The 57671-nt window shown below is 41.3% G+C and carries 41 protein-coding genes, 1 tRNA gene and 1 pseudogene (1 of these 43 only partly in view); 22 read left to right on the top strand and 21 right to left on the bottom strand.

Annotation, left to right across the window (positions count from 1 at the left end):
• Positions 1–107 carry the 5' end (the start) of a hypothetical protein gene (locus tag DW103_RS11570; RefSeq protein WP_122276274.1) on the bottom strand. 121 nt of this gene lie to the left of the window's left edge, so 107 of the gene's 228 nt are visible here — the first part of the coding sequence; the start codon lies at positions 105–107; its stop codon lies beyond the left edge, outside the window.
• A gap of 243 nt (positions 108–350) precedes the next feature.
• On the opposite strand from DW103_RS11570, the gene DW103_RS11565 reads away from it, so the two are divergent.
• Entirely contained in the window at positions 351–608 is a 258-nt protein-coding gene (locus DW103_RS11565) for a hypothetical protein (protein ID WP_122276272.1), read from the top strand.
• Between the two features lie 52 nt (positions 609–660).
• Here the strand turns inward: DW103_RS11565 and DW103_RS11560 are convergent, their stop codons facing one another.
• The 3 genes from DW103_RS11560 to DW103_RS11550 all read right to left on the bottom strand — a co-directional run bounded on the left by DW103_RS11560 (position 661) and on the right by DW103_RS11550 (position 5723).
• Positions 661–3663 carry an FAD-dependent oxidoreductase gene (locus DW103_RS11560; protein WP_122276270.1) on the bottom strand — a complete coding sequence of 1001 codons (3003 nt, stop codon included), beginning with the start codon at positions 3661–3663 and terminating at the stop codon, positions 661–663.
• Between the two features lie 202 nt (positions 3664–3865).
• Positions 3866–4807, bottom strand: coding sequence for a ketopantoate reductase family protein (locus DW103_RS11555; protein ID WP_122276268.1), 942 nt, complete (start codon positions 4805–4807; stop codon positions 3866–3868).
• Positions 4808–4862: 55 nt separating this feature from the next.
• A complete protein-coding gene (locus tag DW103_RS11550; RefSeq protein ID WP_122276266.1) occupies positions 4863–5723 on the bottom strand; it encodes a pyridoxamine kinase in 861 nt (286 codons plus the stop codon).
• Between the two features lie 153 nt (positions 5724–5876).
• On the opposite strand from DW103_RS11550, the gene DW103_RS11545 reads away from it, so the two are divergent.
• On the top strand, positions 5877–8447 hold the full coding sequence (locus DW103_RS11545) for a hypothetical protein (RefSeq protein WP_122276264.1): 2571 nt from the start codon (positions 5877–5879) through the stop codon (positions 8445–8447).
• Positions 8448–8593: 146 nt separating this feature from the next.
• Here the strand turns inward: DW103_RS11545 and DW103_RS18060 are convergent, their stop codons facing one another.
• Both DW103_RS18060 and DW103_RS11540 read right to left on the bottom strand, forming a co-directional pair.
• Entirely contained in the window at positions 8594–8773 is a 180-nt protein-coding gene (locus DW103_RS18060; protein WP_147381205.1) for a hypothetical protein, read from the bottom strand.
• 186 nt (positions 8774–8959) lie between these two features.
• Positions 8960–9046 (bottom strand) — tRNA-Ser (locus tag DW103_RS11540).
• Between the two features lie 252 nt (positions 9047–9298).
• On the opposite strand from DW103_RS11540, the gene mltG reads away from it, so the two are divergent.
• The 5 genes from mltG to DW103_RS11515 all read left to right on the top strand — a co-directional run bounded on the left by mltG (position 9299) and on the right by DW103_RS11515 (position 13961).
• On the top strand, positions 9299–10342 hold the full coding sequence (mltG, locus tag DW103_RS11535) for an endolytic transglycosylase MltG (protein ID WP_122276262.1): 1044 nt from the start codon (positions 9299–9301) through the stop codon (positions 10340–10342).
• Between the two features lie 120 nt (positions 10343–10462).
• Complete coding sequence (locus DW103_RS11530; RefSeq protein WP_122276260.1) at positions 10463–12061, top strand: thiamine pyrophosphate-dependent enzyme; 1599 nt, start codon at positions 10463–10465, stop codon at positions 12059–12061.
• On the top strand, positions 12058–12639 hold the full coding sequence (locus DW103_RS11525) for an indolepyruvate oxidoreductase subunit beta (protein ID WP_122276312.1): 582 nt from the start codon (positions 12058–12060) through the stop codon (positions 12637–12639). The genes DW103_RS11530 and DW103_RS11525 overlap by 4 nt, the downstream gene beginning before the upstream one ends.
• A 17-nt stretch (positions 12640–12656) precedes the next feature.
• Positions 12657–13166: a TlpA disulfide reductase family protein gene (locus DW103_RS11520; protein WP_122276258.1), complete on the top strand. Its 510-nt coding sequence runs from the start codon at positions 12657–12659 to the stop codon at positions 13164–13166.
• Between the two features lie 6 nt (positions 13167–13172).
• The gene (locus tag DW103_RS11515) at positions 13173–13961 is read left to right on the top strand and encodes a 4Fe-4S binding protein (RefSeq protein ID WP_122276256.1); all 789 of its coding nucleotides are present in this window, start codon (positions 13173–13175) and stop codon (positions 13959–13961) included.
• Positions 13962–13983: 22 nt separating this feature from the next.
• Here DW103_RS11515 and DW103_RS11510 read toward each other — a convergent pair.
• Positions 13984–14235, bottom strand: a pseudogene (locus DW103_RS11510) (winged helix-turn-helix domain-containing protein); the annotation flags it as partial.
• A complete protein-coding gene (locus tag DW103_RS18470) occupies positions 14189–14566 on the bottom strand; it encodes a histidine kinase dimerization/phospho-acceptor domain-containing protein (protein ID WP_255418459.1) in 378 nt (125 codons plus the stop codon). The pseudogene DW103_RS11510 and the gene DW103_RS18470, both read right to left, overlap by 47 nt.
• A gap of 785 nt (positions 14567–15351) precedes the next feature.
• On the opposite strand from DW103_RS18470, the gene DW103_RS11500 reads away from it, so the two are divergent.
• The 5 genes from DW103_RS11500 (at position 15352) to DW103_RS11480 (ending at position 23313) form a co-directional block, all read left to right on the top strand.
• Positions 15352–16656, top strand: coding sequence for an aspartyl protease family protein (locus tag DW103_RS11500; protein WP_122276252.1), 1305 nt, complete (start codon positions 15352–15354; stop codon positions 16654–16656).
• 601 nt (positions 16657–17257) lie between these two features.
• Positions 17258–19675, top strand: a complete 2418-nt coding sequence (locus tag DW103_RS11495; RefSeq protein ID WP_122276250.1) for an alpha-L-rhamnosidase C-terminal domain-containing protein — start codon at positions 17258–17260, stop codon at positions 19673–19675.
• 8 nt (positions 19676–19683) lie between these two features.
• On the top strand, positions 19684–20835 hold the full coding sequence (locus tag DW103_RS11490; RefSeq protein WP_122276248.1) for a glycerate kinase: 1152 nt from the start codon (positions 19684–19686) through the stop codon (positions 20833–20835).
• Positions 20832–22073, top strand: a complete 1242-nt coding sequence (locus DW103_RS11485) for a GntP family permease (RefSeq protein WP_122276246.1) — start codon at positions 20832–20834, stop codon at positions 22071–22073. Before DW103_RS11490 ends, DW103_RS11485 begins: the two co-directional genes overlap by 4 nt.
• 52 nt (positions 22074–22125) lie before the next feature.
• Complete coding sequence (locus DW103_RS11480; RefSeq protein ID WP_122276244.1) at positions 22126–23313, top strand: SAM-dependent methyltransferase; 1188 nt, start codon at positions 22126–22128, stop codon at positions 23311–23313.
• 12 nt (positions 23314–23325) lie between these two features.
• On the opposite strand, the gene DW103_RS11475 is transcribed toward DW103_RS11480, so the two are convergent.
• Entirely contained in the window at positions 23326–24996 is a 1671-nt protein-coding gene (locus DW103_RS11475; RefSeq protein WP_122276242.1) for a putative transporter, read from the bottom strand.
• 624 nt (positions 24997–25620) lie between these two features.
• Here DW103_RS11475 and DW103_RS11470 point away from each other — a divergent pair.
• From DW103_RS11470 to DW103_RS11460, 3 genes are read left to right on the top strand one after another with little or no spacing between them, the layout of a single operon-like run.
• Positions 25621–26865 (top strand): exonuclease SbcCD subunit D C-terminal domain-containing protein, encoded by a 1245-nt coding sequence (locus DW103_RS11470; protein WP_122276240.1) that lies wholly within the window; start codon positions 25621–25623, stop codon positions 26863–26865.
• Positions 26862–29828 (top strand): AAA family ATPase, encoded by a 2967-nt coding sequence (locus DW103_RS11465; protein WP_122276238.1) that lies wholly within the window; start codon positions 26862–26864, stop codon positions 29826–29828. Before DW103_RS11470 ends, DW103_RS11465 begins: the two co-directional genes overlap by 4 nt.
• 46 nt (positions 29829–29874) lie before the next feature.
• Positions 29875–30828 carry a HEPN domain-containing protein gene (locus DW103_RS11460; protein WP_122276236.1) on the top strand — a complete coding sequence of 318 codons (954 nt, stop codon included), beginning with the start codon at positions 29875–29877 and terminating at the stop codon, positions 30826–30828.
• A gap of 18 nt (positions 30829–30846) precedes the next feature.
• Here DW103_RS11460 and DW103_RS11455 read toward each other — a convergent pair whose 3' ends face one another.
• Together DW103_RS11455 and DW103_RS11450 are read right to left on the bottom strand one after the other, a co-directional pair.
• Positions 30847–32220: a glycoside hydrolase family 140 protein gene (locus DW103_RS11455; protein WP_122276234.1), complete on the bottom strand. Its 1374-nt coding sequence runs from the start codon at positions 32218–32220 to the stop codon at positions 30847–30849.
• Positions 32217–34532, bottom strand: coding sequence for a cation:proton antiporter (locus DW103_RS11450; protein ID WP_122276232.1), 2316 nt, complete (start codon positions 34530–34532; stop codon positions 32217–32219). The genes DW103_RS11455 and DW103_RS11450 overlap by 4 nt, the downstream gene beginning before the upstream one ends.
• Positions 34533–34696: 164 nt before the next feature.
• Between DW103_RS11450 and DW103_RS11445 the strand changes: the two genes are divergently transcribed.
• Positions 34697–36718 carry an alpha amylase C-terminal domain-containing protein gene (locus DW103_RS11445; RefSeq protein WP_122276230.1) on the top strand — a complete coding sequence of 674 codons (2022 nt, stop codon included), beginning with the start codon at positions 34697–34699 and terminating at the stop codon, positions 36716–36718.
• A gap of 11 nt (positions 36719–36729) precedes the next feature.
• A complete protein-coding gene (locus DW103_RS11440) occupies positions 36730–37707 on the top strand; it encodes a type I phosphomannose isomerase catalytic subunit (RefSeq protein WP_122276228.1) in 978 nt (325 codons plus the stop codon).
• Between the two features lie 96 nt (positions 37708–37803).
• Here DW103_RS11440 and DW103_RS11435 read toward each other — a convergent pair whose 3' ends face one another.
• Positions 37804–40014 (bottom strand): glycoside hydrolase family 3 C-terminal domain-containing protein, encoded by a 2211-nt coding sequence (locus DW103_RS11435; RefSeq protein ID WP_122276226.1) that lies wholly within the window; start codon positions 40012–40014, stop codon positions 37804–37806.
• Positions 40015–40220: 206 nt separating this feature from the next.
• Between DW103_RS11435 and DW103_RS11430 the strand changes: the two genes are divergently transcribed.
• Entirely contained in the window at positions 40221–41096 is an 876-nt protein-coding gene (locus tag DW103_RS11430; RefSeq protein ID WP_122276310.1) for a DUF5032 domain-containing protein, read from the top strand.
• 3 nt (positions 41097–41099) lie between these two features.
• Here the strand turns inward: DW103_RS11430 and trmD are convergent, their stop codons facing one another.
• Both trmD and lepA read right to left on the bottom strand, forming a co-directional pair.
• Entirely contained in the window at positions 41100–41774 is a 675-nt protein-coding gene (gene trmD, locus DW103_RS11425) for a tRNA (guanosine(37)-N1)-methyltransferase TrmD (protein WP_122276224.1), read from the bottom strand.
• 54 nt (positions 41775–41828) lie between these two features.
• On the bottom strand, positions 41829–43616 hold the full coding sequence (gene lepA, locus DW103_RS11420; RefSeq protein WP_122276222.1) for a translation elongation factor 4: 1788 nt from the start codon (positions 43614–43616) through the stop codon (positions 41829–41831).
• An 85-nt stretch (positions 43617–43701) separates the two neighbouring features.
• On the opposite strand from lepA, the gene DW103_RS11415 reads away from it, so the two are divergent.
• From DW103_RS11415 to DW103_RS11405, 3 genes are all read left to right on the top strand, one after another.
• Positions 43702–45873 carry a tetratricopeptide repeat protein gene (locus DW103_RS11415; protein WP_122276220.1) on the top strand — a complete coding sequence of 724 codons (2172 nt, stop codon included), beginning with the start codon at positions 43702–43704 and terminating at the stop codon, positions 45871–45873.
• Positions 45874–46079: 206 nt separating this feature from the next.
• Positions 46080–48542, top strand: coding sequence for a phenylalanine--tRNA ligase subunit beta (gene pheT, locus DW103_RS11410; RefSeq protein WP_122276308.1), 2463 nt, complete (start codon positions 46080–46082; stop codon positions 48540–48542).
• A gap of 25 nt (positions 48543–48567) precedes the next feature.
• Positions 48568–49305 carry a YebC/PmpR family DNA-binding transcriptional regulator gene (locus tag DW103_RS11405; RefSeq protein WP_122276218.1) on the top strand — a complete coding sequence of 246 codons (738 nt, stop codon included), beginning with the start codon at positions 48568–48570 and terminating at the stop codon, positions 49303–49305.
• A 70-nt stretch (positions 49306–49375) separates the two neighbouring features.
• Here the strand turns inward: DW103_RS11405 and DW103_RS11400 are convergent, their stop codons facing one another.
• The 5 genes from DW103_RS11400 to DW103_RS11380 form a co-directional block, all read right to left on the bottom strand.
• The gene (locus DW103_RS11400) at positions 49376–49795 is read right to left on the bottom strand and encodes a putative quinol monooxygenase (RefSeq protein ID WP_233545678.1); all 420 of its coding nucleotides are present in this window, start codon (positions 49793–49795) and stop codon (positions 49376–49378) included.
• Between the two features lie 153 nt (positions 49796–49948).
• A complete protein-coding gene (locus DW103_RS11395) occupies positions 49949–51010 on the bottom strand; it encodes a 6-bladed beta-propeller (RefSeq protein ID WP_122276216.1) in 1062 nt (353 codons plus the stop codon).
• Between the two features lie 67 nt (positions 51011–51077).
• Positions 51078–51869 carry an HNH endonuclease gene (locus tag DW103_RS11390; protein WP_158576691.1) on the bottom strand — a complete coding sequence of 264 codons (792 nt, stop codon included), beginning with the start codon at positions 51867–51869 and terminating at the stop codon, positions 51078–51080.
• 11 nt (positions 51870–51880) lie between these two features.
• On the bottom strand, positions 51881–52645 hold the full coding sequence (gene yaaA / locus DW103_RS11385; protein WP_122276212.1) for a peroxide stress protein YaaA: 765 nt from the start codon (positions 52643–52645) through the stop codon (positions 51881–51883).
• A gap of 5 nt (positions 52646–52650) precedes the next feature.
• Positions 52651–53028, bottom strand: a complete 378-nt coding sequence (locus DW103_RS11380; protein ID WP_122276210.1) for a helix-turn-helix domain-containing protein — start codon at positions 53026–53028, stop codon at positions 52651–52653.
• A 166-nt stretch (positions 53029–53194) separates the two neighbouring features.
• Here DW103_RS11380 and DW103_RS11375 point away from each other — a divergent pair, with 166 nt between their 5' ends.
• On the top strand, positions 53195–53722 hold the full coding sequence (locus DW103_RS11375; protein WP_122276208.1) for a DJ-1/PfpI family protein: 528 nt from the start codon (positions 53195–53197) through the stop codon (positions 53720–53722).
• A gap of 112 nt (positions 53723–53834) precedes the next feature.
• Here the strand turns inward: DW103_RS11375 and DW103_RS11370 are convergent, their stop codons facing one another.
• Both DW103_RS11370 and DW103_RS11365 read right to left on the bottom strand, forming a co-directional pair.
• Complete coding sequence (locus tag DW103_RS11370; protein WP_122276304.1) at positions 53835–55259, bottom strand: L-fucose/L-arabinose isomerase family protein; 1425 nt, start codon at positions 55257–55259, stop codon at positions 53835–53837.
• Positions 55260–55279: 20 nt separating this feature from the next.
• Positions 55280–57457, bottom strand: a complete 2178-nt coding sequence (locus tag DW103_RS11365) for a glycosyl hydrolase (protein ID WP_122276206.1) — start codon at positions 57455–57457, stop codon at positions 55280–55282.
• Positions 57458–57671 lie beyond the last annotated feature (214 nt).

Here is a 57671-nt window from a genome sequence, read left to right as displayed (position 1 = left end):
ATGACTTCGGCCAAGACTTCCTCACAGGTATCCATAACCTTTGCTACAATATCAATGTCAATTTTTGCTTTGTCTGCAATTGTTTGAACCATTTCCGTTTTATTCATGTTGTAAAATTTAATATGAGGTCTTTGTTCTTGCAAAGAAAATGATGTTAAAAATGAAAAACAAATAATGGGAAGATATGGTTGTCTCATTCTGTCACAAAGTTGTGCTAATTTGTCACAGGGCTATCTTGTTTATTGTTATTCAATGCTTTTGTGGACAAGTTGTCACATGCTTGTATTAATTGACATAGTTATGTAAATAATATTTATTTCTTTTGTTATGCATATAAAAAATTGAGAGACATGAGAACTATAAAATTATCATCGGGACAAGTTTCTGTGTTACCGGAGGTGAATTTTACAATTCATACGGAAGCCGGTGCGAATGTGGAGATTTGGATTTATAACAAAGCCGGTCAATTGATTTGCCATAATTTGGGAAAGAGCTCGTCTGACCGTTACATTTATAAATGGAAGTGTATAGGAAAAAAGGGTATAGCCTCTATGGCTGTTGTCTCTGTTAATGGATTAGACATAGTCTATAAAGTACAAAGAGAATAATCATATCTTTTCTCGGATTATTTATCACCCGAGAAAAGATATATGAATCCAATTATTTGCTATTTAGTATTTCAATTGCATAACGGGCATAATGGCCCTGTAAGCCGTTTGCATATCGACATAGAACTTCTTCTCCTATGCCGTCCTGATCTCCGCAGAGGTAAAGAGCTCTTGCAAGATGCAGTTCTTTTAGTGCTAAGTTACGAGTTGATGTGTCATCTAAATCGGGGACGGCCTTACTGCGTGCTTCGGCATACGAACTGATGGAATGGAAACGAACTCCGGGAGTTGTTAACATGGCGGTGAGTGTAGGAATTGCTTCCTTATTTCCGATTGCTTCTGTAGCCATCGCAATGGCACGGAAATGAGAAAAATAATCTTCCGGTTCCAGCATTTTGGCTTTGTCGAGTATGACGGGTAAAGTTGAAATGTCACGAGCATTACCTAAAGCTGTGATTAATGCGTCCAAGCGGCTGAGAGACATGCCGAACTGCCCCATTCCGGTATAATGCCAACCTTTATCCCATTTTGTCTGCCTGCGGATTGCGTCTGCCAATATGGATGTTTGTTTTTTATCACCTAAAATGCAAAGAATGCTGGCAAGAATTATTTTTTCTTCCGGAATAGAAGTTTGGCTTATCTGCTTGCTTAGCAATTGAAGGCAATGTTCCCTATCAGTTAATAAGATTTCTAATCCTTTGTAATTATCTGTAACACTGGCAAGAGCCTTTTTCATTTCAGAATTACTAAAACCCTTAAATTCCTTGTCTGTCAAAACCCGTTCAGGCAGATTGCCGATTTTTACCAGATGACGTTGTACTTTTTTTATATCGATTTTACGAAGTGATTTATTTTCTTTTATACACAAAGCTGAAAGATAACCAACTGCGTATCCTTGATTTTGTAAACAAGGTTGCATACGAATAACAGGCATTGCGTCACGATGGGCACTTGCTCCCAGACCGGTTGTTAAAATTCCTTCCAAACCTTTGGGGAGAAGGCAACGTAAAGGAACATCTGCATCATAAATCGTGTGCCGTTGTTCAGGGGGATTTAAAATGAAGAACGGATCTATTATCATACCATGTGTATCAAATGAACTTTTATGGTATGAAATCGTGTCGGAATATCGACGGTGATTAATTACATCATAAACAGTGATGATGTAGTCGCCTATAATTCTGCGGCGTTCACGGGTTTGCGGTATTTTTACCAAATCATATTGTCCTTGTAATTTTGTTTTAGCTTGAATGAATGCACGTGATACATCCAGTATATCCGTGTCGTCAACAAATAGCCAATCATTATTATTGTAATAATCTCCAGGGGCCCACTTACCGGTTCCGGCACCTTGTACGGCTAATGTTTTCTTTCCTGTATAGTCGAATGATGCACCTGCCGCAATGGCAATATCAGCACTGCCGGTACTGTCTATCAATACTTTGGATAAAATAACACCTCTACCATAAGGAGTCGCTACTATCACTCCCTTTACTTGATTCCCATCCGTTAGCGCTCCACAACCTAAGACGCCGAACCATAGCTTGCCTCCGGACGACAGCAATTCTTTGCGAAGCCATTCCATTTTCCAGTCTGCAGGAAAATGTCCTTCCCCCTTAGGTTGCCGCGGATGATCTTTAGGTGCCATTTCAAGAACGCTTTTATCTATATGGGAGGTATATCCTCCCCGGAAACCATCCCAATAGACACCAATCATACCGAGTGTACTTAAACCTCCCAAACCGTGTAAATATTCAAGAACCAATGTATTAGCCCCTTGTTTGGCAGCGGATATTCCGGCGGAAGCACCGGCTGTACCACCTCCCATCACAACTACATCATAGCTACCCAATACCGGAAGTGCACCCGAAGGCGAGTCTACGAATCCTTTTTGCAAATTGGGACGTAAAGAAGAGAGCAATTCCTTTATTTCTCCATAGTTTGAAGCATTTACTTGAGGTTGTCGGACGGATACTTCTGAAGGTATGGATAAATCATTTGTTTGTTTAGCAATATATTCACCCAGTATTTCACCGATAAATAAGGAAGGAACCGGACGCATCAATTTTGCTGCAACTTTTCTCGGTATTTCTGCGCAAGGTCCTAGAACCCAGATGTTTGAAATATTCTTCGATTTGAAGGCTTGCATCGGCAATTGGCGAATAGATGTCGGTTCTCCATGATATGCATGTTCACTAATAATTGTTTGTCTGGGAATATACCAAAGTAAATCCGAACTGTCTACTTGTTCAATATCCCATGTAAGATTGCGGATTATTTGTTCTGCTTCCGCCAACGAAGCGTAAGAATTGTCTTTTATCGGCAATTGGAAAGTATAACGCGTGACCGGATAACTTTTTTCTCCAACTTTTATGGGTTGGAGAAATTCTTTTATATGGACAATTTCTTTTGCTTCTTTCGGGGAATTTCCCACTACAGTATAATTAAATTCCTGCATGCCGGGGGTGAAGGGGGTATGTTCTGTACCGAATAACATCGCGACAGATGCGTTTGTGGTTGCATCAATGATTGCTTTACAGCGAATAGCTTGTCTTCCTGAACGATTCGCGATTACCACTCCTGCAGGTTTTCCTGTCGAATCTATTAGGGCATTCGTTACATAACTACTATAGAGAAATTGGATATTATTGTCAATTAATTCATCTTCCAACGTTTTTTTTACATGAAGAGGGGTGGGATAATTTTCCCCTGGAAATAATTTATACGCAAGAGCTGTTTGCGGTTTTTCATCAGCTTCTCGTTCGTAGAGATGAGAACCGCATATATCTTCTCCCGGATAAGGCATATAACCAATCAAATAAACACGGCTACCAGCTCTTGCTGCGGCGACTGCCGCAGCGATGGCTCGGGCACTTCCTCCTGCAACAACAATGTCTACTTCTGCAATTACAGGGATTTTACGTGGGTTTTCATGACAAAAGTTTTCGTTAGGAACAACCGTTTGCATAACGGTTTTTGCTTCACTGACGCTACCTAATGAGGCTAAAGCTCCACTTGCAGCCGTTATTTTGAAAAAATCTCTTCGTGTAACCATGGTAAGAAAACTTTAATTTATATTAATTGCTCAACATCGGTCAAGCGTTTTCATAATTGTTTTGTATCAAATAAAATGAATATCCGGGGATGTACATTTTAGTTTTTGTACAAAAATAAGAAAATAAAAAGAATTAAAGTATCACTTACCTATGGTAACTGTTGTTGCGAATGTCATTAATATTAAAACTTCCTTGCTATATTCAATCTATCCTTTTAGGGTAAGGAAATTCCGTTAAGCCCCGGTACATGAATTGGTATGTCGGGACTTTTATGCCGGCCTCTTGAGCCGTACGGACAACGTATCCGGTCAATGTTTCTACTTCCGTACGGTTACCACGTTGAAAATCACTGTGCATGGAAGTGGTCGAATGATTGGGCATCATCTTTTGTGAATCAATAGATGTAAATACATAATTGTCCGGAAAGTGAATACCTTTTGACTCTGCCACACTTTTTAGTTCGTATCCTAAAGTGATAAGCAAGTCAATGTGATTTTCAATAATATTGTCGATTGTCTCATTGAAATAGGAAGTTATAGTGGCTACCGTTGAAATCATGAAAAACTTTTTCCATATTTCGAAGTCGATGTTTTCCGGATTGATAGACTGGATACGAGCATTGGATAATATTTCCCGCAAAGTTTGTTGGCGGGCTTTATTGCCATCTTTGCTACCGAAGTAAAGACGCTCCTTCATTGTGAATTTTTCGACTCTGCCGGGTTTTACCAAACGGGAGCCAATATATACACAACCTTTCCAAACCTCATTGTTGGGTAATATTTTCTGTATTCTTTCAGATATGTCAACACCGTTTAGCAAAGGGATAATGATAGTATCCGGACCGATGACGGGAGCTAATTGTGCTATGTTTTCTTCCAAATCATAACTTTTGGTACAACAGAACAGATAATCGACCGGACCTATTTCTACAGGGTTGTCCGTTGCCAATTTTGGATTTGCTCTAATTGTCAGGAATGTATTTTTTATTTCTAATCCGTTTTCTTTTATTTTTTGTAGATTCTCACCCCGGGAAATAAAGTAAACTTCCGTTTTTTCGGAATTTTTGTAACGGGCAGCCAATAATCCGCCATAGAAACCTCCTACGGCTCCGATACCGGAAATTGCTATTTTAGTTTTACTCATATTCTTATTATTGTTGTATATTCTATAAAGTACAAAGATGAAAAATAAAAATCAGCTATACAAGTTTAAGTTCTTTCAGGAAATCCGGTATGCATTGCTCGAAGTTTACACCGAAGCGGTAGTCCGTTTTAGCCTTGTAGGTCCTTCGTATACTGTCAGCTGTAAAATTTACAGCAATTTGTGCCGCCTCATTCAGACTGAAATTATTTAGAAGGGCGGAAAGAAGGGCACTTGCGAAAATATCGCCTGTTCCGTGATAATAGCCGGGTATCTTTTGGGTAAGGACAAATTCGATTATACCGGTCTTATAATCGTAGGTGGCAGCACCCAATTCTTCTTCTTTCAAATAAACTCCGGTTAATACAACTTTTTCCGGTCCTAAACGACTTAACTTTTTTAAAATGTTTTCAATATATGCTTGTGTATAAGGCCCCGGATGATAAGGCTCGTTTAATAATAGGGCGGCTTCGGTCAGATTGGGAACAATGATATCTGCTTTTTTACATAGGCTTCTCATTCCTTGAGCAAATTCAGGTTTGAATATTCGGTATAACTCTCCATTGTCAGCCATTACCGGGTCAACTAAAATCAGGTTGTCTTTGGTTTTGAACGTATCGAAAAATTCTTTTACAATCTCAAGTTGTTCAAAAGAACCTAAGAAACCGCTGTATATCGCATCAAATTTGATGTTTAAGGATTTCCAGTGTTGTATGAAAGGACGCATGTCTGCAGTCAAGTCCCGGTAAGTATATCCGCTGATTCCGCCAGTATGTGTGGAAAGAACGGCCGTTGGTAAGGCGCAGGTTTCAATTCCAGCTGCAGACAATATGGGGAGTGCAACCGTTAAAGAGCATTTTCCAAATCCGGAAAGGTCGTGTATGGCAGCGATTCTTTTTTGATGTTCTTTATTTTTCATCGATTCAGTCTATTACATTTATAATCGTTTTCTATCTATAACAATAGACATTGCTTAAACGTTTTCAGTGAAACGAAAAAATCCGGCTGTCTTTTATTCGGAATATGTCATGGAATACATATCTTTGTGTATTTGAAATCAGGGGCTATACGCATGAGAGTTTGTAAAATAATATATTTTCTCTTTTATATGTTCTTCTGTTTTGAAATGTCAGGACAAAACTCTGATAGCTTGATAAACCGACTGACGGATTATGCTTATACAGTAGATAACTTTCTTAAATATATTCCCCGGGAAAAAGTTTATTTGCATCTTGATAACACAAGCTATTATCAGGGAGATGATATATGGTTCAAATGTTATATTACAAATTCCGGACTGGAGCAACCGGTCGAATTGAGTAAAACGTTGTATGTGGAACTGTTGAATCCCGGAGGCGAACTTCTTGATAAGCGGATATTAAAAATAGAAGACGGACAGTGCCATGGGGATTTTACATTAAATCAATTACCTTTTTATTCCGGCTTTTATGAAATTCGGGCTTATACGAAATATATGTTGAATTTTGGTGAAGATGCAATCTTTTCGAGGTTGTTGCCAGTTTTTGACAGACCTCGGAGGAAGGGAGACTTTGATGAAAAAAGAATGCAAAAATATGGAACCGGCAATTATCCGATGGGACGGGAAAAACCTCTAAAAGAGAAAAAGCTCAATTTGAAGTTTTTTCCGGAAGGAGGAAATTTAGTTCAAGGGGTGGCTTCACAGGTCGCTTTTGAAGCTACGGACGCATCAGGCAACCCGATGGAAATCAACGGTATGATTGTCAATAAGGAGAAAGAGGAGGTTTCTGGTTTTTCGACAGTGCATAATGGGCGTGGAGTCTTTACTTATGTTCCATCTGAGCGTGGGGAAAAAGCTGTCGTAGAATATAATGGTAAGAAGTATCAGTTTGATTTGCCTCCCGCTTTATCGGAAGGATTTGTTTTGACGGTAGATAATATATCGTCAACCGATAGTATTGGAATAGTTTTACAGAGGAATAAAAATACTCCTGCCGGAATATTGGGACTGGCGGTCTTTTGCAGAAATGGATTACAGGGTTTTTATCTTTTGGATATTTCCGGTGATGAAGCGGTTTGTTTTAATGTTGATAAAACGAAGTTTCCGGCTGGTGTTTCTCAGATTGTATTGTTTGATGACAGTGGAAAAAAACTGAGTGAACGTTTAGTCTTCGTGAACAAAGATGAGTATTTGAATATAAGGCTTGAAAACGAGAAAGATGATTATCAACCTTATGAATTAGTCGATATGAAATTTTCCATAACGAATCAATTTGAAAATCCGTTTCAGGTTCCGTTCTCTTTGTCCGTAAGAGATGGGGCGGATGAGGTGGAATATAATCATAATATCCTGACAGAACTTTTGCTGACATCTGATATCAAAGGATATGTCCACAATCCTTCTTATTATTTTGAATCTGATGATTCTCTGCATCGCAAGGCACTCGACTTGCTTTTGATGGTGCAAGGTTGGCGGCGTTATTCATGGGAACAGGCAATCGGAACCGAACCTTTCAAGTTGAAGTATAGTCCGGAACAAGGCATAGAAGTGCAAGGGAAAGTAGTATCCTTTGTCTTAGGACTCCCCAAGCCTGGTGTTGAAGTTTCTTCATTTTTACTAAAGAGGGGTGAAGAGGAAAAGGATGCTGTAGACTTAATAAAATTTTTTGTGACAGATAGTTTAGGACGATTTTCTTTTGTTTCAGACGTATATGGAAAATGGAATATGATATTGTCAGTGTCTAAGAAAAATAAGAAAAAGGATTACCGGATTATTTTAGACCGTCTTTTTGCCCCTAAACCCCGAAGGTATCCGTTAGCCGAGATGCAGGTTCGTATTGCGGATACAGAGAAAGCTGAATCAGAACAAATGGTAAAAATAGATTCTCTGGAAAAAAACGTAGAGGAAATACATTCTGTATATGAGGATTCTTTGAATAGTCTTAGTATTGATAAGAAAGTCCATCAATTGGATGAAGTGATTGTTACAGCTGAAAAAAATTCGAAAGAAAACGAGATATATGAAAATCGCTCGAAATCAATAGCCTATTATGATGTTCATTCGGAATTGGATGATATTAAAGATAGGGGTAAATACGTGGGTGATGATATTCATGAGTTATTATTGAATATAAATAAAAATTTTTCGTTTGTTGAGGGGAGATATATATTATATAAGGGAAAAACTCCACTTTTTGTTATCAATTATAGAACGACAGCGGATACGGAAATAGGTAATAATAATTATAAGACGATAGGTCTCGATGCCATTAAGTCCATATATATAAATGAGGATTTGTCGGCAATTTGTAAATATGCAGATCCTAAATATTCACCTCTTGAGCTGAGTAGTATGTATCGTTGTGTTGTGTTTATAGAAACGTACCCGGAAGGGAAGATACCGGCAAAAGCAGGTAAGGGGATAAGAAAGACTTGGTTGGATGGCTATAGTGAGGTGAAAGAATTTTATAGTCCGGACTATTCACAACTTCCTTCCGAAAAGGATTATCGTCGTACTTTATATTGGAATCCTTCGGTATTCCCAGATGCAGAAGGTAAAGTCAATGTTCATTTTTATAATAATAGCCGGTGCCGGAAATTTAAAATCAGTGCGGAAACAGTTTCGTCGCAAGGTCTGATTGGCGTATACCGGAATCCTGAATGATTTCCTGACTTATTTAATTATTAGGTGGAAAACTTCATACGATTTGTCATGTGTCTAACATGACAAAAGTTTGCGGGTAGATACGGTCGATAAAAATGAAAACATTGTTTGTTATGGATGTTTTCTACTATCATGTCTGTCAAAGCTTATTGCCTCTCTTTCGTTTTACGTTCGTTGAGCGCAAAAGCATCGAACGTATTTTTTGCGTTCCATGTTCGTATTTTTTTCGTTTCACGTTCGTTGAACGAAAGGAGTATGCTATGAATGATACGATACCGTCCTCGAACCGTGTGAAAAGCGGATGTAGACAGGGTAAAAACCATCATTCCTTTTTCCTCTAATTACGATTCCAAATGCTGCCATAGCTGTAAATTATTTGTAATTTTTATAGCAAACATAGCAGAAAAAGCCCTGTTTTTACTGTGTACGTTATATGTTATAAAGCATTGTTTATAACACAAAAAAGGCTTTACCTTTGAAGTAAAGCCTTTTGATTTACAGTATTTTAGCTGCGGAAGCGGGGGGATTCGAACCCCCGGTACAGTTACCCGTACGTCAGTTTAGCAAACTGGTGGTTTCAGCCACTCACCCACACTTCCTTGGGTTTCGCGCTTCATTCCTGAATTGCGCTGCAAAGATATGTCTATATTTCTGAATATACAAAGCTTTTGGTGTATAATTTTTTAGAAAAATGATACTTTGTGTGCAGCTGATTGGGTATCAGAGGATTTGTGTTTTCCTTCCTTCTAAAGGAATATTGATGTAAATAAGTTCTGCTGAGTCGCCTTATCTCTGGAAAAAAGGTGGTATTTTTGTGACCGTTTCTGATATTCAGTATATTATTGACAATTATGAACAAAAAGATGTTGTCTAAGCGCATAATAGTTATAGGGGCACTCTCTATTTTGGTTATACTGCTGGCGGGAGCCGGTTGTTGGGGATATCGTTTGGTGTTTGCTCCGAACTTTCTGCCGAAAGAGACCGTATATGTATATGTGGACCGTGATAAAGATTTTTCAGACTTATGCAGGCAACTGAAAGATTCTGCCGGATGTAGGCATATCGAAGGGTTTAAACAGTTAGCCGGTTTGCTGAAATATCCGGCAAATATGCGGACTGGGCGCTATGCTGTAAGGTCCGGGATAAGCAACTTGGATTTATTGAACGATTTGCGACGCGGGCATCAAACGGCTACGCGTATTACATTTAATAATATTCGCTTCAAAAAAGATTTGGCTGAGCGTCTAAGTGAACAATTGATGATTAGCGAAGACGAGCTATTGTCATTGCTTACAGATTCCGTTTATTGTAGTTCATTGGGCTTTACCGTCGAAACGGTGAATGCTCTCTTCATACCCAATACATACGAAGTATACTGGAATATTTCTGCCGAGAAGCTTATGCAGCGTATGAAAAAAGAGTATGATGCCTATTGGACACCCGCTCGCCTGGAAAAAGCGAAAGCCATTGGTTTGACTCCGGTTGAGGTTTCCATCCTCGCCTCTATAGTAGAGGAAGAGACAGCTGCCGTCGACGAGTTCCCGATTGTTGCCGGTTTGTATTTGAACCGTTTGCATAAAGATATTCCTTTGCAGGCCGATCCGACCGTGAAGTACGCCGTCGGTGATTTTTCCCTGCAACGTATTCTGTTTGAGCATCTGGAACTAGATTCTCCGTATAATACATATAAGCATACCGGATTACCTCCCGGCCCGTTGCGTATTCCGACAATCAAAGGCCTGAACGCCGTATTAAATTATATGCAACATAATTATCTATATATGTGTGCGAAAGAAGATTTTTCCGGACGCCATAATTTTGCGGTGACTCTGGCCGAGCATAACCGGAACGCCACCTGGTACCGGGCTGAATTGAATCGCCGGGGAATACGTTGATAGTGTATAAGGATACATTCTCTGCTATAAGAATGAGAGAAGCCTTTTCGTTTTGCCGTAAAAGTTTTATCTTTGTAAGTTTCAAACACGTAAAGTCATTAAAAAACAAATAAATATTACATGGAAAAACATCTATTTTTGGGAGATGAAGCAATCGCACAAGCTGCTATTGATGCCGGTTTGTCCGGTGTTTATGCTTATCCGGGAACCCCTTCGACCGAGATAACCGAGTATATTCAAGGCTCGGCGGTTGCAAAAGAGAGGGGTATCCACTGTCGTTGGAGTGCAAATGAAAAAACAGCAATGGAAGCAGCTTTAGGTATGAGTTATGCCGGAAAGCGTGCCCTTTGTTGTATGAAGCATGTGGGATTGAATGTGGCTGCCGACTGTTTTATGAATGCTGCCATGAGCGGTATCAATGGCGGTATGATTATTATTTCGGCCGACGACCCTTCGATGCATTCTTCTCAAAATGAACAAGATAATCGTCTGTTTGGTAACTTTGCCATGATTCCAATGTTGGAACCATCCAGCCAGCAGGAAGCTTATGATATGGTATATGAAGGCTTCGAACTTTCAGAAAAGCTGGGTTATCCTATCCTTGTCCGTATTACCACCCGTATGGCTCATTCGCGTGCAGGAGTAGTAACTCGTGAAATGAAAGCTGAAAATGAAATGCATACTCCGGGAGACGGACGGCAGCGTTTTATCCTGCTTCCGGCTTTGGCCCGTAAACGTTTTAAGAGCCTGATTGCTGCGCAGGAAGCGTTTACCGCATCTTCCGAGAAATCTGCTTATAACCGCTATTTTGATGCCACGAATAAAGATTTGGGTATCATCGCGACCGGCATTGCTTTCAATTACCTATCGGAAAATTATCCGGAAGGTTTCGAACATCCGGTATTAAAAATCAGTCAGTATCCGTTGCCACGGAAAATGGTTGAAAAGATAACCGGTGAATGTAAGGAAATCCTTGTCTTGGAAGAGGGCTATCCCGTGGTGGAAGAGCAATTGAAAGGTTTCCTCGGACAGTGTCTGAAAGTACATGGTCGTTTGGATGGAACTTTGCAGCGTGACGGTGAATTGACTCCGGATGCTGTGGGCAAGGCATTGGGTAAGGAAATAACCGGTTATTATGCTACACCGGAAGTTGTGGAACAGCGTCCGCCTGCATTATGCCAGGGTTGTGGACACCGTGATGTATACGAAGCGCTAAATGAAGTGTTGGCCGAATATAAGGGAGCGAAAGTGTTTGGTGATATCGGTTGTTATACATTAGGTGCATTGCCTCCTTTCCGTGCCATTGATACCTGTATCGATATGGGGGCCTCTGTCACGATGGCAAAAGGTGCGGCCGACGGCGGCGTTTTCCCGGCTATCTCCGTGATTGGCGATTCAACTTTTACGCACTCCGGTATGACCGGCTTGTTGGATTGTGTGAATGAAAATACCCATATAACAATTGTCATTTCCGATAATGAAACAACAGCCATGACCGGTGGCCAGGACTCGGCCGGAACCGGACGTCTGGAGTCGATTTGTGCCGGTATCGGTGTGGACCCGGCTCACATTCGGGTGATGGTCCCTCTGAAGAAGAATTATGAAGAAATGAAAAATATTATCCGTGAAGAGATAGAATATAAAGGAGTCTCCGTTCTGATACCTCGTCGCGAATGTATCCAGACATTAACAAGAAAGAAAAAAGCAAGCAAGAAATGAGAGCAGATATTATATTATCCGGAGTAGGAGGACAAGGCATCCTTTCTATTGCCGCTGTTATCGGTGAAGCAGCATTAAAAGAAGGTCTGTATATGAAACAGGCTGAAGTACACGGAATGAGCCAGCGTGGAGGAGATGTACAATCGAACCTTCGCCTTTCCGACCGGCCGATTGCATCCGATTTGATTCCGAAAGGACATGCGGATTTGATTATATCGCTCGAACCGATGGAAGCACTTCGCTATCTGCCTTATTTGAAAAAGGAAGGATGGTTGGTTACGAATTCGCAACCGTTTATTAACATTCCGAACTATCCGTCAATAGAAAAGGTGAATGAGGAATTGGATAAATTGCCGCATAAAGTGGTGCTTGATGTGGAAGCCATCGCGAAAGAAATCGGTTCCGTTCGGGCTGCCAATATTGTTATGTTGGGTGCAGCCGCTCCTTTTATCGGAATTGAATATGATAAAATAGCGGAAGGTATCCGTCGTATTTTCGGCCGTAAAGGAGAAGATGTTGTCGAAATGAATCTAAAAGCCTTGAAAGCCGGTTACGATGTGGCAAATAGCACAAAGTAATTAAAAATGTCAGCGATATGAAAAAGTATGTGTTAGCTAGTTTATTGGCTCTGTTGGCTTTTCTGGTAAAGGCTCAGGATGATAGTGGTGATATCGTGAAAGTAGGGCAGAAGATGCCGGCCTTTACGATTGTATCGGACAATGGACAGCAGCTTTCTTCTTCCTCATTGAAAGGGAAAGTGGTATTAGTAAGTTTTTTTGCTACTTGGTGTCCTCCCTGCCAAAAGGAACTTGCTGAAGTGCAGAAAACGTTATGGCCGAAATATAAGGATAATAAGAATTTTGCCTTGTTGGTTATCGGTCGTGAACATACGGATGCGGAATTAGCCGATTATAACAAAAAGAAAGGTTTCACTTTTCCTTTGTATCCGGATAAAAACCGGGCTATATTCGGTGCTTTTGCAAAGAGTCTGATACCACGTAGCTACTTGGTGGATAAAAACGGAAAAGTTATTTATGCAACCAAGGGTTATGATGATAAAGAGTTCGCCGAATTGATGGAGAAGATACAGAGCGCATTAAAATAAAAAGTTATGGAATACAGGAAAGTACATTTGATTTATTTTTCTCCGACGCATACTTCAGCCAAGACAGCTTATGCTATTGCCGAAGGCATGCAGCCTGAGATATTGTCGGAGTCTGATATTACGTACGGAGTTCCGGGTAGTACTGTCGAAATCCGTGGAGATGAACTTACTGTTGTTGCGGTTCCTGTTTATGGGGGACGAGTGTCGGAAACAGCGATGGAACGCCTTCGTGTTTTTTCCGGTCTTCAAGCACCGGTAGTCCCTGTTGTGGTTTATGGGAACCGTGATTATGAGGATGCCTTGAAAGAATTGTCTGACAAGTTAGTCGCGCAAGGTTTTGTCCTTGTTTCGGCTGGAGCTTTTATAGGTGAACATTCCTATAGCCGGAAGGATATGCCGATTGCGGCCGGACGTCCGGATGACACTGACCATTTAAAAGCTGCTCATTTCGGACATGAGGTACTGGCTAAATTGTCCGGTCTTTCTTCACTTTCCGAGTTGGAACCGTTAGAGATAAAAGGTAATTTCCCTTATAAGGTGAAAGGGCAGTCTACACCGCAAGCTCCGGTTACAAGCGAAGAATTGTGTACGCAGTGCGAATATTGCATAGATGTATGTCCTGTGGCCGCTATTTCTATCGTGGATGACCGGATGTTCAGTGACCCGGCAACATGTATAAAGTGTTGTGCCTGTGTAAAGGAATGTCCCGAAGGCGCCCGTACTTTCGATACGCCTTTCACTGCTATGTTGCATAAAAATTTCAGTGCGCGTCGCGAGCCGGAATTATTTATTTGAGACATTCGTTTTATTAGAAGTATCATACCATTAGCTTATAGCCGACTCCCCGGATATTCACAATCTGAACCGAGGGGTCGGCTTTCAATTTCTTTCGCAGTTTGGTGATAAATACATCCATGCTACGGGCATTGAAGAAACTATCGTCTCCCCATAATTCCAGTAAAACCGGCTTGCGGAGTAATACATCGTTGACGTGTTCACAGAGCATGCGTAGGATTTCGGCTTCACGGTGGGATAATGTTTCTGTTTGTTCTCCGATTTGCAAACTTTGATGTGGGTAATGAGCGGAAGTTTTTACGTTCGTCTATTGCCATGCTGAGTATTTTTTCTACCAAGCCGGACAAATGTTTGAGTTGCTGGCGGCAGAGGGTGAAATATTCATCGCGTGTCTTTTCCTGTTTCACGAAATGGAGTGTCTGCAAGGCATCGATGGCTGAATAAGTGATAGTTATCGGAGTTTTTAGCTCATGTGTCATATTATTGACGAAATCGTTTTTGATTTGTGCGATTGTTTTTTGACGGAGAATGGTTCGTATCAGGTAGATGTAACTAGTTGTTGTAATGATAATCAGCAGGAGGGAAGCCAAAAGCAACGTTCCCATCTCCCGGAACAGGGCTTGCGTTGGTGCGATAATAAAACCTTGCATGCCGATACTGTCGTCTGCATTGACTCCTATTTTATAAGTAGGCATCAGGTCAGTCGGATTACTACCTTCCGCAAGGGAAGAGGCGAGTAACGTATCTGTTCCGAGTGTGAAGTCGATAAAATGTGTATTATAGATGCCTTTTTGGCGAAGATGCACAGACCATAGGCTGTCCAGTTTTTCGATGTTGACCGGCGATAAAGAGTTTATCGCTTGCCAGATACCTTTGAAAGCTGTTCGCATCATTGGGGTATTTTCCGGTTTATAGTCCAGAAAAGTAGTTATGCTGTCAGACTGTGTTTGGGTCTGTAGACGGGTACGGGTATAATATTTCCGGGGTGTCAGATTAGAAGTCTTGTGAGAAGTGCTATCCATAAAAAACTGGTATTCGATGCTGCCATGCGGAGCGCCCGGAGTCGTGTCCTTTTCTAACGCACCCAACCGGATGGACAGGTCCTCGTTAATCGCCAGTTGAAGAGTCTCGTTTATGACATTCCTGAATTGTTGTTTTTCAAGCCGGAAGCTGTTCCAAAGCCAATAACCTTGAAAAAAGAATATCCCCAGAACCGATAGAGAAACAATGATTAGTATGAGCCACATCCGTAATTTCATATTACAAATATAAGGGCTATTTCAGCCTTTGCCTCTGATGGTAACACTAAATAACAGTAATCTGACAGGCGTAATAATTTTGTTTGCTTTTTCTTTCTACTTTTGTTGCACAACAAACAATAAATAGTATTATGAATATAAAACATGTAATTGTAATTTTCGGTTTGACATTGCCTGTATTATTCCCTTGCTTTATCCATGCTCAGGATGCCGACCAGCTGATAGGCGATTTGATTAATCAAAGAGATTGGTTCCGCCTGGAAGAAGAATATCCGAAAGTGGCCGACAGCCTTCAGTCGGTTGCAGTAAAAGGTCTGTCGGAAGTAATGATAGGAATTTATTTTAATAAGCCGGAAGAGACTATACATTTGATAGATAGTTTGGTGGCTCACCATCAAGATGATTTAGGTTTTCCCAACGTAAGCAGCTTGGTTATCTTGCGGTCGAAGTTATTGGGGGAAACCGGTCGTTATGCACGGAGTGCCGATGACCTGTATCGTTTTCTGAATCAAATAGAGTCGTTTGCCAATCGCAAAGATTTCCCTTTTCACCAGCAACTTGCGGATTATTATAATGTGCTCAGGAATGAAGCAGCTCCCTCGATAACCCGTCCGGGTAAGGATACGGAAGTACCGATGACAATCGAGAAAGCTGGGAGAGGAGTTTTGATGTTTATTCCTGTTCAGATACATGGTAAGGAATATAAGTTCATATTCGATACCGGTGCCGGCAGTACTTTTTTATCCAAACGTTTTGCCGAAGATATGGGAGTACGTATTGTTCGTGATTCACTATTCATACAAGGTGCTATTGGCACGGATATGGGAAAAGGCGGAATACTGGATAGCTTGACTATCGGGGATATTACATTTAAAAATACATTTGTCACTATCGCAAACCCCAATCCGGCTGTCGATACTGTATATCAGGTGGATGCCGTGTTGGGAACCGATTTTATGCGATTGGTTGGTGAAGTGAATATTTATCCGAAGGAGGGACGGATTGTTTTTCCGGTGAATAAATCTCCACTTCCTGCTTACGGACGTAATTTGTGGTTCTATGACGGAGGTATTCGCTTGAAAGCCTTTTCCGGTGACGAATGTTTGCGTTTTATTCTGGATACGGGAGATGTCCGGGCCAGTTTGTTCAGTACCTATTACGATAAACACAAACAATTTGTCGAGCAAACAGGCATTAAGGATACAATTTCGAGTGGAGGTTTTGGTGGAGTCCGTCGTTACGAAGTGTTCCGTTTGAAGTCATTTCCCTTGCGAGTGGGCGATATCTCTTTTGAAATACCGAACATGCCTGTTGAAGTAAGTGCAGTGTCTTTGCAGACAAGAGAGGGAGAGTCCGGTTCTTTGGGTATGGATTTTATTCAGCAATTTGACCGGATAATTATTAATCTTGATAATACATATCTATCTGTTGAGTAGTTGTTTATCCGTTTTGCCTTGCTGTAGCATGCGGATATGCTTTGAAACTGTTATTATATTTATAGTTCAAAGTTCAGCTCTACATGTGTTTTTGTCAAATTTCATCCTTCAACCTTTATTGCCAAGGTAAGTATCTGTTAATATGGTAGTTACGCTGAATGATTAGGCTGAATGTATCCTTCATATCATTCAGCCTGTTTTTTTCGATAAGAAATCCCTTTTATTTTATCCTGAATATAATGGGAAACTATTGTCTTTCACCGTATAAACTATTTCTTAAGATGCTACTTATTCTTGTTTGCTACTGGCTCGACAAGGTTTCCGACCAAGGTCATTAAGCTTATTGTCCCAGGTAGTTAAGGTTACTGACCTGGGTGAAAAAGAGAATAGATGGTATGGAATGCCCTAAATTGTAGTATCTTTTCTCTTACCTTGCTATAAGGAGGGAAGGGAAATCTTTATTTGTCAGACCTTCTTTTCCTATTTATTTTTGTTTCCCGGAGAATAAACAATGATAACGGAATGAAGAATTTATCTTGAAAAGTTTTTATCTTTGTCAATATTCTGTTGTTCATTGATTCTCTAATACCTTTGTTGTAACATGAAGACACATTTGTTTATCCTTTTTCTTTTATGTGGCAGTTTATCGCTTTCTGCCCAGATTCGTCTGGATGGATATAAGCAAGCTGATATTAATCCGGAACTTCTGACCGGAGAACGCTGGAAGGCCCAGTGGATATCCATGCCGGGAGAGCCGGCGAATACGTATGGCATTTATCACATGCGAAAAACGTTCGAACTGTCGGAAGTCCCTTCCCGCTTTATTGTGCATGTATCGGCCGACAATCGTTATAAACTATATCTGAATGGGGAATTGGTCTCCATCGGACCTTCCCGTGGTGATATTTATAATTGGAACTTTGCAACGGTCGATTTATCTCCTCATTTACGAAAAGGGAAGAACGTATTGGCGGCCGTTGTCTGGAACTATGCGGAATTGAAACCTGTCGCGCAAATCAGTTTCAACCAGACCGGTTTTATTTTGCAGGGAAATACGGCAACTGAAGAGCTGGTAAATACAAATGCCTCTTGGCTGTGCTTGAAAAATAAGGCTTATAGTCCGTGGCAGAAACCGGTGCCGGGCTATTATGTAGCCGGTCCCGGGGAGCAGCTTGTTGCAGCCGATTATCCTTGGGGATGGGAACAGCCGGATTATGACGACAGCGATTGGCAGAAGGCACAACCCGGAATAGCGGGAGCTGTCAAGGGCGCGCGCGATTATCCCGGTAGATTACTTGTGCCCTGCCCGATTCCTCCGATGGACCAAATTGCTGAACGTTTGGAGGCTGTTCGTCTATCCGAAGGTGTAAAATGTCCTTCAGGTTTTCTGAAGAAAAAAACAAGTTTGGTCATTCCTGCAAATAGTAAAGTCCGTTTGTTACTGGACAACGGCAAACTGACAACCGGCTATCTTTCCTTGTTGTTTGCAAAAGGACGGGACGCCGAAATAACGGTTGGCTATGCCGAAGCTCTTTATGAAAAGAAGAAAAACGGTACAACTAATTCTTATTCTCTTTCGGGAAAAGGACATCGGGATGAGGTGAAGGATAAAACATTTGTCGGATATGAGGACAAAATCATAGCGGATGGGGGTGAAAACCGTATTTTCACTCCACTTTGGTGGCGTACCTGGCGCTATATAGACCTGAATATTACGACGGCCGGAGAGCCATTGGTCCTGGAAGATGTGTATGGTACGTTCTCTGCTTATCCTTTCCGGAGTGAATTTGCTTTTTCAGCTCCCGGTCATGAAGAACTGAATAAGATACTGGAAATCGGTTGGCGTACGGCCCGGCTTTGTGCGAATGAAACGTATATGGATTGTCCTTACTACGAACAATTGCAGTATTTTGGCGATACCCGTATCCAGGCAATGATTTCTTTGTATAATACACGCGACCCTTATATGGTGAAGAATGCTATCGAGCAAGGACGGCAGTCTGTTGTTGCGGATGGTATCACAATGAGCCGTTATCCCTCTTCCCTTCACCAGTTTATATCTTCCTTCTCGCTTTGGTGGATATGTATGGGCCATGATTACTGGATGTATCGTGGCGACGAGAATTATCTGAAAACACTGCTTCCTGCTTACCGGGGGGTATTGTCCTGGTATGAACAATGGATGAAGCCGGATAATAGCTTGGGATACGTTCCCCACTGGTTTTTTGCGGATTGGGCTGCCGGTTTCGGTAGTGGCGAGCCTGTTCGCGAAAAAGAAGGGAATTCGGCTTTCCAGGACTTAATGTTTATCTTGACACTTGACGCAGCCGCAGAGATGGAACAGGCCTTTGGAATACCGGCTATGGCGATTCATTATAAAGACTTGGCTTCTTCCATACGGGGGACTGTCAAATCTAAATATTGGGATGCGGAACGTGGTTTGTTTGCGGATACTTATAATCATCATAGCTTTTCGCAGCATGTCAATTCGTTGGCTGTGTTGGCTGGTATCGTCACGGGAACAGATGCTGCCGAATTGATGGAACGGACTTTGAGCGACAAAGGTTTGATACAGGCAACAATTTATTTCCGTTACTATGTTCATCAGGCCTTGGCTAAAGCCGGGTTGGGCGACCTGTTATTGGATAACCTGCAAATTTGGCATGACCAGATGGCGTTGGGGCTTACCACTTGGGCCGAGGAACCTGAACCTACCCGTTCGGATTGCCATGCTTGGGGAGCGAGTCCGAATATTGAGTTTTATCGTATTTTATTAGGTATAGACAGCCAGGCTCCCGGTTTTAAGAAGGTTCGTATTGCTCCGGCATTGGGTTCTTTGAAAAAGGTATCCGGAACTATGCCCCATCCGGCCGGAAGTATTACTGCCGATTACAAATTGGATAAGAAAGGCAAACTGACCGTACAAATTACTTTGCCGGATGATATCGATGGGGTATTTGTTTGGAAAGGTAACGAGTACGAACTTCGTGGTGGAAAGCAAATGCTATTAATCGAATAAATCAAAATATGAAAAAGGTAGTAATAGCCATAGATTCTTTTAAAGGTTGCCTTTCCTCGGAAGAGGTAGGGCAAGCTGCGGCTGAAGGGATAAGGAAGGTGTTTCCGGAAACCGAAATATTGTGTTTTCCTATTGCCGACGGTGGGGAAGGTATATTGGATGTGTTGATTTCCGCAACCGGAGGCAAACATGTTCCTTTTCGGGCACATGGTCCGTTGATGGAGGAACGGGATGCTTGCTATGGCATTTCCGGTGATGGGAAAACAGCTTTGATTGAAATGGCTTCTATCAGCGGGTTGCCACTTGTACCGCCGGAAAAACGGAATCCGATGCTGACAACTTCTTATGGAACCGGCGAACTGATAAAAGATGCTTTGGAACGGGGATGCCGGGAGTTTATTATCGGTATCGGCGGAAGTGCGACCAATGATGCCGGACTGGGTATGCTACAGGCTTTAGGTTTCCGTTTTTTGGATGGAAACGGACATGCTTTGGGAGTAGGCGGACGGATGATGGCGGAAGTGAAATCCATTGATACATCGAATGCCTGTCCGGCTTTAAAAGATGCTCGCTTTACGGTTGCTTGTGATGTACATAATCCTTTTTGCGGTCCTGATGGAGCGGCTTATGTCTTTGCCCCTCAGAAAGGAGCCGACCGGAAGATGGTGGACGATTTGGATACGGGGATGCGTTCGTTGGCTGAGGTCATTCACCGTACTACCGGTATCGATATAGCCGGTTATCCGGGAGCTGGGGCCGCAGGTGGTATGGGAGGCGGATTGTTGGCTTTCTTGCATGCTGATTTGAAACCGGGCATTCGTTTGTTGCTGGAAACGTTGGATTTTTCTGAAAAAATAAAAGAAGCCGACCTGATTATAACCGGTGAAGGTCGTGCCGACAGACAAACGGCTATGGGAAAAGTGCCTCAGGGTATTCTGGAAGAAGCCCGGAAACAGGGAATTCCTGTTGTCCTGATAGCCGGAAGTATTGAAGAGGTGGAGGAAATGAACCGTGTAGGTTTTCAGGGTGTTTTCTCTATTGCTCCCGGGCCGGTCTCTTTGGAAAAGGCTATGGAGCCTGAGTTTGCGCGTGCGAATGTCAGCCGGTTGACCCATCAATTGTGTTATATGGTACAATCGGTTAATCGGGACAGTGTATGACGGCGATAGGTGCTATGCTCGGTCTGCTGGTTGCTATTGTCCTGATATTGAAGAAATATAATGCTGCTTACAGCTTGATTTTAGGAGCTGTGATTGGGGGGCTTGCCGGGGGAGTTTCACTTCCTCAGACCGTTACTTTTATGATAGAGGGTTTGAAGGATGTGAGTCCGGCTATTATCCGGATACTGACAGCCGGCATTTTATCCGGCGTGCTGATTAAAACTGGGGCAGCCTCCCGTATTGCCTTGACTATTATTCGTGTATTGGGAGAGAACAAAGCACTTGCAGCTTTGGTTTTATCTACATTTTTGTTGACAGCGATAGGAGTCTTTATCGATGTGGCGGTGATTACTGTTGCACCGATTGCGCTAGCTATCGGAAAAGGGATGGATTTCTCGAAGATGAAGTTGTTGCTGGCTATGGTCGGAGGTGGAAAATGTGGAAATATCATATCGCCCAATCCGAATACGATTATTGCCGCGGAAAACTTTAATGCCGGTTTATCTTCCGTTATGTATGTGAATCTGATACCGGCGATAGTAGGAATTGTCTTTTCCATCTTTTTGGTTCATCATTTCTCTAATAAAGGGGAAAAAGTGACGGAATTGCTGGAAGTGGAAGATACAAGCCATTTACCCTCTTTCGCAAGTAGTATCATCGGGCCGTTGGTGACCATCGTCCTTTTGGCATTACGCCCCCTTTTGGGGATTGTAATCGATCCGCTGATTGCTTTGCCGGTGGGTGGAATAGTCGGACTATTGGCTATGCGCCGGGGGAAACAGTTGAAAGAATGCCTTTCTTACGGGTTGGAAAAGATGTCGGTTATAGCTGTTCTGTTGGTCGGAACGGGAACGATTGCGGGTATAATAAAGAATTCTACATTGAAAGATGTGATTTTGTCGGGTCTCGACAGTCTCTCTTTGGGTAAATCATTGATAGCTCCTGTTTCCGGGGCATTGATGTCTGGCGTAACTGCTTCGAGTACCGCGGGGGCGACACTGGCATCTGCTTCTTTCGCGGATGTGATATTGGCATCCGGTGTCTCTGCAGTCTGGGGGGCGGCTATGATAAATTCCGGTGCGACGGTTATCGACCATTTGCCGCATGGTTCCTTTTTCCATGCTACGGCGGGTGCGGTAGAAATGAATTTGAAAGAGCGTTTGCGCCTTATCGGATATGAATCGTTGATTGGCGGATTGCTGGCTTTGATGACCTTCGTCTGCTATACGTTGCTATAGGTCGGTTATGAGCTTTTTCGTATCTTTGCCGTCTAATTAAGCGAGCATGCACATGGAACTGACTCCTGTCGAGATACAATTTATACGTGAACATCTTACGGACGATTTGACCCGTTTACTGCTTTCTGCCTCCAAGTATCCGGATTTGGATGTCCCTTTTCTGGCAGACCAGATAGCAAGTAGGTGTCAGATAAAGGATAAGTTGCCTTCCTGGTATGCAAATCCGCAACTGATATTTCCGGCTCGTATTGCGGCCGAACAATGTTCGTCGGAACAAACCGCTTCTTATAAACAACGGCTTGTCGAACCTTCTTGGACGATGTGCGATTTGACGGGGGGATTGGGTATCGATAGTTATTATTTCTCCTGCCGGGTGAAACAGCTTACTTATATCGAGCGTTTTCCTGATTATTGCGAGGCTGCCCGGCATAATTTTTCTGTTTTGGGAGCTGCCAATATCATAGTTGTGAATGCGGATGCAACTGAATATCTTTCTCAATTGCCCGAAGTCGATGCCTTTTATATCGACCCGGCTCGCCGGGGAGAGCGCAACAAGCGGGTTTTTGCCCTTCAAGACTGCGAACCGGACTTGCCGGCTTTGCTTCCTTCGTTGTTATCCCGTGCTCCTCGGGTGATTGCTAAATTGTCTCCGATGGCGGATATACGTCTGACATTGGATTTATTACCCGGTACGACAGCGGTTCATGTCCTTTCCGTAAAGAATGAATGTAAGGAATTGCTTTTTGTGACGGAAAGAAATGCAGGGAGTAATACCGGAGTATTTATCCATTGTATCAATCGGGCGGCTGACGGGAGCGAATCTTCTTTTTGTTTTACTTTAGGGGAGGAGCAGGCGGCTCCGCTTCTGACTGCTGAGAAGGTTGACGGATGGCTTTATGAACCGAATGCTTCTATTTTGAAAGCAGGTGCTTTCAAACAGGTTGCTGTTCGCATGCAAGTAAAGAAATTGCATGTCAGTAGCCATTTATACACTTCGGATGTTTATATGGCTGATTTTCCCGGCCGTATTTTCCGGGTGGAAGAGGTTCTGCCCTTTTCCGGTAAGCTTTGTAAAGGGTTGTCCAAAACTATTCCGCAGGCGAATATTACTGTCCGTAATTTCCCGCTTACAGTCGACGAACTCCGTAAGCGGACCAAAATTGCGGAGGGAGGAGAGCTTTACCTTTTCGCCACTACCTTATCAGACGGAGAGAGGGTTCTGATAAAATGCAGAAAATAAAGAAAAAGGTTGCTACATAAATAACATCAGTATTAACTGTGTCGAAATCACCCGGATGAACATCGATAGCGGATACACGGTCGCATAGGAAACAGAAGGCTCGTCCCCTTCAACCGTTGTGTTCGCAAAACTTAAAGCCATCGGGTTTGCCATGCTTCCACAAAGCATCCCTATATTGTGGGCATAATCCAGTTTGAAGAATTGCGCGGCGATAAAGCCGACTACGAGTACGGGAACGATAGTCAGGATAAAACCTAATCCGACCCACAACAATCCTTCGGCACAGAAAACGGTTTCGAAGAAATGAGCACCGGAGTCAATACCCAGACCTGCCAGGTAGATGACAATTCCCAACTGACGCAGCATCAGATTTGCACTTTGGGTTGTATAAGTCGTCAGATGGAAACGTGGTCCGAAAGCTCCCATCAAAATTCCGATAATAATCGGTCCTCCGGCAATGCCCAGCTTTACCGGTGTACTGATGCCCGGCAATGAAATGGGCAATGCTCCCAGCAACATACCCAGTGAAATACCTACAAAGACAGCTAATAAATTCGGATTATCCAACCGCTTGATTTCATTTCCTAATATTTTACCGACAGTATTGACCGAATTGGCTTCTCCCACGATTGTCAACCGGTCGCCAATCTGTAAACGCAGGCCGGGAGAGGCGAGTAAGTCGATACCGGCACGATTGACACGGGTGATATTGATTCCATACAAGTTACGGAGACGCAGTGCTCCTAATTTCACCCCATTCACCCGGTTGCGGGTCACGGCGATACGACGGGAAATCAGTTGGCTGTCGATTGCGTTCCAATCGATATCCTCTTTGTTCCAATCTACATTTTCCTGTTCTCCGAATAAAACTTTAATGGATTCGACATCCGACTTTACGGAGATAATCAGTAAATGGTCGTGTTCTCGCAGGCGCGTATCCGAGGTGGGAATGCTCACTTTACCGTTTCGCCAGACACGGGAAATGACAAAATGTTTCTCGGTAAGTTGCATAATCTCCTTGATGCTTTTATTGTATATAGCCGGATTGCTGACATGAAATTCGGCTACATAGGTAGTTGTATCCCGTTTTTCTGTTTCCTCTTTCTGCTTGTTTTTAACGAAAACAGCTTTGAGAATGATGATAGCCAGGATAACACCGACAACCCCCAACGGATAAGCTACCGCGCAAGCCAATGCCATGTCGGTAACACCTTTTGTATGTTCCGGATTTATCTGCAATAAAGCTTGCTGGGCAGCTCCGAGAGCCGGGGTATTGGTAACAGCCCCACAGAGCAATCCCACCATGTTCGACAAAGAAACGCCGGTTGCATAATGTAATCCGACTGTCAGAATAAGCCCGAGGAAAATGACGCCCAAGCCCATCATGTTCATGGCTACTCCTCCTTTTTTCAGGGAAGCAAAGAAGCCGGGTCCCACTTGCAGACCTAAGGAATAAACGAATAGAATTAATCCGAAACTTTGGGCAAAATAGAGCATATCCTTATTTACTACAATGCCCAGATGTCCTGCCAGAATTCCGGCAAAGAAAACGAATGTGATACCCAGCGAGATGCCGAATATCTTTATTCTTCCCAAATACAAGCCGAGTGCAGCTACCAGCGATATTATAATAACTGCTTGTATCATAGATGGCGTTAAAAAGGCTTCTTGTAACCAATTCATAAAAATCCCCTGTTTATTGATGTTGCAAAGATAGGAGAATAAATTATATCTGATTTGTTTCTTAAAATAATTGTGTTTTTGTCCCACCGGGTGAAATTTTCGGGAATAATGATAATTTGGAATAAAGTAGAGACAGGGGGGAATATCTTATTCTTTGTTTTTCCTCATTTCTCTGAACTGTATCGAAATTAATTTAAAATCAACTTTCTTCTGTTTGACAGAATGTTCATCATTTAAGTGTTCTGTAATCTGTTTGATACGTTAAAAAGGGTTACATGTGCGGGTAATTCATTTTACCTGCTATACTAATCCCATTTAATTGCTATCGTAATGACATTTTGATAATCGGGATATTTTACCGATGCAGCTTTTTTTCTTGCGTTTTTACAGATGTTTGTTTAAAAGATATTTTAAGGCGATATTTGATAACGAGTTGCTGAGTTTTTACTATTTTTGCTTTCGAACATATAGAAGAGAGGACAATAAAATAAACGATGAATACGCAACTTCAAAATCAGGTAACTTATAAGCTTTATTGTGTCAACGCCTTGGCTGAATGTTATTGGCTGAATACCAGACAAGCTTTAATGATGGCGAACCGGTGTTCGTCAAAATAATAATACGATGTCATTACATATCATTCATACAGCCGACTGGCATCTTGGTCAAACTTTTTTTGGTTATGACCGCGAGGCGGAACATGATGCTTTTCTTTCCTGGCTGGCTGATACGTTAGAAGAATTGCGAACTGATGTATTACTTATTTCCGGGGACGTATTTGATGTTGCTAATCCGGCGGCTTCGGCGCAACATCGTTTTTTCCGTTTTTTGCGGGATATCAGTCGTCGTTTGCCACAGTTGCAAATTGTGATAACAGCAGGTAATCATGATTCTGCGATTCGTCTTGAGGCTCCGGTCCCCTTGCTGGAAGAATTGCGAACTTCAGTTTCCGGGATTATTCGGCGAACGGAAGAAGGAACGATTGATTTTGATTCGCTTCTTGTTCCTTTATATAATGGGGAAGGGATACGAGAGGCCTTTTGTTTGGCTGTGCCCTATCTCAGACAAGGTGATTATCCTCCTTCGGATGAAGACGAGGATACATATATGGCAGGTATTAACCGGATGTACAGGCAACTTTTTGATTATGCAGATGGGGTGCGCGAGCCGGGTGAAGCACTGATTGCAATGGGACATTTGCATGCTACAGGTGCTGAATTGTCTGATGATGACCGGAGCGAACGAGTGATAATGGGAGGGTTGGAGTCTGTTTCTTCGGATATTTTTGATAAAGGATTGGCTTATACCGCACTTGGCCATATTCATAAAGCACAGCGGGTAGGAGGAAGAGAAAATGTACGTTACGCGGGAAGTCCTTTGCCTATGTCTTTTTCCGAAAAGAATTATCGCCACCAAGTGGTAAATGTGGTGCTTGAAAAGGGTAAACTCTCTACTATTGAAACAATACCGGTTCCTTTATTGACCGGTTTACTTCGAATCCCCGAACAACCTGCATCTCCGGAGGTGGTATTGAGGCAACTGGCTGAATTGCCTGTTGCCCCTGTGGATTCGGACAAAAGTAGTTGGCCTTATCTTGAAGTGCAGGTGTTATTGACTGAACCGGAGCCGGGATTTCGTCATCGGGTAGAGGAGGTTTTGGCTGATAAAGCTGTACGTCTTACTTCGATTAGGCCTTCGTATCCGGAACGTGTCGATGAGGAGATGGTTGATTCGTTTTCTTATACGGATTTGCAAAAGATTGATCCGCTGGATATGTTGCGGCATGCTTTTGCTAATCGTTATGGCGGCGAATTGCCGGAAGAACTGGAGTCGATGTTTAAGCTTGTAATGCGGGAGGTGTCTATATGAAAATATTAGTAATCAGAGGACGCAATCTGGCATCGCTGGAAGGTGATTTTGTAATCGATTTTACTCTGGAACCTCTTCTTTCTGCCGGTATATTTGCTATATCTGGACCTACGGGAGCCGGAAAGTCGACGATACTGGATGCCATGTGCCTGGCTCTTTTTGCCCGTACACCTCGTACTGAACAGGCTAAGGAAAACAATGTCCGCTTACGTGATGTGAATGATGAAGTATTACTACAAAGCGACCCCCGTTTTTTACTTCGTCGGGGAACTGTTTCCGGATATGCGGAAGTGGAGTTTGTAGCTTTGAACGGATATCGTTATCGTGCCCGCTGGTCGGTGGGGCGTGCCCGCGATAAAGAAAACGGGCGTCTTCAGAATCCTAAAATTACATTATTCAATCTGGATAAAGAAAAAGAGGAACAAGGTACACGTTCGGAATTACAGTCTCGTATTATTGAACTGATAGGTTTGACATTCGAACAGTTTACCCGTTCTGTTTTGCTGGCCCAAAATGATTTTTCTACTTTCTTGAAAGCTGAACAGGGAGAAAAGGCATCTTTGTTGGAAAAGTTGACGGGTACGGAACTTTATTCTGCCATATCTCGTTTGATTTTTGAGAAGAATGCGAGAGCAAAAGAAGCGTTCGATACGATAAATGTCCGTATTCAGGGAGTGGAATTACTGACTGAGGAGGAGGAAAAAGCTTTGCGTTCCAATCTTTCCAAAACAGAAACCACATTGTCTCGTTTGGAAAAGTGCCGGGAGGAACGGCAAATACTGCAAGAGTCTGTCCGCACAATCGAAGAACTTATAACGACCCGGCAATCACAACAAAAAGAAGCATCGGTGCGTTTAACGCAAGCTGCCGGTTTATTGGCTGCCGCTCGTCGTGATTATGAAAAAGGAGCTGAGGAACAACAATATTCCGAAATGACATTCAAAGCGTTAAGTCTGGATATTCAACAGGCTCGTCGTCTGGATATACAACTGGATAATGCCGCTCGTGCCTTGGCTGATTCGAAAATGCAAATGAAAAATGCTTCTGTTCGCTTGAAGGAGGCGGAGGCGAACTATCAGGCAGCTGTGAAGCGCCGGCAACAAAGTGATGCAGAGATAGCTCGATTGACTGAATGGCGGGAACGTTATAAAAAGAAGGAAAGTATAGCGGAACAACTGTCTACCCTTTTATTGCATATCGATACGGCTTTTGTGGCCAGGCAAACGATAGAGAAGGCTAATTTGTCTGTCGTTTCCATTCGTAAAGCGGAGGCTCTATTGGTCAAACAACTTGGAATTTTGCAACAAAAAGCGGAAGAAAAACGCGTGGCAGTTCAACAAACTGAAGCTTCTTTCCGGACGTTGGAAGAGGAACAGAAAAAGACGGATTCGGCGGCATTAGATAGAGAAATTGAGAAACTTAGACAGGAACGCGAACAACTATTGGTGGAGCAAGCCCGGCTGGCCGCTTCCGGTAATATCCGGGATTTACGTGAGAAATTGCAAGATGGACAGCCCTGCCCGGTATGTGGCAGTTTGCATCATCCTGCGGTGGATATACCGGTTGTGTCTCATAAACCGGTTGACGCTCTGACGTTGCAAATACAGCAATTACTTTCCCGTAAGGAGGCTGTTTCTGTCCAAGCCAAGCAACTGTCTGCTCTTCAGCAACAACAATTGTCTCTGCATAGGGAATTGACGGAAGTGAAAGATGCCTGTAAGGATTTGCTTTCCAAGCAAAAATTGTCGGTGGCCCGGTTGGAGCGTGAAGAACAGGTGATAGAAGAACAATCTGTAATTCTGTCGCGTTCTCTTTCGGCTGCCGACCAATTGTTTGGAAATAATGACTGGCAAAAAGGATGGCAACAAAATCCGGTGACTTTCCGGCAAACATTGATAGATTTTACCAGTCAGTGGCATGAGAATAATGAGAAATTGTGCGAATTGGAACGCCGGCAAAGTGCGCGGAAGGCTGAATGTGATTCGTTGGCATCTTTCCTTCCCTCTCTCGGCAAAATTTCGGAAGAAGCGATGCAGCTTTATGAGAAAAACCGTACGGCTTTTTCTGTATTGCAATCGGAACGTTCCAAATTGCTGGATGGGCGTCCGGCGGATGTGGTAGAACAGGAGCACGTGAAGCGTATGGATACATTGAAAGAACGTTTGAAGAAACTGCTTGCCGTGCAAACCGAACAAGCCGGAATCGTTGAGCAGTCTCGTGGCGTTGCCGAGCAGATTGCGAAAGATTTGTCTGAAACATCCGCCGAATTATCCCGTCGGCAGGCTGCTCTCGATAAATGGATAGCCGGATATCAGGCGATTTCTGACGGGGAAACACTTGATGCTTCTTTAGTTCGTGTCGCACGGGAAAAGACGGAGTTGTCTTTCCGTTTACGGGCTCATACGGAAAATAAGGTAAAAGTAGCTGGCATGCAGGAGGAGCTAAATATCTGTAAGTCTGAAAGCGAACGTTGGGCCAGGCTGAACGAGTTGGCAGGTTCTGCAGATGGAGCTAAATTCCGACGTATTGCTCAAGGATATACGTTGGACATACTCTTAGGTTATGCAAATATCCAGTTACGCAATTTGACCCGCCGCTATCGGTTGGAACGAGTTCCCGATACGTTGGCTCTGCAGGTGATAGACCGTGATATGTGTGATGAAGTGAGGACGGTGCATAGTCTTTCCGGTGGGGAATCGTTTCTCGTATCTTTGGCACTGGCTTTGGGACTTTCGTCTCTATCTTCGAACCGGATGAAAGTGGAAAGCCTTTTTATAGACGAAGGTTTTGGGTCGCTGGATGCCGAAACATTACGGATAGCTATGGATGCACTTGAAAGTCTGCGTACGCAGGGACGCAAAATAGGGGTTATTTCTCATGTTCAGGAAATGACCGAACGCATCCTTGTGCAAATAAAAGTGAACCGGGCAGGAAACGGGCGTAGCTATATAGAGGTAATATAGGGATAATTCCTATCTTTGTAAAAGATACAACAACAAAAGAGTGCAAATGAAAAGGTCGATTAAGCATTTTCCGAAACAGACACAGGAAGAATTGGAATGTCTTTTAGGACTGATACGGCATTATGTGAAGGAACCGGATATTGTTATTCTTTATGGTAGCTATGCCCGTGGCACTTACGTACTTTGGGATGAACGGATTGAGTTTGGAATTCATACTTCATACCAGAGCGATTATGATATTCTGGTAGTAGTTTCTGCCCTTAATACACGGATAACGGAACATATTCTCCGGCACAAGGTATTGGATGCTTATAACAATCAGTTTCAATCCAGGCGTCATGCCATACCTCGATTTGTAGTGGAAAACATCAAATCGTTGAATGATAATTTGGAACGAAGTCACTATTTCTTCACTGATATAGTGAAAGAAGGTATTATGCTTTATAATAGTAAGAAGTTAAAGCTGGCAAAGCCTCGTTGCCTGGATTATCGGGAGATAAAGGAGATTGCAGAACAGGAGTTTCATTCCTATTATCCTTCGGCAGTCAATATGCTGAAAGGTATTCAACAGTTTTTCTTGGAAAGTGATGATTATATGAATACAGCTTTCCTGCTTCATCAGGTAGCTGAGAAGTTTTATTGTGCTATTTTGCTCGTATCTACAAATTATCGCCCCAAAAATCATAAGTTAGAGGAACTTCAGGCAATGGTGAAATGTTTCTCCCGCGACTTGTCATTTGTTTTTCCTATGGATACAGAGCTGGCTCGGAGTAGTTACGAACTACTTTGCCGAGCCTATATTGAAGCTCGTTATAATAGTAATTATACGGCAGACAGGGAACAATTGGTTTATCTTGTTTCCCGTCTGGACTTCCTTCGTGAAGTGACCTATCACGTGTGTCAGGAAAAACTGTCGTTCTATGAAAGTCTGATTACAGACAATAGCCACAAAATCTATCCTGAAGCGGATGAAAAAGGTTTGCGGGCAGCGGAAGACTAACCGGCAAAACTTCTTTTATCATTCAATGATTAAAACCCAATCATTACCTCTTCCGGAAGAAGGGGGGATGATTTCTTGCGTTTGGCTACGGTCGATACTTCCGGTTTTTTTTATTTCCCCGGTACGTGGATTCATCCAGGATAGGGTAAGTTCATTATTTTTACTGATTGATTGAAGATTGAAAGTAGCTTTTTCTCCGTTAGGGAAATAAACAAGGGCAAAACCATTACCCTGTAATGCGACAATCTTGTGCTCGAACGAACTATTGTCCGAGATAATCATATCGGGGGCCGGTTTACGACTTGCCCAGTCGTAGCGTTCCAGTAATCGACGGGCATGTATCAAATCGAAAGCACCGGGTAAGTCCAGCGAGGTTTGCCAGTTTCCACGGGCAAAGCCTATCGCTTCCCGTTCGGGAGTCTTCATTTGCCAGATATCATGACAACCATAAGTATGCCCGCAAGAGCCGGAGAACAAATCCCAGTAGAGTGCCTGTCGCACGTCTGTATCATCGAACCAGCCGAGTGAGTCCGGCTTCCAACAAACAGGATGGTTCTCATATCGAGGTTCTCCATCCATGCATGGCTTCACTGGGGTACGGTTGTAGTCTTTCAGGAGCAGACGATTGTATATTTCGTAATTACGCTGGCAATGTCCTGTCTGTGCCATATTGAAATCTAACCAGGTACTATTATGGAACCATTGTCCGGAGGAACATTCACCTTGAGGATGGAAAGTAATAAGATGATTTTTGTCTGCTTTTTTAAGTGCTTTGCCAAGCGCTTCCCAAATTGGATAATTATTATCTCCTCCCCAACGGTCCCCTCCATTAATCCAGATAATGTTTTTAAAATTTTTATAGCGTCGTCCCAGCCATGTTCCATATAATCCGGCATACATGGGGTTGAATATTTCCGGACCTACGCCCCATTGTTTGTCTACTTTATCTCCCCACGTAGGAAGCAACCCGATATATAACCCTTTGGCTTCGGCCATTCGAATGACTTTATCTACCCATTTGTAATATTTTTCGTTTGGTTGTAGGACATTATTGTCAATAAGTGGGGTTTCGCCATAAACGTTAGGTGTATTTAGTCCGTTTAGTTCGGCAAGTATAACGGCTTGTATGACAGTGAAACCTTTAGCCCGGCGATTTTCCAGATATTTTTCTACTTCCTGTTCATTCAGACGGTGGAACAGTTCCCAAGCAGTGTCGCCAATATAAAGGAAAGGAGTTCCATCTTTATGAACCAGATAACGGCCATTTTCGGATATTTGCAATTTACCGTGGGAGAAATTAACGGATGGTCCTTGCCAAACATCCTCCTGCGCGTAAATGGAAAAGATACAGCCGAGGAAGAAGAGTTGGATTAATAAGAAATTTCGTATCATACTTCTGTGTTTTTATATTGGTTTTTACTAAGAATAAGAGTGGATGGCATCTTTTGTAACGCCTCCTTTCGGTGTTCGGATACATCGTTCCATGTATTGTATCCAATCAGCATAAAGTTATAGTTGTTGAAAAGTTCTGTTGTCAAATCTTTATCGGGCAGGAAAGTTGCTTGTGGGGTTGTTTCCGTAAATTGACCGATTGTTTCTACGATATGCTCGTGACCGGGAGTGGTAGTGCTGGTTTTGTTTACGATACCAATTGTCCCGTGTGTCGCTTTCAGGAGGGTAGAAGCATAATCCAGCAAGAAGAGCTCCTGTTCCGAACCGATAATGACAATAACATTTGATGCTTTCACGAAATTCCGGTTGATAAATACTCCTACATCGCAATTGCTTCGTGCGATAAACATCTTTGTTTTATCTTTTAATAAAGCACCCGGGTAGAACCATGACTCCGGCGCTTTGAAACGCTTGAAATAGCGGTTGTAGAATGATGTCCGATAGCGGTTGGCAGCTATATCGTCCGGTGAGTCGCTCATGGAAATACCGGAACCGACGAGAAGAAAATCGAATCCTTCATTATTGACAATATCGCAGATGTCTTGCCCTGCATTATTGGAAACTTCGTAACGGGTATGAATATGCATTCCTAATTTCTTGGCTCCGTATAATATGGGACCGAAGCTGACTTCTTCGAAATTGTCTGTATGGAGGGGATTTACATCTGAGCCTACCGTCAGGTGCAGAGCTGTCAGGTCTAATTTGTTTTTTCCGCGAGCAAACATTTGGTGGGCCACGTCAAGCATGATTTGTCCGTTTCCGGCACGACCGAACGATAATAAAACTTTGAATATACCATTTGCTTGTTCGGTATAAAGATGATGCTCTTTTCGTTTTTCATGCGCACGGAAACAGAATTTGATGAAAGAGACAAGCGGAGTAGTCATAAAAGTTGTAACAAGCGTCATCAATACTAGCATGACAAAAATGGAAGGAGGTAATATTTTCATTTCATAGCCGATAGTCAGTACAACCAATTCCATCAATCCGCGAGTATTCATCAGAGCACCGATATAAAGGCTGTCTTTCCAGCTTTCTCCTACAAAACGAGCAGAGAACATAGCTCCCCCGAACTTACCTAAGATGGCTACTACAATAAAAATACCACACATACACCACAATTCCGGAGTATTCAATAGTCCTATTTCTGTGCGTAATCCCGTAGAAACGAAAAATAGCGGTAGGAATAAGGCTAGCGAAACATCTTCTACTTTTTCAGTCATAATCTTACGAAACTTTACATTACCGGGCATCACGACACCGGCTATGAAGGCTCCGAACAGTGCATGCAAACCTAATATTTCCGTAAAATAGGACGAAATAATCAGCAACAAAAACATGAAAGCGACAAGTGCTTTGTCTATAACTTCTTTATTATGATAAATATGGCCTATCATCCGAAGAAACGGGCGTACGGCCAGAAACATAAATGTTATGTACAAAATGGAAAATAAAATATTAAAAATAGCGCTTAGCATACTGCCGGCTTGAGCGATTGCAATGACGACGGCTAACAGGCACCAAGCTGTAATATCGCCATTGGCGGCACTAGCCAGAGAAATCGTTCCTAAGTGTGTTTTGGTAAGTCCTTTTTCCTGGATGATACGAGCCAGTACGGGAAAAGCTGTAATACTCATCGCTATCCCGATAAACAATGCGAAAGAGAGGAAAGGTGTACCTTTATGCGCATACGATTCATATACATAGTAGGCTGTCAGCATTCCGAAAAAGAATGGCACAATTGTACTTGTATGACTTATCAGTATTGTCTCTTTTAATTTTTTACGGACTTCACTGATGTCGAGTTCCATACCGATGGCAAACATGAATAGTATTAATCCGAACTGACTTAATATTGTGATATTACCTAATGATTCAGGCGGAAATAGAAATGCAGATACGTCAGGTAACAGATGCCCTAAAACAGATGGACCTAAGACGATACCTGCTACAATTTCACCGACAACCGTTGGTTGTCCTATTTTTTGGAACAGCCATCCGAATAACCGGCAGATTAGTAATATGGTAATGATTTGTAAAAGTAAGATACCAATGGAGGATTGGATATGATGTACCATAGAATCCCAAAAAACCAGAAAACCTTCTTCCAGATTTTTGGGAGCATCTTGGGTAGATTGGACTGCAATATCTATTTGGCGGCTTTCTCCTTCTTTGGCGATGATGTACATTAATGAACCAAAAACAACAATCATCAACAAATAAAAGGTTATGCTTTTTGTTCCTTTACTCATACGTCTGTGTTTTATGGTTTCCTGCAAAAATAACCAAAGAAATTAAATAATTAATGTTTGTGGTGTAAAAACTTTATCGTGCTTAAGCTTTAATTATTTTTATCTGTTCGTAGGTCAGTATCTGTTTTTCTTCTATCTTTGTGCGAAACCAATCTCAAAAAATCATGGAGTCGCTAAATCTAATAAAAAATGACCCTTGGCTGGTCCCCTATAAGGAGGCTATAGAAGGACGATACCAATATGTAGTAAATAAGGAAAAGAGTCTGACCAATAATGGGAAACAAACATTATCGGAGATGGCTTCCGGGTATCTTTACTTTGGATTGCATAAGATGAAGACTGGGTGGGTTTTCCGTGAATGGGCGCCCAATGCCACGGCTATTTATATTATCGGTACTTTCAATGACTGGAAGAAAGATGAAAAATACAAATTAAAACGTTTAGGCAATGGTGTCTGGGAAATTGAACTTGCGGAAGATTTACTGCATCATGAAGACCTGTTCAAGTTGCTTGTCGAATGGGAAGGGGGTAGCGGAGAACGTATTCCTGCTTGGATACGTCGTATCGTTCAGGATGAAAATACCAAAATTTTCAGTGCTCAGGTCTGGAATCCTATTCAACCTTATGTTTTCAAGAACAAACGATTTAAACCGGACACTGCTCCGTTGTTGATATACGAATGCCATATTGGTATGGCTTCGAATGAAGAAAAGGTAGGGTCGTATGATGAATTCCGGCTTAATGTATTGCCGCGTATCGCGAAGGAAGGTTATAATGCTATTCAGATTATGGCTATTCAGGAACATCCTTATTATGGTTCGTTTGGTTACCATGTCAGTAGTTTCTTTGCTGCTTCTTCCCGTTTTGGTACGCCTGACGAATTGAAACGGTTAATAGATGAGGCACACGGTATGGGGATAGCGGTTATTATGGATATAGTTCATAGTCATGCCGTGAAAAATGAAGTGGAAGGTTTGGGGCGTTTTGACGGTTCTTATACTCAGTATTTCTTGGGTGGGGCTCGGCGAGAACATCCGGCGTGGGATTCTCTTTGTTTTGATTATGGTAAAAATGAAGTACTCCATTTCCTGCTTTCCAATTGTAAATTCTGGTTGGATGAATACAAGTTCGACGGTTTCCGTTTTGACGGTGTGACCTCTATGTTGTATTATAGTCATGGTCTGGGTGAAGCTTTTTGTAATTACGGTGACTATTTTAACGGACATCAGGATGGTGACGCGATTGCCTATCTGACGCTGGCGAATAAATTGATACACGAAGTAAATAAAAATGCTATAACAATAGCTGAAGAGGTAAGCGGTATGCCCGGATTGGCTGCTAAATACGAAGATGGCGGTTATGGGTTTGATTACCGCATGGCTATGAATATTCCTGATTACTGGATTAAGACAATCAAGGAAAAAAAGGACGAAGATTGGCATCCTTCTTCTATTTGGTGGGAGACTACCAATCGCCGGGTGGATGAAAAGACTATCAGCTATGCCGAAAGTCATGACCAAGCTTTAGTAGGAGATAAGACTATCATCTTCCGTCTGATTGATGCTGATATGTATTGGCATATGCAAGCGGGCGATCATAATTTTGCAGTAGAACGTGGAGTTGCCTTGCATAAGATGATACGTCTGGTGACTGCTTCAACGATTAACGGTGGTTATTTGAACTTTATGGGAAATGAGTTTGGACATCCGGAATGGATTGATTTTCCGCGTGAAGGAAATGGATGGTCTTATAAGTATGCTCGCCGCCAATGGAACTTGGTGGATGATATGAATTTAAAATATCATTTCTTGGGTGATTTTGACCGCGAAATGTTGGAAATAATCAAGAGTGTGAAAAACTTTCAGTCTACTCCGGTACAAAAGGTGTGGGATAATGATGGAGACCAGATTTTAGCCTATATGCGCAAAGATTTGGTATTTGTCTTTAATTTCAGTCCGACAAAGTCGTTTACGGATTACGGTTTTTTAGTCCCAAAAGGAGAATATGAGGTGGTTTTGAATACCGACGCAACACGTTTTGGCGGGTTTGGACTGGCTGATGATTCTATCAGGCATTTTACACAATTTGATCCTTTGTATAAAAAAGAGAAAAAAGAATGGCTCAAATTATACATTCCGGCACGTAGTGCTGTTGTATTGAGTAAAGTAAAAGTAACAAAACAATAAACAAAAGTATCATGCTATATCCAATGACATTTAAGCCAATCCTCAAGAGTATAATTTGGGGTGGCTCAGACATCTGCCCTTTTAAGGGCATTACTCCGGTACAGGAAGGTATTGGTGAAAGTTGGGAACTCTCACATGTTGACGGTAACTACTCAATAGTCGATAATGGAGTTCTTGCAGGTAAAAACTTGGATGAATTAATCCGTACGTATGGTAAACAACTAATAGGTGAAGAGGTAATGGAGCGTTTTGGCCCAACATTCCCTTTGTTAATTAAATTTATCGATGCTCGTGATGACCTTTCCATTCAGGTACATCCAAATGATGAATTGGCAAAAAAACGTCATAACTCGTTTGGTAAGACAGAGATGTGGTATGTGATTAATGCAGCGAAAGGAGCCGGTCTGTATTCCGGATTTTCTAAGCAGATTGATGCGGATGAGTATGTGAAGCGTGTACAGGATAATACTATCATGGACGTTTTGCAACGTTATGAAGTATCTCCGGGTGATGTATTCTTCCTGCCAGCCGGCCGTGTTCATGCGATTGGTGCCGGTTGTTTTATTGCGGAAATACAGCAAACTAGTAATATAACTTACCGTATTTATGATTATGACCGGAAAGGTCCGGATGGAAAGGGACGCGAATTACATACCGAGTTGGCAAAGGATGCTATCGATTATGCCTTGTATCCCGATTATCGTACACATTACAAGGCGCATAGTAATGCTACGGTGGAATTGGCAAGTTGTAAATATTTTACTACTAATTTGTTGGATATTGATACAATAATGGTTCGTGATTTTTCCAGGTTGGATTCGTTTGTCGTTTATATCTGTATGGAAGGCAAGGCCTCCATTCGTGACAATAAGGGAAATGAAATTTATGTTCATCAGGGACAGACCGTCCTGATTCCGGCAGATACGAATGTTATAACGATTTCACCGATTTCGGGTGCTAAATTTATGGAAACGTATATAGGTGAATAAGCCGAATAAATATCTATAGGATAACGAAGGGGGTATTTTTATTGAGTACCCCCTTCGTTATTTTTGTACATGTTTCTTGTAATGTCTCCCTTTATTTCATTCGATTGTCAATTCTATTTCTTTTAAAGCTTTATCTGCGGAAGAACCACCGTACAAAATTTTGTATTTACCAGAACGAACTTCCATTGTTTGCGTGTTATCATTAAATGACCAAAAAGCTTTCGGTGCTAATTCCAAACTGACTTTTTTTGTGCTACCAGCTTTCACCGGAACACGTGTAAAGGCTTTTAAGGCTTTTATCGGACCTTCCGGATCATTCGGATTTTTGATGTAGACTTGAGCAACTTCTTCACCATCCATTTTCCCGGTGTTTGCAATATCGAATGTGAGTGTTACGGACTGGTCCTTCGTTATTTTGTTGGAAGAGAGTTTTGCATTCCGATAGCTGAATGTCGTATAACTTAATCCGTATCCGAATGGATAAAGAGGGGTCTGTGTCATATAACGATAGGTACGTCCTTTCATACTGTAATCTTCGAAGTCCGGCAATTGGTCGACCGATTTGTAGAATGTCACAGGTAGGCGACCAGCCGGATTGTAATCACCGAACAAAATGTCGGCAACGGCTGTTCCGGCTTCTTGTCCTCCATACCAAGCATTTAGAATAGCATCCAGATTAGCGTCTTCCCAGTTCAAAGCCAAGGCGCTACCGGTGCAAAGTACATAAACAACAGGCCTCCCTGTCGCTTTTAATGCCTTTACCATTTCTTTCTGAACTTTAGGAATTTCAATGTTAGTACGATCTCCTTTCTTGAATCCATTCACATTAACGGGCATTTCTTCACCTTCGAGACGTGGGGAAATGCCACCGACAAAGATGATAACATCAGCATCTTTTACTTTAGCCGCAGTTGCTGTATAATTAACAGCTATGCGCTTGTTGTCTGCCGTATTGATTGAGTCGCCTGTGTGTTCGCATCCTTGTTCGAATATCACTTCAGTGTTCGGTACTTTTGTACGAATACCTTCCAAGATAGTGACAGTATGTGTGGGGAAACCATTGTAATTGGCCCATAGCATAGTCGAGTCGGCAGCATTCGGACCTACAACGGCAATTTTTTTAATATTTTTCCGTAAGGGTAATGTTTTGTTTTTATTCTTGAGCAGCACCATACTTTTGTGTGCCATGTTTAGAGCTTGGGCTATGTGCTCAGGGCTTTCTACTACGCTGTATGGTATTTTGGAATAGGGAACGCGTTCATCCGGGTCGAACATTCCGAGTTCGAAACGTCCTTTCAATAGGCGGCGAAGAGCTGTGTCGATGTCTTTTTCCGTGATTTTTCCATCTTTCAGGGCTTGGACCAAAGCTTTATAGCTGTCTCCGCATTCCAAGTCCGTTCCTGTCAGTACCGCATCGGAAGAGGCGCTTTCCGCATCCGGATGTGTTTCGTGACGGGGGGTGTTTTTATCTTTTTGCCAAAAATCATTGATAGCTCCGCAGTCTGAAAGAATAATCCGGTCATATCCCCAACTGTTACGAAGAATATCTATCAAAAGTTTATCGCTGTTGCAACAGGGTTTTCCTTCAAAGCGATTGTAAGCACACATGACTTCTTGTACATTTCCTTCTTTTACCAATGCTTCGAAAGCTGGTAAGTAGGTTTGCCATAAATCGCGTGGAGTGACGTTTGCGTCATACTCATGTCGGTTCCATTCTGGTCCGCTGTGTACGGCATAATGTTTGGCACAGGCATGTGTTTTGAGATATTTAGGGTCATCGCCCTGTAACCCTTTGACAACGGCAACTCCCATACGTTCCGTCAGATACGGGTCCTCTCCGTATGTTTCCATACCACGGCCCCAACGTGGGTCGCGGAAGATGTTAATATTAGGCGTCCAAAATGTCAGGCCTTTATAGCGGTCATATTCCTTATTCTTTTGATATTGATGGTATTTGGCACGGGCTTCATCGCTAACCATTGTAAATGTGGTGAGGAGTGCCTTATCATCGAAAGTGGATGCCATGGCAATTGATTGCGGAAATACGGTTGCCCGTCCGGCACGCGCTACACCGTGAAGCGCCTCGTTCCACCAATCGTATTCGGGGATACCGAGTCGTTCGATGGCAGGTGTGGAGTTCATCATTTGGCCGATTTTTTCTTCTGGAGTGAGCCGTCCTAATAAATCATTGATACGTTGCTCCAATGGTAAATCCGGATTCCGGAATGGGTAATCTTGTTGTTCTCCATTACAGGTGACGGATAGTAGCAGGGCAAATACTGTTGTCGCTAGTTGTTTCATTCCCATGTTATTATATTTTAGTTATTGTAAATGCAACGCAAATAGTTATTGTAAACTATTTATTTTTAGTCGTTTATTATACTTAAATGTCTTACAAAGCTAATGGATAGGAAGGATTTGTTCAAGTAGAATTACTTAAAATAGGTTACTTTTGCCGTTATTTTTTCAAATGTTCTAATTTTGTATGATTGAATTATAAACTTATCAAAGATATGAAGAAAGTAGTATTTGTGTTATTGGCAGTAGTGGGATTAATATCCTGTGGTAATGATGAAAAACCTCATATTCCGGAATTGAATAAACTAACGAATGTGACTTGCACGAAGAATGGAAATGCTTTTTTTACAGCAGACATTACTTACGACCAGGATAAACAGATAAACCGTATTGTTTTAAATGAAAATGGAATTCAGTATACGGAAAACTATATTGTGGTGGATAAGAAGATATCCGTGAGCGGTATAAAAAAACAAGAAGATGGTTCCAGTACAACCCCTTTTGTACATACGGTTTATACACTGAGTGGAGATATGATTGCCCAAAAAGAAGAGATGTCCGAGAATCAATATATGAATAACGTAGTGTATACGGCTACGAAAAGTAGTTTTTCTTATAGCCGTTATTTGTTAAATTCCGTATCCCAGGTTATCCAATGGCCGAACGAAAACGGTTCGGGATATCAGACCCGTAATTTAGGAGAAGTGGACCGTTATACGTGGATGAACAGTAATGTTGTCTATTATGCTTATATGCCACAGAAAGAATTTACATACGAATATGATACCCAGCTTCGTCCTTCAAATTTTCCATTCCGGGTGATTAGTTCTTTTCAGCCTGTCGGGTTTGAGGTCATTTCTCCTGTCAACCTGCTGTACGGGTCAATGAATAGGAATTTACCATCTCGCGCATATTGGTATAATGTGACGGCTGCATCGGATATTTGTGCTGAATATACCTATCGTTATACGATGTCCGCCGAATATATATCGGGCATGACAATTGAAGAAAAAATATATCCGATAAATGGAGCTACGGCAGAAAATAATACGTATGAGTATACGTTTGTTTACAATTTTAATGCGAATTAATGCTTACTTCAATAAATCGGGCCGTAGCCGTGCGGTCCGTTCCTGTGCTTGTTGCAGACGCCATTCGGCAATTTTGCGCTCGTGTCCGGAAAGAAGTACTTCGGGAACTTTCCATCCTTTATAGTCTGCCGGACGTGTATAAACAGGTGGAGCCAGTAAATTATCCTGAAAAGAGTCAGAGAGGGCGCTTTGTTCGTCTCCTATGGCTCCCGGTATTAGGCGTACGACAGCATCTGTGATAATGGCGGCTGCCAGCTCGCCTCCTGTCAGAACATAATCGCCTACCGATATTTCCTTCGTTATCAGATGTTCCCGGATACGGTAATCGATACCTTTATAATGGCCACAAAGGATAATGATATTGTTTAGTAGCGACATGCTGTTTGCCATCGGTTGATTAAACAGCTCTCCATCGGGCGAGGTATAGATAACTTCGTCGTATTCCCTTTCGTTTTTCAAGGTGGAGATAGCCCGGTCGATAGGTTCTATTTGCATGACCATTCCGGCTTCACCTCCAAAAGGGTAATCATCTACGCGACGCCACTTGTTTGTTGTGTAGTCGCGCAGATTATGTAGGTATATTTCTGCCAATCCCTTGTCCTGTGCCCTTTTGACGATAGAGCAATTAATCATTCCGTCTATCATTTCGGGAAGTACTGTCAGTATATCGATGCGCATATTCAGAGTTATGATATTACAATTAATTGAGACTAGGATTTGTATGCTGTGATATTAATCCAACTTTAATACGGCTAAGAATGCTTTTTGCGGAACTTCTACTGTACCGATTTGTTTCATTCTCTTTTTCCCTTCTTTTTGTTTTTCCAGCAATTTACGTTTACGGGAAATGTCGCCTCCATAACATTTTGCCGTCACATCCTTTCGTACGGCTTTTATTGTTTCGCGGGCAATAATTTTTGCACCGATGGCAGCTTGAATGGCGATATCGAATTGCTGGCGGGGAATTAATTCTTTCAGCTTTTCACACATCCTACGACCAAATGTAACACTATTGTCTACATGTGTCAATGTCGAAAGGGCATCCACCGGCTCACCGTTCAGTAAAATATCCAATTTTACCAGCTTGCTGGGGCGGAAATCATGAATATGGTAGTCAAAAGATGCATACCCTTTCGAGATACTCTTCAGCTTGTCATAGAAATCAATTACGATTTCTCCTAACGGCATATCATAATGGATTTCTACCCGATCTCCGGAAATATATTCTTGTTTAATCAAAATACCACGTTTGCCCAGACAAAGTGTCATTATCGGACCAATAAAAGTCGTGTTAGTTATGACAGAGGCACGAATATAGGGCTCATCGATATGGTCAATTAAAGTCGGATCGGGCAATCCGCTCGGGTTATGAACTTCCGTACAATTGCCTTTTTTGTCGTAAACTTTATAGGAGACGTTCGGTACGGTAGTAATTACATCCATATTAAATTCACGGTCTAAACGTTCTTGTACGATTTCCATGTGCAATAATCCGAGGAAACCGCAACGGAAACCGAAGCCTAAAGCTGCAGAACTTTCCGGTTGGAATGTCAGGGAAGCATCATTCAACTGCAACTTTTCCAATGAAGCGCGAAGATTTTCAAAGTCTTCGCTATCAATGGGATAGACGCCGGCAAAAACCATGGGCTTGACTTCTTCGAATCCAGCTATAGCTTCTTTGGCCGGATGAGCCACATGTGTGATTGTATCTCCTACACGTACTTCCCGTGAGGTTTTAATACCGGAAATGATATATCCTACATCTCCCGTACGGATTTCATCACGGGGAGACATGGTCAGTTTCAATACGCCAACTTCGTCGGCATCATATTCTTTGCCGGTAGCAATAAACTTGACGTGATCTCCTTTACGGATTACACCATTAACAACTTTGAAATAAGCAATAATACCCCGGAAGGAATTGAATACGGAATCAAATATCAAACATTGTAACGGAGCATTCGGGTTACCCTTCGGTGCCGGAACTTTTTCAACAATCGTATCCAAAATCTGGTAAACTCCTTCACCGGTTTTACCACTGGCACGTAAAATGTCTTCACGGGGACAACCCAACAATTCGACAATTTGATCTTCCACTTCGTCCGGCATGGCGCTTGGTAGGTCAATTTTATTCATGACCGGAATAATTTCAAGGTCATTCTCTATTGCCATATATAGGTTGGAAATTGTTTGTGCCTGAATTCCCTGAGCTGCGTCAACAATCAGCAATGCACCTTCACAAGCTGCGATGGAGCGGGAAACCTCGTATGAAAAATCGACATGCCCCGGAGTGTCTATTAAATTCAGGATATATTCTTCTCCTTTATAATTATACTTCATTTGGATGGCATGGCTTTTTATCGTAATGCCACGTTCCCGTTCCAAATCCATATCGTCTAAAACCTGCGCTTGTAAATCTTTGCCTTCTACTGTCTTGGTATACTCAAGCAAACGGTCGGCCAAAGTACTTTTACCATGGTCTATATGAGCAATAATACAGAAATTGCGGATATTCTTCATCTGCTATATTTATTTAGGTGCGCAAAGATAGGAAATTTAGCCTAATTTGTTATACTTTTGGCATATCATTTGTTGTTAATAATATATGACACTACAGGAAATAAATAAGACATATAACCGTATAATCGGTTCGTTAGACAATAAGGAGTTGAAGAATGCTTTTGACTTCATACAAACACTTATTGCCGGAATTCGGGAGTATTCATTTCAGGACAAACTGGATGAGTTGCAAAATACATATAAATATATGCTTCGCTATCGTATCGAAGGTGTAAAAGATCCGATGCAGGAACAAATATATAATAATCTGCAAACTTCTCTTTACGAACTGGCAGATCAGATAAAACATAAAGCGTTGGCAATGGGCTCTTCTTTACTTTTTTATAGTAAACGAAGAAATATGCAGATGGATAAAATTTCTTCTTATAAGGAAATTCATACGCTATTGGCAAAAGAATATAAAGCGGGGAGAATGATTGATGTTGATGCTTCCACTATTGTTTTGTTTGATAAAATATGGGTATCTAACTTCTTGACTCAGGAAGAAGCGGATGATATTAAAGATATTTTGAAAGATTATTCATTGCCATTCACAACTGGTTGTCAGATTGTTTCTTCTCTCATGCTCGGATTGCAGGCTGCTTTTGATAAAGAAAAGTTGTTATTGCTTTTTGATGCGGCCGGCCATTCCAATGAAGAGATTAAAGTTCGTGCTTTAATTTCTATTTTGGTTACATTATATACATATAGAAAGCGCACCGGATTGTATCCTCAAATTATGAATCGTTTGGAAGCTTTGGCAGAAGTACCGGGGTTTACGAATACTATCCGTACAATCACATTACGTTTTATACTGGCACGAGAAACTGAAAAAATAACAAAAAAATTACAGGATGAAATTATTCCGGAGATGATAAAGTTGAGTCCCAAAATCAGTAATAAAATCAATTTGAAGGATTTTACGCCCGAACAGCTTAGTGACGAAATGAATCCGGAATGGGAAAGTATCATGTCGGATAATTCATTGGGGAAAAAGATGGAGGAGTTCAGCGAACTTCAACAAGAAGGGGCGGATGTCATGCATTCAACATTCGTACATCTTAAAAGTTTCCCGTTTTTCCATGAACTTAGTAATTGGTTATTACCATTTACAAGCGAACATTCTTCTTTTGGCAGCCAGATGAATTTGGATGATTCTGAAAAACAAATGTTGGAATCAATGACCTTGGCCGGGTTTATGTGTAATTCGGATAAATATTCACTCTATTTCAGTATGCTGCAATTACCCTCGGATACCCGAAAAATGATGATGAACCAATTTGATAGTCAAGCTTCTGAAATGATACAGCAAAACCGGGAAGAGCTTATAAGCAAACGTGGAAAACTTGAAGTGATAGCAGGGCAATATATTCAGGATTTGTATCGTTTTTTTAAACTTTATCCGGAACATCCGGATTTTAACGATATATTTAAAATGCCACTCGATTTCCATAATTTGCCTATTCTTAGGCCTTATATCTCTGATACCGAGAGCTTGACTTCGATAGCTGAATATTATTTGCATAAGAATTATTTCGAAGATGCTTTAGTTATATTCAATCAACTTTCGGAAATTAAACAGGACGATGATGTTTTGTATCAGAAAATAGGGTACTGCAAACAAATGGAAGGTGATTTGAAAGGTGCTTTGGAGGCTTATTTGCATGCGGATTTGCTTAATACGGAAAGTAAATGGGTAATTCGTAGAATAGCCGGTTGCTATCGTTCTTTGAAGCAGCCGGAAGAGGCTTTGAAATATTATCATCGTTATGAAATGCTGAATCCTGACAATTTGTCTGTACAAATAAGTATAGGACATTGCCATCTTGAATTGAAAGATTATAATGAAGCTCTGAAATGTTTCTTTAAAGTTGATTATTTGGATAGTAAAAGCCATAAAGCATGGCGTCCGATAGCTTGGTGCTCTTTTCTGACTGGAAAATATGATCAGGCTCGGAATTATTATAAAAAAATAATAGAGAATCAGCCGAGTAGCTTGGATTTATTGAATGCCGGTCATACGGAATGGGCTTTACAAAATATGAAAGGAACTCTTTCCTATTATAAACAGGCTGTACAGTTGGAAAATGCTGGTTTTGATAAATTTCTTGAACAGTTTAAACAAGATGTTCCGGATTTACTTATTGCCGGCATAGAAGAAACTGAAGTTGCTCTAATGTTAGATCAATTAAGATATACATTGGATGGGGACTTATAAAAGTAAAGTTTTCAATCGGAATTATCTTCTGACAGAAGTTCTTAAACTGAAAAATATAGTCTTTTAACTGATATCGGGTTAATCAGAAAATGTCTTGAAACTTTATATCGTTTGAATTATTATTTGTATTTTTGCCCGTCAAATTGCGCTCATACGGATAATCATTAGTGGTGTTCCGTTATTATGAAAGAATAAATTTTATAGCGATGAATATATCTTACAACTGGCTGAAAGAATATCTTGATTTTGATTTACAGCCTGATGAAGTGGCAGATGCTCTTACCTCTATCGGTTTGGAAACCGGAGGAGTAGAAGAAGTTCAAACCATTAAAGGTGGCTTGGAAGGATTGGTTATCGGTGAAGTTCTTACCTGTGTGGAACATCCTAATTCCGACCATCTTCATATTACAACCGTGCATGTCGGTGGGACAGAACCTCTGCAAATTGTTTGTGGTGCTCCGAATGTGGCAGCCGGACAGAAAGTTGTGGTAGCTGTAAACGGTACGAAACTATACGACGGTGACGAATGTTTTACTATCAAACGTTCTAAAATCCGTGGTGTCGAATCGAATGGTATGATTTGTGCCGAAGATGAAATCGGTATCGGAACCGACCATTCCGGTATTATTGTTTTGCCAGCCGATGCTGTTGTTGGAACTCCTGCCAAAGAATATTATAATATAAAAAGCGACTATGTGCTGGAAGTTGATATTACTCCGAATCGTGTGGATGCCACTTCTCATTTTGGTGTAGCTCGCGATTTGGCTGCTTATTTGAAACAAGCTGGTAAACCGGTTACCCTGAGACGCCCTTCCATAGAAGCCTTTAAGATTGATGATGAAACTCCGGCTATCGAAGTTCTTGTAGAAAATACGGAAGCATGTCTGCGTTATTCCGGTGTTACCATTAAGGGAGTTACTGTAAAGGATAGTCCTGAATGGTTGCAGAATCGTTTGAAAATGATAGGTCTGCGTCCTATTAATAATGTAGTGGATGTGACGAACTTCATTTTACATGAATTGGGGCAACCTCTTCATTCATTTGATGCCGGTAAAGTAAAAGGGGATAAGGTCATTGTGAAAACTCAACCGGAAGGTACGAAGTTTATAACTTTGGATGGTGTGGAACGTACATTGACAGAGCGAGATTTGATGATTTGTAATGCGGAAGAAGCCATGTGCATCGGAGGTGTATTTGGAGGGTTGGATTCAGGTGTTACAGAACAGACGACTGATGTTTTTCTCGAATCTGCTTGTTTTCATCCAACGTGGATACGTAAGACTGCTCGTCGTTTTGGCTTGAATACGGATGCCTCTTTCCGCTTCGAACGTGGTTTGGATCCGAATCAAACTATTTATGTGTTGAAACGTGCGGCCTTATTGATGCAAGAAGTTGCCGGTGGTAAGATTACGGGGGCCATCCAGGATATTTATCCTTCTCCGATGGCTCCTTATACGGTCGAACTGACTTATGATAAAATAAATACATTGGTAGGTAAGGTTATTCCGGTGGAAACGGTGAAGAGTATTCTTGCAAGCCTGGAAATGGAAATTGTTTCCGAAACAGTGGAAGGATTGACTATCCATGTTCCGGTTTATCGTATTGATGTGCAGCGCGATGTTGATGTTATTGAAGATATCTTGCGTATTTATGGCTATAATAATATTGAATTTAGTGACAATGTAAAATCCAATTTGAGCTATCAGACACCTACCGATCATAGTTACAAGATGCAGAACTTAGTCTCCGAACAGTTATGTGGCTCGGGTTTCAATGAAATCATGAACAATTCACTGACACGTTCGGCTTATTATAACGGATTATCTACTTACCCGGTTGCTCGTTGTGTCATGTTGATGAACCCGCTGAGTGCTGATTTGAACTGTATGCGCCAGACATTATTATTCGGTGGTTTGGAGAGTGTGGAACATAATACAAAACGGAAGAATGGGAATATCAGATTCTTTGAATTCGGTAATTGTTATTCCTATAATATAGATAATAAGAAAGAAGGCGAAACCTTGGCGGAATTTAGCGAAGATTATCGCATAGGCTTGTGGATAAGTGGAAATCGTGTTGAAAATAACTGGGCGCATCCGAATGAAAAGTCATCTGTATATGAACTGAAAGCATATGTGGAAAACATGCTGGTTCGTCTGGGAGTTAACATGAAAAAAGTCATTTTCGGAAATTTGAGTAGTGATGTTTATTCGGCTGGTTTGAGTATTACAACTGCATCCGGTCGTCAGTTAGGTACTATGGGAATTGTTAATTCGAAGCTTTGTAAAACTATGGATATCGATACTGACGTTTATTATGCAGAGCTGTCTTGGTCATTATTAATGAAAGAGACGAAGAAAAGTAAAGTTACTTTCTCAGAGATATCCAAATTCCCTGCTGTAAAGCGCGACCTTGCTTTATTGTTGGATAAGCAAGTGCAATTCGCTGAAATAGAAAAGATTGCAACAGAAAGTGAACGTAAGCTGTTAAAGAAGGTTTCTCTCTTTGATGTTTATGAAGGTAAAAATTTGCCTGCCGGTAAGAAATCGTATGCAGTCAGCTTCTTCTTGCAGGATGAAGAAAAGACTTTGAATGATAAACAAATTGATGCCATAATGAAAAAAATCCAGACAAACCTGGAACAGAAATTAGGTGCGCAATTAAGATAAATAATAAATACAAAAAGAAAATAATATGGGAAGAGCGTTTGAGTTTCGTAAAGCGAGAAAGTTTAAGCGTTGGGGCAATATGGCCCGTGTGTTCACAAAGCTAGGTAAAGAAATTACGATTGCTGCAAAGCAGGGTGGTCCGGAACCGGAAAACAATCCACGTTTGCGTGTGTTGATGCAGACTGCAAAGAAGGAAAACATGCCGAAGGAAAATGTGGAACGTGCTATCAAACGTGCTGTATCAAAAGATTTTTCTGACTATAAAGAGATGAACTACGAAGGTTATGGCCCTTTTGGTATTGCAATTTTTGTAGAGACAGCTACAGATAACACTACCCGTACAGTTGCCAATGTTCGTAGCTATTTTAACAAGAATGGCGGTTCGTTAGGTACAACCGGCAGTCTTGAGTTCTTGTTTGAGCATAAGTGTGTATTCCATATCACTAAAAAGGAAGGTGTTTCACTGGAGGATTTGGAACTGGAATTAATTGATTATGGAGTAGACGAATTGGATGAAGACGAGGACGAAGTAATTATCTATGGTGAATTTGCTCAGAATGCAGCTATCCAGAAATATTTGGAAGAAAATGGTTTTGAAATTACTAGTAGCGAATTTGTCCGTATTCCGAATGATCAGAAAGACGTAACTCCCGAACAGCGCGAAACAATTGAGAAATTAATTGAAAAGCTGGAGGAAGATGAAGATGTTCAAAACGTTTTCCATAATATGAAAGAAGACGAATCGGAAGAGGAAGAGGAATAAAGTATAGACTTTATGCTAATAAGGAGAGAGGATATCGGTTGGGCCGGTATCCTCTTTTTTGTAATGTGATTTAAAATTGTTCGATATTCAGTTCTGCAGCTAACATATCCGGAATGGCGGCTGCGAATGTCTTGAAGTGTTCGGAATTGGCATGGAAATCGAAAGCGGCATCATCCTTATATTCTTCATAGAAAATAAAAGATTTCGGATCCGATGGCGACTGATAAAGATTATAACTAATGTTTCCGGTTTCTTGGCGTGTAGCATCAATCAGCGGTTTTGCCACTTCAATGAAAGCAGCTTCCTGACCTTCTTTAACTAAGACGCGGCAAACGATAGTTTTTTTCTCTTTTTTCGGGGTTTCAGGAGTTGTTTTTTCTGCACATGCTTGGTCACAAGCTTTATCCGCATTCCCTTTTTGCGCATTGCCATTACATGATGTTGCACCTATCATGACCATGGCCATTAAAATCATAACGATCTTTTTCATTTTACCTATAAATTAAAAACCTAAAATAAAGATATCGTGACAAAGGTAATGTGTTATTTTTAATTATTTGACATAATGTGTGAAAATATTCTGAAATAGTTTCTTTATGTCATTACTGTTGAAATGTGTATACATTTCAGTGAATATGACTTTTTATGCTTTTAATTTGACAATGAATAATACCGGATTATCATTTTCAGTCCTACCGGGGAAAGCTTTTTCAACTTCTTCTCCCATTTTACAATAGCAATAGTAATTACTGTGAACATCCATCGCTTGTAATTCGGCTATTTGGCCGGTTCCGTAAAAATTGTCTTCCAGACCTCCTTTTACATTATATGAATAATTTTTCTTGAGATCAAAACAATATGTGTAATTCATATTAGCTGCATTAGGATTGTAATAGGTTGAAACAAGAAAACGGCTACCGATACGCAAAGGAAGGATATCGGAATATTCATTTGTGATATTTAATTTATTCCGGCTGATGAGGTAAAGTGTGTCCTGAAGTAATTCTTCCGGTTGAAGTGATGGTGATTGTACATATATTTTTTCATTAGCAACAGCTACTTCCGGGCAAAGTTCGCGATTAAGGGAGAAACGGCCTAAGTCGACAGAATTTAATTTGCGGGATTCCACTTCATTGAAAATTGTATCGAATTTATATAGCCATTGTTCCAGAAACTTCTGATTATTATATTCTTTTCTCTCTACTGTTCGTTCGGCTGTGGCCCATATATGATGATCATAATAGGTTAATTTGATAAGAGAGTTCCATGGGCGGTTATCTGACAGATTTATTTTACCCAGAAAATTTCCTTGGTAATTATAATAATGAGCATTCTGCTCTTCATCCATTACGATTAACTGCTTGTGTACCGGGTCAATAACATAGTCGGCTACAAGTATATTATTGGGGTGGTCTAAAGTGCAATAAGTAATCTGGTTAATGAATTTACCTGAATTGCTAAAATGATAAAGTTGTCGTTTATTGACCAGAAAAAGATTATCTCCATCTCTTTTTATCAATCTGACGTGGCTGAGCTTACAAGAGTCGGTTGTTTCCAGAGGTATAGCTGCCACTTCCTCTGCAACGTCGGATAAAGAGGCCATTATGCTGCTTTTTACAATTGTATCGACAGTTACAAGTTCATATCCTTCTTTTATATAAGTGACTAATAAAATCAGTAACAAACAAATACAAGCTCGTTTCATTCTTTTTCCTGTTTTAAGAGTTTTTGTAAAAACGTATTTTGTAATGATTTATTATAATAGAAGCTACCTAAATAATAGGGTTGGCAATAGGAATTGTATTCTTCATACTGGTATTTTCAATAATCTCTTTTAATGTCTCCACATCTAAGGGCTCTTTCCGGTTACGGTGTATCATACTATGGCAATTGGAACAGAGAGGAACAAGATTCTTGAGCGCTTCCTTCAATGTTTTTTCCATATCTTCGTCTTCATATTTGAAGATAGGTTTAATATGATGTATTTCAATGTAATCTCTTCCTAACTCTTGTCCGTAGAATTTATTAAAATTAAACCTGCAACAAGTGCAACAGATTTGACCATCTATCGTAAATTTCTCACGTGCATAATCTCTTAACCGGGCAGACCTGTCATATCGGGCTGTTTTTGTTTCCTTTTTTCCTCCTTCATTTATCCAGGCTTCCTCGTCGAATACTTCTATCTTTTTTTGTTTCTTTGTTGTTTCGATTTTGACGAAACTGTCTGTTATATCTTTATATGAAAAATTATTGTCTAACAGATAATTCAGTACTTCCCGGTTTGCTTCTAGATGCTCTTGTCCGGCTTTTGTTATTTGGAAACATCCGTCTTCGTAGTCGGCAAATCCGTTTCGGTTGAATGTATTATGTGATTTCAGGTTACGGACTATTTGGGAGAAACGAGTATCTCTCCGGTTGTCTAATATTTGGACGTCTTCTCCTCTTGGATGCATGATATCCGTCAACTCTTTAATCAAATCAGAGGTCCCTATTTTACCATCATGTAAACTCATTAGATATAGGGCAGGTAATACTAATGCTGCTTCTGTAATTCTTCCTTCCATGTTCTTAATTCTTAATCTTGCAAAAATACCCATTTATTATTATCAGACATACTATCGTTATAATGGAAACCTTCCCAGCTGAACATTTTCAGTTCTTCAGGATTGCTGATACGGTTTTTTATGATATGTCGCGTCATTTGCCCACGAGCCATTTTCGCATAAATAACAATTGTATCAGCCTTGCCATTCTTCCAAACTTTAAAATCGGGTGTGATAATACGGACAGCTTGTTCTACTTTTTTCCAATCGAAAGCCGGTTGTATATCCATACTGGCCAGATTTATCAGAAGATTATCGTCGTTTTTTATCTCATTGATTAATGTCTGTGTTTGCCGGGGACGCCAGAAATTGTACATATTTCCTTCACCCAATTCCGGCAGTTTAACATCAAACTCTATCCGGTAAGGTTTAATCAGGTCCAATGGGCGAAGCAAGCCGTAACAGAAAGAGACGAAACGCAGGTGTTTTTGTGCGAAAAAGAAGTCGGCCTCTGTGAAATCTTTTGGTTGAATATTTTTGAAAACAACTCCTGTATATGCTAAAATAGCTTGCAAAGGCTTATATTCTTCCGTATGAAAATCCTGAAAACGTTGATAACTTTCCGCTGCCAGTTTCGGACTCAGTTTCAATATCCGCCGCAATTCATCAATAGGAAACTGAGCCATGTTCAGGGCTATTTCTGTAGCTTCCCCGGAAAATCGGGGTTTAGTTCCTGTCGGTGCTTTTATTTTAGATGTACCGGTCATCGTTTTTGCCGGTGATAGGATAATATGCATAAATTTTAAATTGTTTGTTGTTGAATAAAAGCAGCTTCTTTTATTTCCCGGTTTTCGAGGATGCCGGACATATATTCGATTGCCCAGTTCACAAGGTTTTCTACGTGTGGCATCAGGCTTTTGCCGGTGTCGGTCAAATAATATTCTACACGAGGAGGAACTTCGGCATATACATTTCGTGTAACGAGTCCGTCAGCTTCAAGTGTCCGGAGGGTGACTGTCAGCATTCGTTGAGATATATCGGCTATACTCTTGTGTATATCGCTGAAACGCATCGTTCCATTTGCATCTAAAGTAATCAGGACGAGCATCGACCATTTATTACCCAGTCTGCTTAAAATATCACGTATCGGACAATTACCCGTCGGATGAAAATTTTTCATTTTTTTAATCTTTTGTATTCTATTGGTTCTCAACAATTGTTATCTCTATGTAAGTTCCTTATTCAGAGGTGCGTTCTTGTTTCCTTAAATAGGAAAACATACATTTGCATAACAAAAGTAATAAACTTACGAAAAATAACTATTGTTTTACTTAATAATTTGAATTATGGCAAAGAAAGTAGCCGTTTTGGCAGTAAATCCGGTAAATGGATTTGGTTTGTTCCAGTATTTGGAAGCCTTTTTTGAAAATGGTATTCCCTATAAAGTATATGCAGTTGCAGACACAAAGGAAATAAAAACAAATTCCGGTATTGCATTGTCTGTCGACGATGTAATTGCAAATCTGAAAGGGCATGAAGATGAATATGACGCATTGGTTTTTGCTTGTGGCGATGCTATCCCCAAATTCAGCGAAAATGCTAATAAACCCTATAATCAGGACATGATGGCTGTTATTAAAGCATTTGGAGAAAAAGGAAAATTAATGATAGGTCATTGTGCCGCAGCCATGATTTTCGATTTTACCGGAATAACAGCAGGTAAAAAAGTGGCCGTTCATCCGTTAGCCAAACCGGCTATACAGAACGGGACAGCTACTGGTGAAAAATATGAAGTAGATGGAAACTTCTTTACTGCTCAGGATGAAAACAATGTTTGGACAATGATGCCACAGGTTCTCGAAGCATTAAAATAAAACGTAACCGAATATTTATTTTTAAAGGGAGATTTTTTTATTAGTCTCCCTTTTTTGTTTGTTTTTCTGATTGTTGCATTTGGAATGGAACTAGCGATTCCGCGTATTTTTATTATACGACTTTTACAATTGGAATATCAAGTAAGAAAGCCAGTTTTTCCAACTTGTCAGCCAGATGGCCTGTACCAATGGCACAATGATGTGAGGGGCCGGCTTTGCTCCATGTATTGATAAAATAGCGTGCTCCGCAGGCGAAACGGTAACGGCTGTTAGTGTTGCCTATTTGTAGCGTCGGACCTGCTACCGATTCTCCTTCCGCTACAAGTAAAAAGATACCATCTTTTCCTTCACAGACCGAAAGTAAAGTGATGGGGCCATGTTTTACGGTCATTTGAATGGATAGCCCTTTACCTGGTTTCCCATGATAAACAGGAAGTGGAACTAATTTGACCGGGCCTTCGGCTATGGCTAAATGGGCCGGACCGTCATGTCCCAGTATAACAATATCATCGTCAAAATCCATTGCATAAAATTCTGCAAAAGAACCGCCGGTTCCCAATAATGACATAATTTTCATGGCCTGTACGTTTTTAACCTCGCATTCTCCGGCAATCGGTATATTTTTTCCGGTCAGTAGTGTATTTCCGGCAATAATGGAGGTGACGATATTTTCATATTCGTTTCCTGCATATCCTTCATAATAATAAGCCATTGAACCTAAATCGTGAGCCGTTATCAGTTTATCGAGTGCGATGGATGTGCGGGCAGCTCTCTCCAGTTCATCAGACTCGCATTGTGGAGAGATTTCGAAGCAAGTACTGAATTCCTGTAATTTATTATTCAATTCTTCAGAAGTAACTTGATTCCGGTAAGCTTTCAGTTCGCACATTTCCAATATTTCGATATGAGTACCGAATGTGGAAGATTGCAGGGTTGTATCAGTGTACACATCCAGCATACCGCAATAATAGTGTCCTAAAATTCCCATTCGATTATCTCTCATACCTTTTGCTGCCCTTGAAGCATCAATCCATGCATTAATTTGTTCCCAGACGAAATTTTCCTGCAAATAGCCCGTGACAATATCGTAAGGAATGCCGACCCTATTAAATACATTTGCAAATTCCGGAACCGAACAAGCTTGGCAGTGAGCGAGCCATTCTCCTGTCATTTTACCTCTGTCACCGAGGTTGTTTATATATTCGTAATTAATTTTAGATGCCGGTTGGATATTCAGTAAAATAACCGGAACTTTTAACCTTTGAGCGAGTGGTAATACTGTTGAGGATAGTGCATACGTTGAAATAAAGATAAAAAGGATACTAATATCTTGTTTTTGGAGCATTTCTGCTGTTTCTATAGCCTTAACAGGGTTGTCTGCTATTCCTGCATTAACAACCTGTATATCAGGTCGGGACATTTTTGTCGCAATTTCTTCCTGATACCCGCAGAGGCGTTCGTAAAGTCCTTCAAACTGGGGCCAATATGTATCTAACCCTAATCCTACAAGTCCAATGTTTGTTTTGCTGTTTTTCATGATGTGTTTTTTTATAAAAATCATTTTCTGTCGATGATAAATGCAGAGGAGTTCTCCTTTATTGATAGAAGGATAGATGTGGTTTCTACCCCGTGGGAAAGCTGATGTTTGTATGTGACATCCTTTTGTTGTCCGGTATGCGGATCTAATAGTACAGGTGATATTTTCCCCCGTAATATAACTTCTGCACGATAAGACGTATCTTTCAGATTAGCAAAATAATAGACGGATTGATTGCCGTTTATTTTATGGATGTATTTCAATTCTTGTCCGTCAGGGAAAGCGACATCTGCCACCTTGTGGCAGGCAGCCAGTGTTCTCCTTAGTATTTCGGTTCTCGGCTTTTCTATGAAAAAGGCTTTACCGGATGAGGATTGAGATTTGTTTCCGGTTATCATCCGGTTGATTATTTTTTTAATTTCTTTGTCTTTACCCGGTTCCACAGACTTTTCCGGCAATTGTGTGGTAAATATCACATTTCCACCTGTTTTATAGAATGTTTCTATCTTTTGCAGGTTTGCGAGCGAAATTGTTTTCATACCCGGAACAATTACTAACCTGAATGTCTCTTTGTTAATATGATTATTTAAATGCAACAAACCGTTTTGTATTTCGCATTTTGTTGATAATACTTCCGGGTGGATATAGGTGAAATCTCTCCCGAGCGTATCTGTCAGTAATGTAGAAATATGAATATAGTCTGTGTTCGGAATACGAATACCTCCTTCATAATATCCTAATGCTCCATCCAACACGTGCTCTCCCTGTAAAGATTCAATCGGATAAATGACTGCAATGTCGGCAACATGCTTGCCTTCTTGCTGGAGGACATAATTCAAACGTGTCAGGAATAAATTGAATGCGGGAAGCGAATCTCTATATAGTTCGTTTCTCCAAGATAATTCCGGCAGAAATGTTACATTTTTGTCGTCATACCAGACGGCATGAGGAATTAAAGTATTTATACCTTTTGTGTATTGTTCCATAGCAATCTGGTAAAGTTCTTTCACTTTCAAATTACCCATCGCGCCGAATGTTTCGGACATGACTTGCCGTTTGTCCCAGTTGTAGGCTGAAGACGAGATTATTTTATAGTATAATTCGGCAGGACGATTGCCTCCAATCTTATCTATGCCCGGCATATCCATATATTTACCGCAAAGCATCAAATCACCGGAAACACTGACCGGATTTTGTATTTCTTCCTGATCCTGATGTCCGGTGGAATGGATACCGTGGGCGGAAGCCCATTCTTGTATCGTTTTCATAAAACCTTCGGCGTATAAAGTGGCGCGCAATCCGAATAACCGGTTTCTGGCGGACTGTGTTTCTTCTCCGATATTATACCATAAAGCCGGGTAAAGCAATTCGGGTGAATATCCGTAGCGGGCTTTAAATTTTTCGTTGAATTTCTCTGTCCACATGCGTCCTTGTGCTCTATACAGGGTCGGTTCATCAAAGAATGTCTGTATAATTGTTTTCCCGAAATCTTTTGAAAATTTCTCGTAGTAAGCCTGGTGTGTCTCTTTTACAAACAACTTTACCGCTTCGGGATTGAGGTAATCCACATTCGGGTCGCCGTCTTTTACGCAAACGAAGAATAAAACTTTCCAGGCTCCTTTCGGGGCTCGCCAGTCAAGTTCTCCCGAATGGATATGCGTTTTTAAGGAGAGACGTTTCCCTGACAAAGTATCCATGGCCACGGTCGCCATCAGCTTGCCTTCGGGAAGCGGTTTGCGGATACGCGTTCCCGAAGGAACTTCATACTCGATTTTATCCAGTCTTTTGATGGTTGCATCCGGATATTTATTCATAAAGCGAGGAACACCATCGGCATTAATTGCCCCCATGCTTCCACTGGGAAAACCATATTCATCGTATAATGACATCCTGGCATCCAGTTTTCGGGCTTCTTCGATGATTGCCCCATAAAGGGAGAAATATTTATCCGACAAATATTCCGGTTTGAAATCTTTCCCGAACGGTAGAATAGCACAGCCTCCGTAACCGTCTTTTTCCACCATCTGGCGAAACAGGTTCAGTAGTTCTGTTTCATTGACGGTGGTATTATTCCAAAACCATAGGGGAATAGGTCTGTATTGTTTCTCCGGATTAGCAAAAGCTTTTGGAGAGATTTGCGCTTGCGAGGCGTGAACAAATACAAACAGAGTAAATACTATTTTAATCAGTTCTTTCATACATCCTAAATTGGGGTTCAATGAATATAGCTTTTTCAAAAAGTTATTTTTACAAAGATAAAATCAAACTTTGAGCTAACAACTTTCAAAACTGACTCTATTTCTTCTGTTTTTGATAATCTGTTTGTCATACTATTGCAGATGAGTTTATGCGATTATCAAAATGTCACTAATATGGCAACTAAATGGGATTAGTATAGCAGGTAAAATGAAT

The organism is Parabacteroides sp. AM08-6, assembly GCF_003473295.1.
Classification (GTDB): domain Bacteria; phylum Bacteroidota; class Bacteroidia; order Bacteroidales; family Tannerellaceae; genus Parabacteroides.
Note: the sequence above shows the minus strand (reverse complement) of the source record. Positions and strands in the feature narration are given on the sequence as shown.

What these genes read in the sequence shown, in the direction of transcription:
- DW103_RS11565 (WP_122276272.1), top strand. Translation starts at nt 351, where the DNA reads ATGAGAACTATAAAATTATCATCGGGACAAGTTTCTGTGTTACCGGAG.
- DW103_RS11560 (WP_122276270.1), bottom strand. Translation starts at nt 3,663, where the DNA reads ATGGTTACACGAAGAGATTTTTTCAAAATAACGGCTGCAAGTGGAGCT.
- DW103_RS11555 (WP_122276268.1), bottom strand. Translation starts at nt 4,807, where the DNA reads ATGAGTAAAACTAAAATAGCAATTTCCGGTATCGGAGCCGTAGGAGGT.
- DW103_RS11550 (WP_122276266.1), bottom strand. Translation starts at nt 5,723, where the DNA reads ATGAAAAATAAAGAACATCAAAAAAGAATCGCTGCCATACACGACCTT.
- DW103_RS11545 (WP_122276264.1), top strand. Translation starts at nt 5,877, where the DNA reads ATGAGAGTTTGTAAAATAATATATTTTCTCTTTTATATGTTCTTCTGT.
- DW103_RS18060 (WP_147381205.1), bottom strand. Translation starts at nt 8,773, where the DNA reads ATGATGGTTTTTACCCTGTCTACATCCGCTTTTCACACGGTTCGAGGA.
- mltG (WP_122276262.1), top strand. Translation starts at nt 9,299, where the DNA reads ATGAACAAAAAGATGTTGTCTAAGCGCATAATAGTTATAGGGGCACTC.
- DW103_RS11530 (WP_122276260.1), top strand. Translation starts at nt 10,463, where the DNA reads ATGGAAAAACATCTATTTTTGGGAGATGAAGCAATCGCACAAGCTGCT.
- DW103_RS11525 (WP_122276312.1), top strand. Translation starts at nt 12,058, where the DNA reads ATGAGAGCAGATATTATATTATCCGGAGTAGGAGGACAAGGCATCCTT.
- DW103_RS11520 (WP_122276258.1), top strand. Translation starts at nt 12,657, where the DNA reads ATGAAAAAGTATGTGTTAGCTAGTTTATTGGCTCTGTTGGCTTTTCTG.
- DW103_RS11515 (WP_122276256.1), top strand. Translation starts at nt 13,173, where the DNA reads ATGGAATACAGGAAAGTACATTTGATTTATTTTTCTCCGACGCATACT.
- DW103_RS18470 (WP_255418459.1), bottom strand. Translation starts at nt 14,566, where the DNA reads ATGGGAACGTTGCTTTTGGCTTCCCTCCTGCTGATTATCATTACAACA.
- DW103_RS11500 (WP_122276252.1), top strand. Translation starts at nt 15,352, where the DNA reads ATGAATATAAAACATGTAATTGTAATTTTCGGTTTGACATTGCCTGTA.
- DW103_RS11495 (WP_122276250.1), top strand. Translation starts at nt 17,258, where the DNA reads ATGAAGACACATTTGTTTATCCTTTTTCTTTTATGTGGCAGTTTATCG.
- DW103_RS11490 (WP_122276248.1), top strand. Translation starts at nt 19,684, where the DNA reads ATGAAAAAGGTAGTAATAGCCATAGATTCTTTTAAAGGTTGCCTTTCC.
- DW103_RS11485 (WP_122276246.1), top strand. Translation starts at nt 20,832, where the DNA reads ATGACGGCGATAGGTGCTATGCTCGGTCTGCTGGTTGCTATTGTCCTG.
- DW103_RS11480 (WP_122276244.1), top strand. Translation starts at nt 22,126, where the DNA reads ATGGAACTGACTCCTGTCGAGATACAATTTATACGTGAACATCTTACG.
- DW103_RS11475 (WP_122276242.1), bottom strand. Translation starts at nt 24,996, where the DNA reads ATGAATTGGTTACAAGAAGCCTTTTTAACGCCATCTATGATACAAGCA.
- DW103_RS11470 (WP_122276240.1), top strand. Translation starts at nt 25,621, where the DNA reads ATGTCATTACATATCATTCATACAGCCGACTGGCATCTTGGTCAAACT.
- DW103_RS11465 (WP_122276238.1), top strand. Translation starts at nt 26,862, where the DNA reads ATGAAAATATTAGTAATCAGAGGACGCAATCTGGCATCGCTGGAAGGT.
- DW103_RS11460 (WP_122276236.1), top strand. Translation starts at nt 29,875, where the DNA reads ATGAAAAGGTCGATTAAGCATTTTCCGAAACAGACACAGGAAGAATTG.
- DW103_RS11455 (WP_122276234.1), bottom strand. Translation starts at nt 32,220, where the DNA reads ATGATACGAAATTTCTTATTAATCCAACTCTTCTTCCTCGGCTGTATC.
- DW103_RS11450 (WP_122276232.1), bottom strand. Translation starts at nt 34,532, where the DNA reads ATGAGTAAAGGAACAAAAAGCATAACCTTTTATTTGTTGATGATTGTT.
- DW103_RS11445 (WP_122276230.1), top strand. Translation starts at nt 34,697, where the DNA reads ATGGAGTCGCTAAATCTAATAAAAAATGACCCTTGGCTGGTCCCCTAT.
- DW103_RS11440 (WP_122276228.1), top strand. Translation starts at nt 36,730, where the DNA reads ATGCTATATCCAATGACATTTAAGCCAATCCTCAAGAGTATAATTTGG.
- DW103_RS11435 (WP_122276226.1), bottom strand. Translation starts at nt 40,014, where the DNA reads ATGGGAATGAAACAACTAGCGACAACAGTATTTGCCCTGCTACTATCC.
- DW103_RS11430 (WP_122276310.1), top strand. Translation starts at nt 40,221, where the DNA reads ATGAAGAAAGTAGTATTTGTGTTATTGGCAGTAGTGGGATTAATATCC.
- trmD (WP_122276224.1), bottom strand. Translation starts at nt 41,774, where the DNA reads ATGCGCATCGATATACTGACAGTACTTCCCGAAATGATAGACGGAATG.
- lepA (WP_122276222.1), bottom strand. Translation starts at nt 43,616, where the DNA reads ATGAAGAATATCCGCAATTTCTGTATTATTGCTCATATAGACCATGGT.
- DW103_RS11415 (WP_122276220.1), top strand. Translation starts at nt 43,702, where the DNA reads ATGACACTACAGGAAATAAATAAGACATATAACCGTATAATCGGTTCG.
- pheT (WP_122276308.1), top strand. Translation starts at nt 46,080, where the DNA reads ATGAATATATCTTACAACTGGCTGAAAGAATATCTTGATTTTGATTTA.
- DW103_RS11405 (WP_122276218.1), top strand. Translation starts at nt 48,568, where the DNA reads ATGGGAAGAGCGTTTGAGTTTCGTAAAGCGAGAAAGTTTAAGCGTTGG.
- DW103_RS11400 (WP_233545678.1), bottom strand. Translation starts at nt 49,795, where the DNA reads ATGAAAAAGATCGTTATGATTTTAATGGCCATGGTCATGATAGGTGCA.
- DW103_RS11395 (WP_122276216.1), bottom strand. Translation starts at nt 51,010, where the DNA reads ATGAAACGAGCTTGTATTTGTTTGTTACTGATTTTATTAGTCACTTAT.
- DW103_RS11390 (WP_158576691.1), bottom strand. Translation starts at nt 51,869, where the DNA reads ATGGAAGGAAGAATTACAGAAGCAGCATTAGTATTACCTGCCCTATAT.
- yaaA (WP_122276212.1), bottom strand. Translation starts at nt 52,645, where the DNA reads ATGCATATTATCCTATCACCGGCAAAAACGATGACCGGTACATCTAAA.
- DW103_RS11380 (WP_122276210.1), bottom strand. Translation starts at nt 53,028, where the DNA reads ATGAAAAATTTTCATCCGACGGGTAATTGTCCGATACGTGATATTTTA.
- DW103_RS11375 (WP_122276208.1), top strand. Translation starts at nt 53,195, where the DNA reads ATGGCAAAGAAAGTAGCCGTTTTGGCAGTAAATCCGGTAAATGGATTT.
- DW103_RS11370 (WP_122276304.1), bottom strand. Translation starts at nt 55,259, where the DNA reads ATGAAAAACAGCAAAACAAACATTGGACTTGTAGGATTAGGGTTAGAT.
- DW103_RS11365 (WP_122276206.1), bottom strand. Translation starts at nt 57,457, where the DNA reads ATGAAAGAACTGATTAAAATAGTATTTACTCTGTTTGTATTTGTTCAC.